At 40.9% G+C, this 57,671-nt stretch carries 52 protein-coding genes, 4 tRNA genes and 3 pseudogenes (1 of these 59 running past the window's edge); 41 read left to right on the forward strand and 18 right to left on the reverse strand.

Going from position 1 to position 57,671, the window contains the following annotated elements; genetic code table 11:
- The first annotated feature begins 210 nt into the window (after nucleotides 1–210).
- On the forward strand, nucleotides 211–771 hold the full coding sequence (locus tag H8A87_RS17420; RefSeq protein WP_198691191.1) for a hypothetical protein: 561 nt from the start codon (nucleotides 211–213) through the stop codon (nucleotides 769–771).
- Nucleotides 772–1,951: 1,180 nt separating this feature from the next.
- On the forward strand, nucleotides 1,952–3,166 hold the full coding sequence (locus H8A87_RS17425; RefSeq protein ID WP_198691192.1) for a tyrosine-type recombinase/integrase: 1,215 nt from the start codon (nucleotides 1,952–1,954) through the stop codon (nucleotides 3,164–3,166).
- A 147-nt stretch (nucleotides 3,167–3,313) separates the two neighbouring features.
- Here the strand turns inward: H8A87_RS17425 and H8A87_RS17430 are convergent, their stop codons facing one another.
- From H8A87_RS17430 to H8A87_RS17440, 4 genes are all read right to left on the reverse strand, one after another.
- A complete protein-coding gene (locus H8A87_RS17430; protein ID WP_198691193.1) occupies nucleotides 3,314–4,714 on the reverse strand; it encodes an ISKra4 family transposase in 1,401 nt (466 codons plus the stop codon).
- Between the two features lie 18 nt (nucleotides 4,715–4,732).
- Nucleotides 4,733–5,005, reverse strand: a complete 273-nt coding sequence (locus H8A87_RS20250; protein ID WP_269749566.1) for a recombinase family protein — start codon at nucleotides 5,003–5,005, stop codon at nucleotides 4,733–4,735.
- Between the two features lie 47 nt (nucleotides 5,006–5,052).
- Entirely contained in the window at nucleotides 5,053–5,316 is a 264-nt protein-coding gene (locus tag H8A87_RS20255; protein ID WP_269749567.1) for a recombinase family protein, read from the reverse strand.
- A gap of 120 nt (nucleotides 5,317–5,436) precedes the next feature.
- Entirely contained in the window at nucleotides 5,437–6,018 is a 582-nt protein-coding gene (locus H8A87_RS17440; protein ID WP_198691194.1) for a plasmid pRiA4b ORF-3 family protein, read from the reverse strand.
- Nucleotides 6,019–6,270: 252 nt separating this feature from the next.
- Between H8A87_RS17440 and H8A87_RS17445 the strand changes: the two are divergent.
- Nucleotides 6,271–7,254 (forward strand): annotated as a pseudogene (locus H8A87_RS17445) (IS30 family transposase).
- A 156-nt stretch (nucleotides 7,255–7,410) separates the two neighbouring features.
- On the opposite strand, the gene H8A87_RS17450 reads toward H8A87_RS17445, so the two are convergent.
- A complete protein-coding gene (locus tag H8A87_RS17450; protein ID WP_198691195.1) occupies nucleotides 7,411–8,124 on the reverse strand; it encodes a LexA family protein in 714 nt (237 codons plus the stop codon).
- Nucleotides 8,125–8,224: 100 nt separating this feature from the next.
- Here H8A87_RS17450 and H8A87_RS17455 point away from each other — a divergent pair, with 100 nt between their 5' ends.
- The 7 genes and pseudogenes from H8A87_RS17455 to H8A87_RS17485 all read left to right on the forward strand — a co-directional run bounded on the left by H8A87_RS17455 (nucleotide 8,225) and on the right by H8A87_RS17485 (nucleotide 13,163).
- The gene (locus tag H8A87_RS17455) at nucleotides 8,225–8,446 is read left to right on the forward strand and encodes a Cro/CI family transcriptional regulator (RefSeq protein WP_198691196.1); all 222 of its coding nucleotides are present in this window, start codon (nucleotides 8,225–8,227) and stop codon (nucleotides 8,444–8,446) included.
- Between the two features lie 85 nt (nucleotides 8,447–8,531).
- Nucleotides 8,532–8,984, forward strand: coding sequence for a DUF2335 domain-containing protein (locus H8A87_RS17460; RefSeq protein ID WP_198691197.1), 453 nt, complete (start codon nucleotides 8,532–8,534; stop codon nucleotides 8,982–8,984).
- A gap of 212 nt (nucleotides 8,985–9,196) precedes the next feature.
- Nucleotides 9,197–9,739, forward strand: coding sequence for an NADAR family protein (locus H8A87_RS17465; RefSeq protein WP_198691198.1), 543 nt, complete (start codon nucleotides 9,197–9,199; stop codon nucleotides 9,737–9,739).
- Between the two features lie 466 nt (nucleotides 9,740–10,205).
- Complete coding sequence (locus tag H8A87_RS17470) at nucleotides 10,206–10,967, forward strand: thioesterase II family protein (protein ID WP_198691199.1); 762 nt, start codon at nucleotides 10,206–10,208, stop codon at nucleotides 10,965–10,967.
- A 299-nt stretch (nucleotides 10,968–11,266) separates the two neighbouring features.
- A pseudogene (locus H8A87_RS17475) lies at nucleotides 11,267–11,494 on the forward strand (Arm DNA-binding domain-containing protein); the annotation flags it as partial.
- A gap of 48 nt (nucleotides 11,495–11,542) precedes the next feature.
- Nucleotides 11,543–12,240, forward strand: a protein-coding gene (locus H8A87_RS17480; protein WP_232370343.1) for an IS1 family transposase whose coding sequence is annotated in 2 segments (ribosomal slippage) — nucleotides 11,543–11,792 and nucleotides 11,792–12,240 — 699 coding nt in all. Because the reading frame shifts where the segments join, the coding sequence is not laid out codon by codon here.
- Nucleotides 12,241–12,665: 425 nt separating this feature from the next.
- Nucleotides 12,666–13,163 carry a hypothetical protein gene (locus H8A87_RS17485; RefSeq protein ID WP_198691200.1) on the forward strand — a complete coding sequence of 166 codons (498 nt, stop codon included), beginning with the start codon at nucleotides 12,666–12,668 and terminating at the stop codon, nucleotides 13,161–13,163.
- Between the two features lie 82 nt (nucleotides 13,164–13,245).
- Here H8A87_RS17485 and H8A87_RS17490 read toward each other — a convergent pair whose 3' ends face one another.
- Nucleotides 13,246–13,461 (reverse strand): phage tail fiber protein, encoded by a 216-nt coding sequence (locus tag H8A87_RS17490; RefSeq protein ID WP_198691201.1) that lies wholly within the window; start codon nucleotides 13,459–13,461, stop codon nucleotides 13,246–13,248.
- A gap of 1,324 nt (nucleotides 13,462–14,785) precedes the next feature.
- Here H8A87_RS17490 and H8A87_RS17495 point away from each other — a divergent pair.
- The 6 genes from H8A87_RS17495 (at nucleotide 14,786) to lldD (ending at nucleotide 20,606) form a co-directional block, all read left to right on the forward strand.
- On the forward strand, nucleotides 14,786–15,388 hold the full coding sequence (locus H8A87_RS17495; RefSeq protein WP_198691202.1) for an RBBP9/YdeN family alpha/beta hydrolase: 603 nt from the start codon (nucleotides 14,786–14,788) through the stop codon (nucleotides 15,386–15,388).
- 250 nt (nucleotides 15,389–15,638) lie between these two features.
- Nucleotides 15,639–15,899, forward strand: a complete 261-nt coding sequence (locus H8A87_RS17500) for a hypothetical protein (RefSeq protein WP_198691203.1) — start codon at nucleotides 15,639–15,641, stop codon at nucleotides 15,897–15,899.
- A gap of 78 nt (nucleotides 15,900–15,977) precedes the next feature.
- Nucleotides 15,978–16,418, forward strand: coding sequence for a polysaccharide lyase (locus tag H8A87_RS17505; protein WP_198691204.1), 441 nt, complete (start codon nucleotides 15,978–15,980; stop codon nucleotides 16,416–16,418).
- Nucleotides 16,419–16,607: 189 nt separating this feature from the next.
- Entirely contained in the window at nucleotides 16,608–17,528 is a 921-nt protein-coding gene (locus H8A87_RS17510) for a LysR family transcriptional regulator (protein WP_198691205.1), read from the forward strand.
- 315 nt (nucleotides 17,529–17,843) lie between these two features.
- A complete protein-coding gene (locus H8A87_RS17515) occupies nucleotides 17,844–19,424 on the forward strand; it encodes an L-lactate permease (RefSeq protein ID WP_198691206.1) in 1,581 nt (526 codons plus the stop codon).
- 39 nt (nucleotides 19,425–19,463) lie between these two features.
- Nucleotides 19,464–20,606, forward strand: a complete 1,143-nt coding sequence (lldD, locus tag H8A87_RS17520; protein ID WP_198691207.1) for an FMN-dependent L-lactate dehydrogenase LldD — start codon at nucleotides 19,464–19,466, stop codon at nucleotides 20,604–20,606.
- Between the two features lie 64 nt (nucleotides 20,607–20,670).
- Here the strand turns inward: lldD and H8A87_RS17525 are convergent, their stop codons facing one another.
- Together H8A87_RS17525 and H8A87_RS17530 are read right to left on the reverse strand one after the other, a co-directional pair.
- Nucleotides 20,671–21,177, reverse strand: a complete 507-nt coding sequence (locus H8A87_RS17525; protein ID WP_198691208.1) for a DUF1543 domain-containing protein — start codon at nucleotides 21,175–21,177, stop codon at nucleotides 20,671–20,673.
- Nucleotides 21,178–21,240: 63 nt separating this feature from the next.
- Nucleotides 21,241–22,020 (reverse strand): PhzF family phenazine biosynthesis protein, encoded by a 780-nt coding sequence (locus H8A87_RS17530; protein ID WP_198691281.1) that lies wholly within the window; start codon nucleotides 22,018–22,020, stop codon nucleotides 21,241–21,243.
- A 172-nt stretch (nucleotides 22,021–22,192) separates the two neighbouring features.
- On the opposite strand from H8A87_RS17530, the gene H8A87_RS17535 reads away from it, so the two are divergent.
- From H8A87_RS17535 to H8A87_RS17550, 4 genes are all read left to right on the forward strand, one after another.
- Nucleotides 22,193–22,549, forward strand: coding sequence for a hypothetical protein (locus H8A87_RS17535; protein ID WP_232370344.1), 357 nt, complete (start codon nucleotides 22,193–22,195; stop codon nucleotides 22,547–22,549).
- 196 nt (nucleotides 22,550–22,745) lie between these two features.
- A complete protein-coding gene (locus tag H8A87_RS17540) occupies nucleotides 22,746–23,207 on the forward strand; it encodes a hypothetical protein (RefSeq protein WP_198691209.1) in 462 nt (153 codons plus the stop codon).
- Between the two features lie 310 nt (nucleotides 23,208–23,517).
- A complete protein-coding gene (locus H8A87_RS17545) occupies nucleotides 23,518–23,805 on the forward strand; it encodes a type II toxin-antitoxin system RelE/ParE family toxin (RefSeq protein WP_198691210.1) in 288 nt (95 codons plus the stop codon).
- A gap of 48 nt (nucleotides 23,806–23,853) precedes the next feature.
- Nucleotides 23,854–24,183 (forward strand): HigA family addiction module antitoxin, encoded by a 330-nt coding sequence (locus H8A87_RS17550; protein ID WP_232370345.1) that lies wholly within the window; start codon nucleotides 23,854–23,856, stop codon nucleotides 24,181–24,183.
- Nucleotides 24,184–24,675: 492 nt separating this feature from the next.
- Here the strand turns inward: H8A87_RS17550 and H8A87_RS17555 are convergent, their stop codons facing one another.
- The gene (locus tag H8A87_RS17555) at nucleotides 24,676–25,620 is read right to left on the reverse strand and encodes a Kdo(2)-lipid IV(A) acyltransferase (RefSeq protein WP_198691211.1); all 945 of its coding nucleotides are present in this window, start codon (nucleotides 25,618–25,620) and stop codon (nucleotides 24,676–24,678) included.
- A 231-nt stretch (nucleotides 25,621–25,851) separates the two neighbouring features.
- Between H8A87_RS17555 and trhO the strand changes: the two genes are divergently transcribed.
- A complete protein-coding gene (gene trhO, locus H8A87_RS17560) occupies nucleotides 25,852–26,910 on the forward strand; it encodes an oxygen-dependent tRNA uridine(34) hydroxylase TrhO (RefSeq protein ID WP_198691212.1) in 1,059 nt (352 codons plus the stop codon).
- A 152-nt stretch (nucleotides 26,911–27,062) separates the two neighbouring features.
- Here the strand turns inward: trhO and H8A87_RS17565 are convergent, their stop codons facing one another.
- The 8 genes from H8A87_RS17565 to H8A87_RS17600 all read right to left on the reverse strand — a co-directional run bounded on the left by H8A87_RS17565 (nucleotide 27,063) and on the right by H8A87_RS17600 (nucleotide 31,638).
- A complete protein-coding gene (locus H8A87_RS17565; protein ID WP_198691213.1) occupies nucleotides 27,063–27,674 on the reverse strand; it encodes a LuxR C-terminal-related transcriptional regulator in 612 nt (203 codons plus the stop codon).
- 210 nt (nucleotides 27,675–27,884) lie between these two features.
- Nucleotides 27,885–28,139, reverse strand: a complete 255-nt coding sequence (bssS, locus tag H8A87_RS17570) for a biofilm formation regulator BssS (RefSeq protein WP_198691214.1) — start codon at nucleotides 28,137–28,139, stop codon at nucleotides 27,885–27,887.
- A 236-nt stretch (nucleotides 28,140–28,375) separates the two neighbouring features.
- The gene (gene pyrC / locus H8A87_RS17575; protein ID WP_198691215.1) at nucleotides 28,376–29,428 is read right to left on the reverse strand and encodes a dihydroorotase; all 1,053 of its coding nucleotides are present in this window, start codon (nucleotides 29,426–29,428) and stop codon (nucleotides 28,376–28,378) included.
- A 223-nt stretch (nucleotides 29,429–29,651) separates the two neighbouring features.
- Nucleotides 29,652–29,727: transfer RNA gene (locus H8A87_RS17580), tRNA-Asn, on the reverse strand.
- 339 nt (nucleotides 29,728–30,066) lie between these two features.
- Nucleotides 30,067–30,142 (reverse strand) — tRNA-Asn (locus H8A87_RS17585).
- Between the two features lie 304 nt (nucleotides 30,143–30,446).
- Nucleotides 30,447–30,522, reverse strand: a tRNA-Asn gene (locus H8A87_RS17590).
- Nucleotides 30,523–30,921: 399 nt separating this feature from the next.
- Nucleotides 30,922–30,997: transfer RNA gene (locus H8A87_RS17595), tRNA-Asn, on the reverse strand.
- Nucleotides 30,998–31,128: 131 nt separating this feature from the next.
- On the reverse strand, nucleotides 31,129–31,638 hold the full coding sequence (locus tag H8A87_RS17600) for a YlaC family protein (protein ID WP_198691216.1): 510 nt from the start codon (nucleotides 31,636–31,638) through the stop codon (nucleotides 31,129–31,131).
- 490 nt (nucleotides 31,639–32,128) lie between these two features.
- Here H8A87_RS17600 and cspE point away from each other — a divergent pair, with 490 nt between their 5' ends.
- The 16 genes and pseudogenes from cspE to H8A87_RS17680 all read left to right on the forward strand — a co-directional run bounded on the left by cspE (nucleotide 32,129) and on the right by H8A87_RS17680 (nucleotide 51,487).
- Complete coding sequence (cspE, locus tag H8A87_RS17605; protein ID WP_010847246.1) at nucleotides 32,129–32,341, forward strand: transcription antiterminator/RNA stability regulator CspE; 213 nt, start codon at nucleotides 32,129–32,131, stop codon at nucleotides 32,339–32,341.
- 946 nt (nucleotides 32,342–33,287) lie between these two features.
- Complete coding sequence (locus tag H8A87_RS17610; RefSeq protein WP_408646943.1) at nucleotides 33,288–33,986, forward strand: MgtC family protein; 699 nt, start codon at nucleotides 33,288–33,290, stop codon at nucleotides 33,984–33,986.
- A 225-nt stretch (nucleotides 33,987–34,211) separates the two neighbouring features.
- Nucleotides 34,212–36,493 (forward strand): annotated as a pseudogene (mgtA, locus tag H8A87_RS17615) (magnesium-translocating P-type ATPase).
- A 1,567-nt stretch (nucleotides 36,494–38,060) separates the two neighbouring features.
- Nucleotides 38,061–38,411 (forward strand): flagellar transcriptional regulator FlhD, encoded by a 351-nt coding sequence (gene flhD, locus H8A87_RS17620; protein WP_198691218.1) that lies wholly within the window; start codon nucleotides 38,061–38,063, stop codon nucleotides 38,409–38,411.
- 2 nt (nucleotides 38,412–38,413) lie between these two features.
- On the forward strand, nucleotides 38,414–38,995 hold the full coding sequence (flhC, locus tag H8A87_RS17625) for a flagellar transcriptional regulator FlhC (protein ID WP_198691219.1): 582 nt from the start codon (nucleotides 38,414–38,416) through the stop codon (nucleotides 38,993–38,995).
- A gap of 134 nt (nucleotides 38,996–39,129) precedes the next feature.
- The gene (gene motA, locus H8A87_RS17630; RefSeq protein WP_198691220.1) at nucleotides 39,130–40,011 is read left to right on the forward strand and encodes a flagellar motor stator protein MotA; all 882 of its coding nucleotides are present in this window, start codon (nucleotides 39,130–39,132) and stop codon (nucleotides 40,009–40,011) included.
- A gap of 2 nt (nucleotides 40,012–40,013) precedes the next feature.
- Nucleotides 40,014–41,030 carry a flagellar motor protein MotB gene (gene motB / locus H8A87_RS17635; protein ID WP_198691221.1) on the forward strand — a complete coding sequence of 339 codons (1,017 nt, stop codon included), beginning with the start codon at nucleotides 40,014–40,016 and terminating at the stop codon, nucleotides 41,028–41,030.
- A gap of 66 nt (nucleotides 41,031–41,096) precedes the next feature.
- Complete coding sequence (cheA, locus tag H8A87_RS17640; RefSeq protein ID WP_408646945.1) at nucleotides 41,097–43,238, forward strand: chemotaxis protein CheA; 2,142 nt, start codon at nucleotides 41,097–41,099, stop codon at nucleotides 43,236–43,238.
- 95 nt (nucleotides 43,239–43,333) lie between these two features.
- A complete protein-coding gene (gene cheW / locus H8A87_RS17645) occupies nucleotides 43,334–43,831 on the forward strand; it encodes a chemotaxis protein CheW (protein ID WP_198691223.1) in 498 nt (165 codons plus the stop codon).
- Nucleotides 43,832–43,980: 149 nt separating this feature from the next.
- Complete coding sequence (locus H8A87_RS17650) at nucleotides 43,981–45,684, forward strand: methyl-accepting chemotaxis protein (protein ID WP_198691224.1); 1,704 nt, start codon at nucleotides 43,981–43,983, stop codon at nucleotides 45,682–45,684.
- A 56-nt stretch (nucleotides 45,685–45,740) separates the two neighbouring features.
- Nucleotides 45,741–47,372: a methyl-accepting chemotaxis protein gene (locus tag H8A87_RS17655; protein ID WP_198691225.1), complete on the forward strand. Its 1,632-nt coding sequence runs from the start codon at nucleotides 45,741–45,743 to the stop codon at nucleotides 47,370–47,372.
- Nucleotides 47,373–47,378: 6 nt separating this feature from the next.
- Nucleotides 47,379–48,266 carry a protein-glutamate O-methyltransferase CheR gene (gene cheR / locus H8A87_RS17660; RefSeq protein WP_198691226.1) on the forward strand — a complete coding sequence of 296 codons (888 nt, stop codon included), beginning with the start codon at nucleotides 47,379–47,381 and terminating at the stop codon, nucleotides 48,264–48,266.
- Nucleotides 48,259–49,311, forward strand: a complete 1,053-nt coding sequence (locus tag H8A87_RS17665) for a protein-glutamate methylesterase/protein-glutamine glutaminase (RefSeq protein ID WP_198691227.1) — start codon at nucleotides 48,259–48,261, stop codon at nucleotides 49,309–49,311. Before cheR ends, H8A87_RS17665 begins: the two co-directional genes overlap by 8 nt.
- A gap of 30 nt (nucleotides 49,312–49,341) precedes the next feature.
- Nucleotides 49,342–49,731: a chemotaxis response regulator CheY gene (gene cheY, locus H8A87_RS17670; RefSeq protein ID WP_092507037.1), complete on the forward strand. Its 390-nt coding sequence runs from the start codon at nucleotides 49,342–49,344 to the stop codon at nucleotides 49,729–49,731.
- 9 nt (nucleotides 49,732–49,740) lie between these two features.
- Nucleotides 49,741–50,397 carry a protein phosphatase CheZ gene (gene cheZ, locus H8A87_RS17675; protein WP_198691228.1) on the forward strand — a complete coding sequence of 219 codons (657 nt, stop codon included), beginning with the start codon at nucleotides 49,741–49,743 and terminating at the stop codon, nucleotides 50,395–50,397.
- A 277-nt stretch (nucleotides 50,398–50,674) separates the two neighbouring features.
- On the forward strand, nucleotides 50,675–51,487 hold the full coding sequence (locus H8A87_RS17680) for an alpha/beta fold hydrolase (protein WP_232370346.1): 813 nt from the start codon (nucleotides 50,675–50,677) through the stop codon (nucleotides 51,485–51,487).
- On the opposite strand, the gene H8A87_RS17685 is transcribed toward H8A87_RS17680, so the two are convergent.
- Nucleotides 51,465–52,043, reverse strand: coding sequence for a recombinase family protein (locus H8A87_RS17685; RefSeq protein WP_198691229.1), 579 nt, complete (start codon nucleotides 52,041–52,043; stop codon nucleotides 51,465–51,467). The two genes, H8A87_RS17680 and H8A87_RS17685, sit on opposite strands and share 23 nt — an antisense overlap.
- 318 nt (nucleotides 52,044–52,361) lie before the next feature.
- Here H8A87_RS17685 and H8A87_RS17690 point away from each other — a divergent pair, with 318 nt between their 5' ends.
- The 4 genes from H8A87_RS17690 to H8A87_RS17705 form a co-directional block, all read left to right on the forward strand.
- Entirely contained in the window at nucleotides 52,362–53,738 is a 1,377-nt protein-coding gene (locus H8A87_RS17690; RefSeq protein ID WP_198691230.1) for an alanine/glycine:cation symporter family protein, read from the forward strand.
- A 371-nt stretch (nucleotides 53,739–54,109) separates the two neighbouring features.
- Nucleotides 54,110–55,261, forward strand: a complete 1,152-nt coding sequence (gene flhB / locus H8A87_RS17695; RefSeq protein ID WP_198691231.1) for a flagellar biosynthesis protein FlhB — start codon at nucleotides 54,110–54,112, stop codon at nucleotides 55,259–55,261.
- The gene (gene flhA / locus H8A87_RS17700; protein ID WP_198691232.1) at nucleotides 55,254–57,356 is read left to right on the forward strand and encodes a flagellar biosynthesis protein FlhA; all 2,103 of its coding nucleotides are present in this window, start codon (nucleotides 55,254–55,256) and stop codon (nucleotides 57,354–57,356) included. The genes flhB and flhA overlap by 8 nt, the downstream gene beginning before the upstream one ends.
- 232 nt (nucleotides 57,357–57,588) lie before the next feature.
- On the forward strand, nucleotides 57,589–57,671 hold the start of the coding sequence (locus H8A87_RS17705; RefSeq protein WP_198691233.1) for a glycosyltransferase. The gene runs 913 nt beyond the window's last position; 83 of the gene's 996 nt are visible here — the first part of the coding sequence; the start codon lies at nucleotides 57,589–57,591; its stop codon lies off the right edge, out of view.

Raw genomic sequence — 57,671 nt, forward strand, 5'->3', positions numbered from 1 at the left:
CAGATTCGGTGTGGAATCAGCAACAGAAAAAATTAGCTGAAACAAAATAATCGTCAGGGGCTGCGCGCCCCTTTCTGATACGCTTTCAGAACCAGAAGATTCGGTGTTGAATGTGAGGCAAGCAACTCAAGATTCAGGTTAGGATAAAGTTTACATAGTAACGCAGGGGGAGTAGATTTATTGTGTTCCTGAAAGGGAGGGGATCCAAGTATGAGACTAATCTGGGTATCTTCGGACTACTATGTATTTGAAGAGCCACACCGGAAAGTACTGGGGAAAAACCGACTCACTATTGTGTGTCATGGGAGCGATCATCGGGTTGGGGTACCACATGTCAGGCTTGAAGGTAAGCTCTATAATGCAGCACAATTTTCACAATACATTAAAAGGCTGACTAAGATTAATGAGTTATATAATATTCGACTTGTTTCTTGTGGCACAGCGACTCTTGATCGCGACAAAGGCGGCTTGTTAAGAGCTTCGGTTTTTTTTAAAGATTGGTCTTGGTCAACTGCTTTCGGTTCACAATTATCTCTTTTTTTACCAAATATTTTTGTAAGGGCATATATGGGGAGTGTCACTGTAGATTGCGTGAGCGAATACACCTGGGGCTATTATATAAAAAAAGGGCTTCAAGCTACTGAAGATATGCTGACTGAATCGTTTGGATTACACAAGAATACCACCGGCACTCATTACCATTGTGTGGTATTTTTAAACGGTCGATTTTATAAGCAAAGTTACAATACAGATGCCTCTCTAGAATTTTAAATAAAATGTTCTACTTGTTAATCCCAATATCCCCCATTTCCGTCAGAAAACCAGAATCCCCGCCCTGAGCGGTAATTACGTAAAATCAGCCAATTATCTAAAGGTGGGATTTCTCACCTTTTAACTCCTTGATTTTATTCAATTCCTGCACAGTGACAGAATTACGTAAAATCAATAGGTTACGTTAAATGGGATGATTTTCCTCTTTAACCCCTTGATATCCCTTATCTCCTGCATGGTGCAGGTTCAGGCGCACCCATTTAACCCTCGTAAAAATTAACTATAGGGATTCCTTGAGTTTAAGGAGTCGTATTACCGAAGTCCTCAGTTCAGGCTCCCCGATAATTTCGGGGTGGCTATCAGCGAAATTTTTCGCTCAGTTCCAATCTCCAAAATTTTATGGAGGTTACACATCGGCTGAAAATTTAGCTGATGAATCCACCCATTTAGTCGAGGTGTCCAAAGTGAGGACCTCGAAAGAATCAATAGGTTGCTTCACTGGCTGGAACATAAGCACGCTGCAAATTTGCAACCGGTCATACTTTGAGCACCCTAAAACGGGGGAACACAAAAAATGGCCCAAGTCTGGATTATCTTGCACTCTGCTGAGAGGGCTTGATTTCAAGCTGTCCTTCTGTGGTGATTTCCACCATAGTTGAATAACCAATTGATATTATTGGAAACATCAATTTGAGGAAGTCGGAGATCATCGCATAGGTAGATATGGATTACCCGTATGTTAAAGGGCAGATTTCTGCCCTATAGTGAATTTCACTTCATATTTTGCACAGTGTATCTGTGTTCGAATCCTGAGTTCGCAGTAGAAAGAAGGAGTCTAACAAAATTAATAGATTTCGCTTAACCGTCCATTTTTACTCATGAAATTTTTATGTGTATAGCAATGTGTGTAGGTTTATTTTTATAATTTATTTTACTGATTAAAATCAGTTAATTAACTATTAAGTTTGAATCTTCTTTTATCCGCATCTACGCTTCTACTAATATCTCCTTAAGTCTCCTTTTCTCAGTAAAATCAAAGAAAACCAAAACATTACGCTCTACTGACGTCTACTGGATTCTATTGCAATGTACCCCAATCAGGGGGTATATATAGGGGTATATTTTTGTACCCCCTAAAAAAATACCCCCATTACTGTGAGGGGACGAGGATGCTAGCAACATGAAACTAACAGCTCGGCAAGTTGAAACAGTAAAACCCCAAGATAAAGATTTTAAGCTATCGGATGGCGGCGGTTTATATCTGTTGATAAAGACAAATGGTTCTAAATATTGGAGATTAAAATACCGCATTGCAGGAAAAGAAAAACTGCTTGCTATTGGCACTTTTCCGCTTGTTACTTTGGCAGAAGCCAGAAAGAAACGTGATGAAGCGAAAAAGTTGATAGCCGAGGGTATTGATCCCAACCAAGATAAAAAACAAAAGAAACTTGCGGCTCAGGGAGAAATCAATAACACCTTTGAAAGCATTGCGCGTGAATGGTACGAACAGCGCAAGGACAGGTGGTCAGTAGGCTATCGTTCTGACATGATGAGCGCTTTTGAAAATGATGTCTTTCCTTATATTGGTCATCGACCGATAACGGAAATCAAACCGCTGGAACTGATGGAAGTTCTGTCCAGAATGGAAAAGCGGGGCGCAACGGAGAAATTAAAGAAAGTCCGTCAACGCTGTGGTGAAGTCTGGCGATACGCTATCATTACAGGCAGGGCAGAATATAACCCTGCCCCCGATCTTGCCAGCGCGTTTATTCCCCACAAAAGAGAGCATTACCCTCACCTTAATGTTAATGAATTGCCTGAATTTCTAAAATCTATTGATAAGCATATGGGCAGCCAAGTAGTTAGGCATGTTTTGCGGATTCTAATCCTAACTGGATTGCGTCCGGGAGAATTAAGGAATCTTGAATGGGGTGAAGTCAATTTGGAAAAAAGAACGCTAGAAATTTCTGCCGAAAGAATGAAAATGAGCAGACCGCATTGTGTGCCTTTATCCGATCAGGCCGTGACTTTATTTCAACAGCTCACTCCAATTAGTGGTGATTATCAATATGTATTCCCCAGCCGAACAAACTATAAAAAACCAATTAGTGAAATGGCGATGAATGTCATGATGAAGCGCATGGGATATGGCGGCAGGGCGACAGGTCACGGATTCCGCCATACAATGAGCACTATATTAAATGAGCAAGGCTATAATACGGCTTGGATTGAAATACAGCTTGCTCATGTTGATAATAACAGCATTCGAGGGACTTACAATCACGCCCAATATTTGGATGGTTGCAGGGAAATGCTTCAATGGTATGCCGACTACATGGACGTACTCGAACAAGGCGGAAATGTAGTGCATGGCAAATTTAAGAAACATGCTTGATTGAATTATCTGAAAATAATCATTTCATGTTAATACATAACTATTTATGGTTTTATATTAATCATAAAGAGTTATTTTTGTAAACTGTAAGACATAATACATTCTTTGTATGAAACAAATTAGAAAGCATAAAAATCCTTGGGGCACTCATGCAGCAATAGTCTCTGCCAAATAGTGATCTGTTTCTTCGCTTAATTTTATCCCCGGATACCAATGCTCAAATTGAGTTTTTAAATCATTATTGAGTACCGCTGTTCGTGTCTGGAGTAAATAGTGTGCACCCTGTTGACTCCATTGCATTTGCTGTTTCTTCACCATGCGTTTAGCGATGACTTCATTGATCGTCGATTCAACAAATGAAGAGGAAATCAGTTCACCATATCGGTACATTTCACCGTAATTTGGGATCATCATGCTGTTATTCCTAATATAGCTATACATCTCGTCGAGATGTTTTAATAGCGCTTTATTGTTTTCATAATGCACTGTATCGTCATCACATATCTCGGCACAATAATCCAGATATTCCAATGCCTTATCAACATTTCCATGCCAGATATACCATTTTGTACTGGTTAAAGAGTTTAATAATTCCGTACCGAGTTCAGGATCGTTTTTAGATACCCCTTTGGCATATTGTTTTAGTACTGTCAGACGCATCGTGATATGAAACCAATCAAGTACGTGTTGGGATTCGGGGTACAGGTTAAATTGTAGATCCTTTAAATTATCAGCACCATCCGATAAGAAAGTCATTTGTTGATTAGCCTGCATTCCCTGTGAAGATAACTGGGCCATGAGTTTTCTTCTGGGATGATTTTCCAGACATTGCACAAAACCAAAGCGTTTGGTTGGGACATTAGTAGCGAATGATTTCCCGGCGATAACCTCGAAATGATGTTTTCTATCGTCCCGATTTCTGACATAGCCCCCATCAATGCCAACCGTCATTGGTTTTCCCGGTTTGGGTAATTTTTCCCATTCTCGGGGAGAGCCGGGGAGAAAATCAGGCAACCCGTCTAACTCTGCTTCTTGCTTTTTGGCGGTCTGGCAAAGATGGTTTCGGATGGTGGCAGCATTACAGTGCTCCCCCACCGGCAGAATATCTTTGAGCAGACTGGCGGTCAGTCCATAGGCCATCAGTGAGGCCCATTTGGTTTCTATATACCTGAGTTCGGGATGGGTATGTGTATCACACCAGTTATTGAGTAAGCTAACCGTTTGGGATGAATTTTTCTCACAGGCACATCGATAAACCCGAAATCCCTTTACAGGGATAATGCCAAATAAGGTTCGATACTGGATTTTCTGTTTGCCTTTTATCCGGCGATCTCGCTGACAACAAGGGCAAACACGATGTTCATCCAGGAATTCAGTCGCCTGTTTCTGGATCACCGATTGTTGGATCGTGTTCAAAATCAGTTTAGATTCAGACAGGGAAAGTCCAATATCATTGGGAGAATCAGTCTGTTTTTCTATCGTGAGTAATCTCTCCGTATGACGGTGGCCTGATTTATCCACCATCGTTATTTGGATCGTGAGTTGCATGATGCTGTCCTCCCGGGGCTATCGCTGTGGTATTCCCTCGTTTTTTAGCTGGTGACGCAATTTATAATAGGTGGAAACACCCAATCCCACATTATCACAGGCCAGCTTTAACTTAATGCCTTTCGCTCTCAGCGCATCAATCTGGGGGAGTTTATTGATATCCGCAGGTGGTCGACCAGTGCGTTCTCCGCGCTGTTTTTTAGCCGAGATCCCTTCGGCCTGTCTTTCCCGAATTAATGCCCACTTAAACTGGCTGAATGCAGACATCATATGCAGTTGCAGCTCCTGCATGGGAGTTCCCTCGCCAGCACTAAACGTGAGCCGTTCTTTTAGAAAGATCAGTGTAATTGCTGACGTAAACGCAGGGTCAAGGCACACATATCCATCATATTGCGGCATAGCCGGTCAATGGAGTGAACAATAATGGTGTCGCCTGTTCTGACCTGTTTAAGCATTTCCTGAAGTTGTGGCCGGTTGGTGTCTTTAGCACTGGCCTGTTCGAGATAAATTTTGTTAATTTCAATCCCGGATGCAGACAGCGCCTCTTTCTGGCGTTCAACATGCTGATCAACAGAACTCACCCGGATGTAGTCATAGTGCATATCAGCCTCAAAAGTCTCTAAACATAATAAAGAATTATAGAATAATCTATAAAGTCCACTTTTCCGATGTTTATAGAGCGCAATTGACTTATTTTAAATACGAACTGAAAAGGTATACCTTTATAGAGTCCAGTCTAAGCCTTGCGAATAGTTAGGCGTGTAAAAATCATAGTCTTTTAATAACCGGTTGAGTCGATGGCGGTTAAACTTGACGCGATTGAACTCGTCGATGAATTCTTGGATGTCACCAAACGTGGTATTGTCATCACTTTCAACAATGGCTTCTAAGAGCTTCAATGTTGCTTCGGTTTCATCATATTGGGCGGCATCAGGCATACCTTGCCCACTAAGGCAGAAAGGCGTACTTTTATTTGAGTGAGTTTTAACTGATTCAATACGGATATCCAGCAACCAATGCCGAAAGAAATTATACTCATAAGTGAATTTATCACGGTTTTCGAAATGAAAAGACGCAAGTGAAACAATCCAGGGATCATCATAAAAACTGAGACCCCCTTCATAGCAGATACCGTAATCTTTACCGTGGATATGAAAGGTATGGAGATAGTCATTATCCCAGCCAAAAGCAAATTGCAGCAGAAAATGAAAAGCCCCTAATGACATATCACTCTGAATGCGAAAACGGCGCCAGATCATAGGGCTGATATCTCGAATGGCAGCTTTTACCGTATATACGGGCATAATTGTCCTTTCACTATGATGATAAAGCGAACAATCATACTCATTGATTAAAGAAATACCCCACAGATTTTTATGCTCTCAACAAGGGGCCTTAGCTTATTAACAAAGTCTCGCTTAAATGTGCAATTTGAGGCTCACCTTGTTTCTTATGATGGTAGCTAACCACCATAATTACTATGATACAAGTGCAATTTCGAAGAAAGGCGGTCAGTTGCTATAGTAGGCCTCTTTCTCGCCAAAGGAACATGCACTATGACCGATAAACACCTGACCGAAACAGAAAGATATCAGATTTTCAGCCTGAAAGAAGCCGGTTTTTCACAACGGGCGATTTCAAAGTCACTCAATCGAAACCCATCAACGATTAGCCGGGAATAGAGACGAAATCGGGAAGCAAAGAAATATGCTCCTGAACAGGCTCAGCTTAAGGCCGTAGCGCGCCGACATTTTGCTATAAAAGCAGTAAAAGTGAACCCAGAGATAGAAATGTGGATCAAACAGTTAATTTGGCAAGATTTAAGTCCTGAACAAGTTGTGGGTTATCTCAGGCGGGAAGCGAAAATATCTTTACATCATGAGACGATTTATCGGTTGATTCATAAAGATAAAAAGAATGGCGGTGATTTATGGCAGCATCTCAGGATTGCGAAAAAAACCTATCGTAAACGCTATGGACGTTATGAGCGCAGAGGAAAAATCAAAAACAGAGTCAGTATTGATAATCGCCCGAAAATTGTGGATAAAAAGCAACGTATTGGTGATTGGGAAGGTGATACCATTGTTGGGAAACATCATAAAAGTGCATTATTGACATTGGTTGAACGCAAGTCACTATTCACCATCATAATTAAACTTGAAGATAAAACAGCAGAAGGTGTCGCAAAAGCGACAACAAGACACTTATCACTGATAAAACATAAAGTTAAAACAATGACCTTTGATGACGGCCTCGAATTTGCCGAACACGAACTCATCAGTAAAAATTTAGAGACAAAAATTTATTTTGCTCACCCGTATTCCCCCTGGGAAAGAGGAATAAATGAGAACACGAATGGATTAATCCGAGATTACTTCCCAAAAGGAACCGATTTTAATCAGGTATCCGAGCTAGAGGTTAACCTTGTGGCAAACCGATTAAATAATCGTCCTCGTAAAACACGAAATTACAAAACACCGAATGAGTTATTTAAAGGAATACCCACTCATTTACTTCGTTCATTACGGTGTTGCGCTTAATATGTGAATCCAAGTTTTTGATTTATAACCGATAGATTTCAGTCAGCATCGTGGCGACAAATGCATGGCTCCTCAGATGCATAGCCTGACTATGTGGCTGGGGGATATGAGCTCAGCCAACAAGGTAGCAATTTGAAAAACAAAATATATAAGCGTTTAAGGTAATCTCCCAATCTTCGCTTCCACAACAACCCCAACAATATGCACATGACCATTGAGAGGTATCATATTATATTGGGTGTTCAATGGTTTTAAAAACGTATCATATCCTTCAGTGATCAACTGCTTGAAAGTCAGTTCTTTTTCGCCATCAAGTTTTGCTACGACCAAGTTGTTGGTTGTAGGCTTCATTTCTGGGTCAACTAAAATGATCATACCTTGTGGTATGCTTAATCCATTCGGCGATACCATTGAATCTCCTTTTACTTCCAGCCAAAAAGCACGTTGTGAGCATTCGACAGAAGTTTTATATCCTTTCTCAATGCGATTTATGTGGTATTCCGGTGTGGGGTCTTCGCACCAATGACCAGCCTTTGTCCAGTCGAGTAGTGGGTATTGTTTTTGAATATGTGTCTGTTCAGCAAACGTAGCATTATCACCATAGAGAACGGTTACAAGTTTCCTGACTTGTTTATCCAGTGACGGACTGAAATCTGCAATCTGGACTCCTAATTTTTGGGCAAAATAGGCTGCCATCTCCAAATTAAGGGCATTTATGCCATTGAGATAATGTGAAATCGCACTTTGAGTCTTGCCAATTTCTTCTGCAAGTGTTTCCTGAGAGATGCCGAGCTGTTTTTTCTTAGACTCAAATAGGTCTTTTAAGCGTGTGGCATCTTTAAGCTGTTCTGCTGTGAGTTTCTTTTTCATGGACTCATTTTAATACCAACGCTATTAAAATTAAAAATACTAATAGTATTGAAATATTTAGTACTTTAGATATTATTTTGGAGTAATCAGGAGGAAACATATGGAAAAAATTTCATTATCAGAATATGTAAAGCTAAATGGCCAAGCCAAAACAGCACGTTTAGTTGGTGTTCATCAAACTGCGATAAGTAAAGCATTGCGATCGGATCGTCAGATATTTTTGATTCGTCAGGAAGATGGAACCTATAAAGCTGAAGAATGTCGCCCATTTCCTAGCCAAAAACCGACAGAATTGCGGGAAAAGAAAATATCAGAGGTATGATTAATTCATCTCTATTATAGATTGAACTTAATTATCTCACTGATTTTATTAAGATGTTTTTTGTGTATATTGCTTGGGAGAGAACATGAATTCTAACATTCGTCATTATTTCAGAGCGATGGGGAGTATTCTGGATATCATGCCTACAAACGATTACCGTGATACTTTAGATATTGATTCAGCAAGTGGAGATTTACTCGAAAATCAGGTGGGTTCTCATTACTTGGACTCATTTCCATCTCCTGATGCATTAAAAAACTATGAATCAATTCTACCAGGTTGTGCAGAAAGGATATTTTCTCTCAGAGAAAAAGAGCAGGTTTTTCAGCATGAAAAACAGAAAAAAGCACTTGATGGTCTGATAAATAGAGATAGAAGAGGGCAATGGATGGGCTTTTCCATCTCTATGTTTATCTTAATCATTGCAACGGTTTTTGCGTTGAGAGGGGAAATGTTGTTTGCTGGTACTTTAATCACTGTTGATTTGGTGGGATTAGTTGCCGTGTTTGTTATCGGGCGTAGAACACATATTAAGTGATTTTAAAATAATATGGTAAGTTATTTAGAAAATATGTGACTATTTTTATTTGCTATTTTTTATATCTGTTACTTTTATTTAGATTTAGTGCGGTGGTTCTTATTCTATATCAATGAAGCTGATATGATGATCATCGACAAATATAAAAAAAATTGTATGATAGGAGTGTGTTTATGTATTAAAAATAAATTAGCGTATTATAGAGAGTTAATATGGATATTAAAACCTTATGTGAAATTTACCAATCTGGAAAAAAACTGAAATATCTTTTTTTCTGGGGTCATAAAACTAATCATGCCAACTACATAACCAAATCTTGTCTAAGTCAGTGGTATCCAGTTCAATTTACTATTGATGATGTAAAATATTCCAGTGCGGAACACTATATGATGGCAGGGAAGGCGCGTTTGTTTAATGATCTCGAAGCACTGGAAAAAATTATCAACGCTAAAAACCCAGGCGCAGCGAAAGCATATGGCCGAGAGATACGTGGATTTAACCGATCGATTTGGGATGATCATCGATTGAAGATAGTGATTGAAGGTAATCTGGCAAAATTTTCTCAAAATAAACCTTTGGCAGAGTTTTTATTGAATACAGAGGGAAAAATATTGGTTGAAGCTAGCCCTGTTGACCGTATCTGGGGAATCGGGCTGGCAGAAGACTTCCCCAATATCCAGAATCCTTTAACGTGGGATGGTCTGAATTTATTAGGATTTGCATTGATGGCTGTGCGTGAAAAATTAAAAGCATAAGCTAAAGTATAGAGCCTAATTGGATAGGCTCTATACTCTTTATCTTTTAAGTTGCAATTTTGTTATAATTGATAAATTTGTGTTGTATTTGGATTTAAAATCTGTTGTGTATCTGCTTGCAACTGATTGGCTTGAAGGGAATAGTGTCTTGCTCGCGTTCCCATTAGGCTGATAACCGTAGCGAATTAATAATTGTAATCTAATTAATCTTTTCTGTTATAGAAAAATAGATCAATAGTTATTACTCTGTATTTAATGAATATCTTTCAGAGTTATTTATACTCAATAAATTTCAAATCGCAACTCAGTTAACAAAGCAACAGTTTGAAAGATAAAGGGTATAGCTCTTGTTTTATCTTCTTTTTGGGAAAAAATACTATCAGGAAGTCGCTATGACTATTGATCAACATAATCCATTTTCTGTTAACACAACATTTCCCATTCACACAACCCAAGGAATTTAATCTTGCCTGATTCAGTTTTATTTTCTGCGATTAAAAGGCCGACTGCTGGAGTACAGTTAGTATTTCTACACCATGCTGGAGGCTCTTGTTTTTCCTATATGGAATTGGCCCACAAATTATCAGGGTTTATTGAAGTCTATTGTATGGAACTTGCTGGCAGGGGAACACGCGCTTCAGAGCCTTTTCAGACGGATGCCGAGAAGGTGCTTTCCGATATCCTGGCCTCGATAAAGCGTTTAAGGCTAGGAGAGGATAAACCTTTATTATTGTTTGGGCATAGCATGGGAGCAGAGCTTGCCTATCAGGTTGCTCATAGGCTTGAGTGTGAAGCGCCTGAAAAGAAAGTTGCCCTCATTATCTCTGCCCGTGGTTTTTCCGAACCAAAGGGTTTGAAAAGTGGGCCAGGTGAGGAATATTCTGATGCTCATGTTTTAAACATCCTTGAACAATGTGAGGGAACGCCTCCAGATGTTCTCGTTAACCCTGAATTGAGTAAATATGTGATTGGAACAATGAAAAATGATCTGGTTTTATTGGATTCTCTGTCCCGATTACCGAAGCCGAAGCTAAATGTTCAAACTCATGTAATAGGGGGAAGCGATGATAGAAGAGTTCCTGTCCCACGATTAGCAGAATGGTGGCATGTGTTGCCCGCACCAGTAGAACAACAGATTTTCACAGGAGGACATTTTTATTTATTCACAAATGATGCCGTGATCCCTTGGCTCGAAAAACAAGCTCGGGGGTTTGCAGGAAATACCTAGATTTGTCATTTTGAACCTGGGCTGTGCTCAGACAAAAGCGGTAGCTTTTGAACGCCCTTTAGTGTGGCCCGGAAGGGAGAGCACAGCGAATCAATCCTCACGTATTACGGTGTGCCCCTCCTTATTACACACATCCATTAACGTCTCATTACGTCTATCTTATTAATAATATCAAATAAAAATGCAATACCTTATTATCACAAAGTCTACTGTCGTCGTTCAAAATCTATACAGTTTGTTGTATGGTTTTCTGTATAGAAATTTCCTATACATTTTTTCTATACAATATTGGGTGGTTTATGAAGCTAACAGACTTGGCAATTAAATGAGCCAAACCAAAGGAAAAAGCCTATACATTAGCGGATGGTAACGGCCTATCTTTGTTAATTGATACTAATGGATCGAAAGGTTGGCGGTATCGTTATCAATTTGCTGGTAAGACCAAAATGATTTCATTCGGTGTCTATCCAGTAGTAACACTCACTGAGGCCAGAGCTAAACGTGACGAAGCGAGAAAACTGGCCGCTATCAATTTATTGAATCATGTATAGTATGCCTATTTGGAGAACATTCAAATGGCAAAGATTGATGTGACCTGCCTCTCTTGTTGTGCAGTTAAAGGGATCCACCGTAATGGGCGCTCACGTTCTGGTCATCAACGTTATCTTTGCCAATCCTGCCGTCACTCTTGGCAACTTGAATTCACTTATGTCGCTTGTCGTCCCGGCACACATAAGCAAATCGTCGATATGGTCAGAAATGGAATGGGATGTCGGGCGACAGCACGGGTGATGGGGATTGGCCTAAATACCGTTCTTCGCCATTTAAAAAGCTCAGACCCAAATCGGTAACGGAAGCCATTGCTCCCGGCACCAAAGTGATTGTCTGCTGTGAGAGGGATGAGCAGTGGTCGTACGTGAAGTCAAAGAATAAGCCCCGTTGGCTCTTTTATGCCTGCGACAGGATAAGACGAAAAGTGATCGCCCATGTTTTTGGTCCAAGGATAAAAAAGACATTGATGCGTCTGATGGCGTTGCTGGCTCCTTTCAACATTGTCGTCTATATGACAGATGGTTGGAGAAGCGATGAAAAAGCGTTGGCGGGGAAACGGCATGTGGTCAACAAGCGTTATACCCAACGCATAGAGAGGCATAACCTGAATCTTCGTCAGCATTTGGCAAGACTGACTCGCAAAACGTTGTCTTTTTCAAAATCCATAGAAATGCATGACAGAATTATAGGATATTATCTGAACATTCATCACTATCAATAAATTGGAATCATGACCTCATCTTTAGTTCCAATTAATAGTCAGAATTAAAATATAGTAAATCGCGTAAATTTCAAGGTGTTTTATAATGATAATATGTTAAAAATCAAAAGCCGTCAAAATAATCATATTTAATATTCATGCAATAACGAAAAATATGATTTATTTTAGTCTGATAATTAGCGATAATTAATTTTGCCATACAAGATCCATTTTATTTTAAAAGTAAAGAAAGTATTTTTAATAAATACAGAGTGAAAGCAATCAATTTTTATTTAGTTAACATTTTCCATAATACCAATTAATCTGGCTGCTGTATTAAGTTTATGTTCATAACTATGAGAAAATATATGTGGGTTATTCTTTATAATTTACATATTAAATATCAAGCAGTCGGAGGCTTCCCAATGAAAAAGAGGAGTTAACCGATGTCAGATAATAATTGTTTAAAACGAATGAAAGAAATACTTGAGCTTGCAGAAAGAGAAAAACACGCGCTAAAAGAAGAATGCCCTCCTTGGCATGATGAAACATTTATTAGTTCCAACATTGACGATGGTCACGGTCATCACGGTATTATGCTTCCCAACAATCACCGTTACTTTCTTGTAAAAGTTGTTATTGAGGGCATGGAAGGAAGGCATACTGCTGTGTCCACTGCCTTGTATGTTAATGGAGAACCAATAAGTCCCATTAGCTCAGGCAACTCAGTCAGCTCAAGCAAAATGCCTATTTGCGATGACTTGAAATTACCTATTTGGGATGACTTAGATGGTGGGGAAACAAAAGTTTACGAGTATCAAATTCCAGATGCTACTACGGTGAAATTAGCGGGGCATATATCTTCCATGAATTTGCTTAAAGGAGGAGAGGCCAGAATTACCCTTAGGGGGTATTACGACTCAAGGCCTGTAATAAACCAATAAGAGATTTGATACAATCCCATTTGTTAAAGGTGGCTGCCTAGGCGGTCACCTGACTCAATAATAAAGCAAATCATAGCCAGAATTAATAATCACCAATAGTTTCCCCTGAATTTTTGTGCCTACCATAAGCCTCATTCATCTCCTTCTCCCTCAAATTCCACACCGAATCTTCCGGCATCTGGACACGAACGTCCAAGCGGCATCCTTCGGGAATGTTACAGGCTTCACCATCAGCATAGTAGGCCTTCTCGCTGTCCACGATGTCTTTTATCCGCCGGTTCTGAAACCGTTCAGGCAAATTGTAGCAGTCTATGCACGAAACAAAGTAATGACCGTTTTATTAAATGCTGTCTTTGTGCTTTTTAACCTGTTGATTTTTATGATAGTCAAAACCTTGACCATCAAATAATGCCCGGTATTTTTACAATTATGGCAACAACTGTTGCGGAAATCCCCACGGAGGACGGCTTGAAATCAAGCCCTCATAGTGTAGTAAAACAACATGATCCAAATTTGAGCCATCTTTAAGGTGGGTGAATTTCTTCTATACCTTTTACTTTCGTACATGCGGGATTTTCCCTTATGTGACTTACTGACAGAATATGCATTTCGTCGTCAGTCAGTCACTGGAAAGTAGTTATAATTTTAACTTATTGATTTTTATTATTACTCAGATTTGAAGCATTTTTTTAATGTCATACATTTGCTCAAGCATCACTCATATATCACGAATAATATGTTTGTGAATCTATTGGTTTAATGGGTAACCTTTTGAATTTAATAATGATTGAAATTCCATATCATCTTTTTGTATCGCATAAAGCCAATATGGAAACAAAGCAAGATTGAAAGTATGCATGTTCATACGATTAAAGGTGAGGATTTAAGGGCATTTCGTAACCAACCAAGTGAAAGATATTCACTCAGTTAATAAGCACATAGCCTCATTGACTTTATGAACAGAGAAAGACACTACTTGTATAAAGTTAACAAAATGGCATGACTACAGGCATAGGAAAATCTTCTTATTGGCGGGGCATCAGTTACTGCTACTTTAATCTCTCAATAACTTCCGACGAAATGCGTCGTAACCCTCTATAGGTCAGGATGTTTAGCGTACTGACTTCACTTTATTGATACGAAGGAATTAGATCACGGAATGAAAGCATATCAACAGCATAATGAGATTGGTGAGGTTTCTTAGCGCAATGTAAGTGGTATAGAAATTTGTATATTTTAAAAAAATAAATTTATTTATTTCTTAATTATCATTTAATTATATGACTTTAGTTACAGCTAGCCCAGTTTCTTGCGCGCAGTCCGTATCCAAACTGCCTGCAATAATAAACGAATACTGAGATAAGTTATTGGTTTTTAATGATTTTTTTCAAAATGATGTGGCTGGATTTTTACTTTAGTTTATTGAGATAAGTGCAAACGTTTTAGCAAAGATAATATTACCTGTGTATGTTGCTTATGGTGAGAAAATAAAGAATTTTATTCAGAGTGTTTAATAGCCAGCGGCCATCCACACTATTGTTGACTTATATTAGTCTCAGGTTCTTAATAGTAATCTGTTTTACCCCCATTAAGTGAATGAATTATTGAGTAGGATAAAGTTAATGACATTAGAAACAATAAGTGGTCACGGCCTGTTTTCTGGCAAAAAAATAATTATTGTTCACGGATATACTGCTTCATCTTCATCAAATTGGTTTCCTTGGTTAAAAGAGACGCTTATTGAGCAAGGGGCGGATGTTATTGTACCCGGGATGCCTGAATCATTGGCCCCCAAACCTGAAGCATGGGCTAATATGTTGATGGATATCGTGCCAAGGGCAGGCAAAGATACGATTTTTATTGGTCATAGTCTCGGTTGTATCGCTGTACTACGGCATTTGGAGGCGATACGCTCTACGTCTCCCCATATTGGTGGGTATATTTTGGTTTCGGGATTTGATTCTCCTCAAATCGCTTTACCAGAATTGGATTCTTTTACTGCCGAACCGTTGGATTATGCTTTCTTACGTGGGGTAACAGGACTCCGTATTTCGATCATTTCTTCTAATGATGGAATTGTTTCTTCCCAATCCTCCCAAGCTCTGGCTCACTCATTGCAAACTGAGATTACTAATGTTGATAATGGTGGGCATTTTCTTGATAGAGAAGGTTTTACTCGTCTGTTACCTGTCTATGATGCCCTGAAAACCGTGGTATCAGAATAAAAATAGAAAGATGATATTTTCCCAATTCCCCAGTTTATTAGGCTTAATCTGGGGAATGGTGCATTTGAGTATATTAAATATAAAAGACCAATGAGGTATTTTAAAAATAGATGAGCAATTATAAGGTTTGACTATCGTTAGAAACGAGGACAATATAAAAATATGTTTTCAGTGAAATAATTTATTATTGAATTTAATTTGTGTTGTTCTGAGTATTTATGTAAAGATTATATTATATAAGGAATAAATTATGGCGCCAATTCATTCAACCCTTGTTTCCAATCAAAATTATGGTGATTTAGTTAACGTGGATTTCGAATATAAAGTAGGAAAATATGCCGCTAAAGATTTCAAATCTGATTGGGGTATTTCACCTACTTCATCGTCTGGTCTTAATCAAGGCCGATTAAATATTGTTATTGATCTGCAAGATGATCAAAATAAAGTGCTGGAACTCACTTATCTTGCCAATACTGTTGGTTCTAAAGCCGAACTTCATTTAATGCCCTAATTAATGGTAAATATAAGGCGTTATGGTTGCAATATAAGGTGATGTTCAGTAAAGATTTTATGTGGAAAAGGCGGTAAATTGCCGGGTCTGGCTGGTGGTGATCGTCCATCAGGATGTGTTGATAATGATAGTTTTGATGGTTTCAGTAGCCGCTTGATGTGGAGAAAAGAAGGCGAATTGTTTGGTTATCTCTATTACCCGGAAAAAGAAGCTCGGTGTGGCGATTACGTTAAATTAAATACCTCTTTAAAGAAAGATATTTGGTATACTCTGACACAATATGTGAAGCTGAATAGTATCGGTAAACGCGATGGTATCTATATACAATATATCGATAATACAGAAGTATTAAGATTAAATGATATCAAACTTCGAAATGAGAATGATGTTTTTATAGATGCGATAAAATGGAGCTCATTTTTCGGCGGTTCTACATTGGATTGGGCTCCGCCAGTGGAACAATATGCTTATTTTGATCATTTTATTGTTAGCGTTGAAAAAACTGATATTATCCAATAATTCAATAAATACTAAAGATTAAAAATAAGCTGTATATTCTAATAATGCGTAAAAATAAGCGTATATTTTATGGCTCACATGCCAGAGTATGTGAGCTATTTGATATTTTTACGAGATGGTGAAAAGTTGATTTATCACTTGCAACGTTTACACTGCTCGCCTTGAACGCACATTAAAGTATATAAAGTTATGTTATCTACCCATGAATATGCAAACGATCTAATCTTGTTTGCTTTAATTGTTGACTGTGGGTCTTTTAGTAAGGCGGCAGAGAGCGCAGGTATCACCAGTTCAGTCATTAGTAAGCGTATTGGGCGTTTGGAGAAATCCCTCGGTGCGCGTCTTTTATATCGTACCACGCGCTGTCTCACCTTAACTGAAAATGGACGGGAGCTTTATCAACATGCCAAAGAAATTAGCACGCGGATCCAAGACGCACTGCATGTCGTGAGTGAGAAGAGTGATGAATTAACGGGTGTGATCCGGATGTCAGTGCCGACTGTGTCTGGCGAATTACTCTTGAGTGAAAAAGTTGCTGAGTTCTGTAGTTTGCATCCTAAATTGAAAGTAGAAATACGGTTAGAAAATCATTTTGTTGATTTGGTCAACGAAGGCATCGATTTGGCAATTCGTACTGGCACGATGCTGGATTCCAGTTTGATTGCCAGGCCCATATTGAATTCACGCTGGGTGATTGTCTGTTCTCCCGGCTATCTGGAAAAACACCAGCAACCACAGTCTGCGGAAGATCTGCTTAATCATAATTGTCTGACTTATACCCATCAAGAAAGCGGTACTGCCAACTGGCTGATGAAACAACCTAATAGCCGTGATATCTATGAGTTACAGGTCAATGGAAACTTTTCCTCAAATAATGCGCTTGCGATTCGTAAAGCGGTATTAGGAGGATTTGGCATTGCGATGGTGCCACGTGTCATGGTGTATGAAGATTTGCAGGCAGAAAAATTGGTGGAAATACTTAAGGGATATAGTGGAAAAGTATTAGGTATTTATGCTGTTTATCCTTATACCCGAAATTTACCCCTAAAAATCCGTATGTTGATTGAGCACATCATGATTTCTTACAAAAATATCGGCCATTATTTTTAATATTCTTCTCTGCTGGGGGGAATAACCAGCAGAGATTATGTCATTTTTGGATATGGTCTATTGAAAATTTATACCTAATTAATGTGAGGTATACACGGCTTTTATCTCAATGCTTAGTCTATCTGATTGATTTTTATTGATTTGAACTTACGTATTTAATGTAAGTGAGTTATTGCTAATTTATATTATTTCCAATTGTTAAAAAATCACAGCATAGGAGCTTGGGAAAAGTTGTGATTATAATGGCGCTCTTATGAGGAATTAACTTTTCAGCTACATTTCTTATCCTATAAAAATAGTCACCATGAGGATCCTATGCCTTTGTTTTTCAGCATCGCACCTATTGTCCTGCTGATTTGGATGATGACCAAACGTAATGGTATTCCATCCTATATTGCTCTGCCGCTGACAGCGTTAATTGTTTACCTCATACAATTATTTTGGTTTGAAACTCAACCTATATTATTACATGCCAATATTATTACGGCTTTGGTTTCCGTTTTTACTCCTATCACAATTATCTTAGGCGCAATATTACTGAATAAATTGATGCAAATCAGTGGAGCTGAAGGTGTTGTGCGCAATTGGCTGGAAAATATCAGCTCTAATCCCGTGGCTCAATTGATGATTATTGGCTGGGCTTTTGCGTTTATGATTGAAGGAGCCAGCGGTTTTGGCACACCAGCTGCGATTGCAGCTCCCATATTGGTGGGATTGGGATTTAATCCATTGCGGGTTGCTTTGTTGGCTTTGGTAATGAACTCTGTTCCCGTTTCTTTCGGAGCAGTAGGAACGCCGACTTGGTTCGGTTTTGCCAATCTTGGGCTACTTGATGATAATTTACTGGAAATCGGTCGCTTGAGTGCATTGATCCACTTCGTTGCCGGTTTTGTTATTCCGTTGCTGGCATTGCGGTTTATTGTGTCGTGGCAGGACATTCGCCAAAATATCCTGTTTATCTTCTTGAGTATCTTAAGTTGTACTGTTCCTTATCTGTTATTGGCTCAGGTCAATTATGAATTCCCCGCGTTGGTGGGGGGGGCGATTGGGTTGGCTCTATCGGTACTACTTGCTCACATGGGTATTGGCATAACACGTTATGAAAGAAGAGAGCCTGTGCGAGCCATTCCTTTCAACAAGGTTATTAAAGCCATGGTGTCTACCTTGTTATTAATTATGATCCTGATTATTACCCGTATTCATCAATTAGGTATCAAGGAGTTTCTGAATAATGCTGAGCTCAATTGGCAATTGAATTTAGGGTGGTTGGGTGATCTGAGTGTCAGTAAATCTTTAATTATAAGTTTGCAACAAGTGTTGGGAACATCTGCTTCCGCCAGCTACAAAACGTTATATGTACCGGCAATTATTCCGTTTCTATTGGTGGTGCTGGTGTGCATTCCATTGTTTCAACTGAGCCGCCATCAGGTTAAGCAAATGTTCTGTGAAACAGGCTCACGTATTTTCAAGCCATTTATTGCGTTGTTTGGTGCGTTAGTGATGGTCAACATGATGATGTTAGGAGGCGAAAATGCACCTGTTATTATTATTGGTAACGCATTGGCCACAATGACTGGAGAAAGTTGGCTTTTGTTCTCTTCATTTCTAGGGGCATTAGGCTCATTTTTCTCAGGCTCTAATACTGTTTCCAATCTGACATTTGGGGGGATCCAGCATTCCATCGCATTGAGTAGTGGAATGAATATCAATTTGATGTTGGCGTTGCAATCTGTTGGTGGTGCTATGGGCAACATGGTTTGTTTAAACAACATTATTGCTGTTTGCTCTATTTTGGGGATCGCCAATGCAGAAGGCCAGATTATAAAAAAGACGATTTTACCAATGTTGGTCTACGGGGGAATTGCGGCTGTAATGGCTTTGATTCTGGCAACTTAAAAAATGTGCGAATAACTCTTTAACACTAAGGTACATACTATGATTATTTCCGCTTCAACTGATTATCGGGCTGCAGCACAGGCTAAGTTACCGCCTTTTCTGTTCCACTATATTGATGGCGGAGCCTATGCAGAGCATACCCTTAAACGTAATACCGCAGATTTATCTGATATTGAATTACGCCAGCGTGTATTGAAAGACATGTCTGAATTGAGTCTGGAAACCAGCTTATTCGGAGAAAAAATGTCAATGCCAGTGGCACTTGCGCCCGTGGGATTAACGGGTATGTATGCGCGTCGTGGAGAAGTGCAGGCTGCACGTGCTGCGGCCAAAAAGGGAATTCCATTTACTTTATCGACTGTTTCAGTGTGTCCGATTGAAGAAGTGGCTCCCGCGATTGATCGTCCGATATGGTTTCAGCTTTATGTGCTAAAAGATCGTGGTTTTATGCGTAATGTGTTGGAAAGGGCGCAGGCTGCGGGAGTTAAAAATTTGGTATTTACTGTTGATATGCCAGTTCCTGGAGCGCGTTATCGTGATGCACGCTCTGGTATGAGCGGCCCGAATGCCGCTATGCGTCGTGTCTTGCAGGCGATGACTCACCCCCAATGGGCATGGGATGTTGGTCTGTGGGGTAAGCCACATGATCTTGGTAATATTTCCGTATATCGCGGCAAACCGACCAAATTGGAAGATTATATGGGGTGGTTGGGAAGTAATTTTGATCCATCCATTTCATGGCGAGATTTGGAATGGATCCGTGATTTCTGGAAAGGGCCAATGATTATCAAAGGCATCCTCGATCCAGAAGATGCCAAAGATGCCGTGCGTTTTGGTGCAGATGGCATTGTGGTTTCTAATCACGGTGGGCGTCAGCTTGATGGTGTTCTGTCAACGGCACGTGCTTTACCTGCGATTGCAGATGCGGTCAAAAATGACATTACCATTCTTACTGATTCCGGTATCCGAACTGGATTGGATGTGGTGAGAATGATTGCTCAGGGAGCAGATAGTGTTCTGCTGGGGCGTGCTTTCGTTTACGCGCTGGCGGCGGCGGGTGAAGCCGGGGTTTCTAATCTGCTGGATCTGATTGATAAAGAGATGAGAGTGGCGATGACTTTAACAGGGGCGAAATCAATCTCAGAGATTAATTCAGATTTGTTGGTATGTAATCACGGTTAATGGTGGATTCTGCTATTGTGGGTCAGCAGAGTTTACCCTGCTGACCGCGTATTTTATTAGTCCTCTAGATCCCAATCGGGCGATATCCCTGCCATTCAGGTTTGTCTGGCTGACCATGAGGATTTTCAGTCAAGTGGATATGATAGCCACTGACTTGCCCAAGGAGCAGGCAGTCATCAACATCTTTCAGATTATCTTTATGCAGTTGACCATAACCCGAAAGTAAATTCTCTTTGGCTTTCTGTTTAGCTTCTTCTGCCGAGCGAGCTACAAAGAATCCGAATTCATGGGCTTCTGCCAGTGAATCTTTTCGATAACCTCCAAGGTTCACAAAATAGAGATGTTTTTCTCCATCATATTCATTATGACTAATTGTGATGTCATAACCATCAGCCCATTTTAAGGGCATATAACCATCCAGATGAAGTTTGTCTTTATCACCAAACCAAACTTCGCGTAATACAGGGTATGCTTCTTCAATCTGTTCCACTGCAACAAATTGGACATCATGAACTTCGATATTGGATTTTCCAGCATTTCCACCAAGATAAAACAGATATAACTGAAGCATTTTTTCCTACTTAATAATTTTCATCTATTTTATTTTTTATATAAAAAATAATCATCATGCGTTTTAGAACAATATTTGCCCATGTGAAAAGAGTTTCGCTTTACCAGTTAGATAAACACGATCGCCATCTATTCTGCATAATAGTTCACCACCTCGCTCAGATAATTGGCGAGCGTGGAGTTCGGTTTTATTGAGTCGTTTTCCCCAGAAGGGCGCGAGAACACAATGGCTGGAACCTGTAACGGGATCTTCATTGACACCTTTTGCGGGGGCAAAATAACGTGAGACAAAATCAACGGATGAATCACCGAGGGAGGTAATGGCAAGCCCTGGTAAGGGAAGGGCGGCGATCTTATCAAAATCAGGTTGGGTATTGATGATTTGCTCTACGGAATTCAAAACACAAACGTAGCGATTATGGGAGGCTAGCACTTCGGAAACATTTTGTCCCAGAGCATCTTGCATAATAGGAATAAGCGTTTTTTCTTCATGGTAATTAGCGGCGGGGAAATCCAGTGTAAAAACGCCATCTTGATGAGAGACCTTGAGTTCACCGGAAAGGCTCTTGAACGTGAGCGGGTTATCTTGGCTGTTGCGATGTTCTATGAGGACAAACGCAGTCGCTAACGTTGCATGTCCACATAAATCCACTTCGACTTTAGGTGTAAACCAGCGTAGGTGGTTTCCTACCAGAAAAGCCGTTTCTGGTAGGCCAATTTCAGCGGCAATGGCAACAAGAATTTTCTCTGCCGGCCACTCATTCAGCAAAACAACAGCAGCGGGATTGCCAGAAAAAGATTTTTCCGCAAAAGCATCAACATGGTAAATAGGGTATGAGTGCATCATAAGCTCACTTGTTTTTATCATGAAAAACCGAACACAGGATGTTGAAATTACATTAATTTGTAAAGAGTTATCTGATTTGGTTTCAAAACACACAAAATTGTAGTGTTGACCTGAGGTGGTAATGATTATTAAATAATAATTCATTGTTATAGTTCCACTAAGGGAAGATATGAAAACCAAAGGATCTTATTGCCTATTTTTTATTTTGTCAGTGTGTTTTTCTCCGGCTCTGGCATTGGATTTGAGCTACAAAAGCGATATACCTGCTGATAACAAACCGTCAGAAGAGTATCTGAAAAAGAGAAACGAGTTGAATCACGGAAATTGGGGCACGAAGAAATTGACTGAGGATAATGCCTTGGCCGAGAAATGGGGGGATGAGATTAGTAAATATAATAATAGATTCGTGCAGCAAAATAGTCTGGATTATAATGATAGATTCGCGCAGCAAAATAGGCTGGGATTTTCTAATGTTGGGTACATTCAACAGTTGAAGCTTTCTCCTCATATGAAGCCGACAAACTAGCTGGTAAATAGGGTATGAATGCATCAGAAACCCGCTTGTTTTTAGCAGAGAAAATTGAACGCGGAATGTTTAAATTACGTTAATTTTTAAAAAGTTATCTGATTTGGTTTCAAAACACACAAAATTGTAGTGTTGACCTGAGGTAGTAATGATTATTAAATAATAATTCATTGTTATAGTTCCACTAAGGGAAGGTATGAAAATTAAAGGATCTTATTGCCTATTTTTTATTTTGTCAGTGTGTTTTTCTCCGGCTCTGGCATTGGATTTGAGTTACAAAAGCGATATACCTGCTGATAACAAACCGTCAGAAGAGTATCTGAAAAAGAGAAACGAGTTGAATCACGGAAATTGGGGCACGAAGAAATTGACTGAGGATAATGCCTTGGCCGAGAAACGGGAGAATGAGATTAAGGAGTATAATAATAGATTCGAACAGAAAAACAGCTTCGACCAGAAAGATAGCTTGGCATTATCTTATGATTGGGACGAGCGGCAGTTGAGGCTTTCTCCCCATATGAAACAGACACACTCAATGCCATTTTTAAAAGAGCAGACTAAACGTCAGTGCTATAGAGAAACAAGACAGAAATTGGAGAAAGAGCAAGGGAATGGTTATTCCTATTCTGATATTGCAGATACCTGTGGTTTTTATTAATTGATCTACTTATTAATTAGCCATTAGAGCAGGTTTAAACGGGTTTCTGAAGCTGTATACAGAGAACGATGTAATGTGTGTACAAGGATGCTGGAGAATAGCGAAAGGATTCGCAAATTTAGCACTAACTGTCGTTAATAAGCCTCGAATTATTGTGACTCTCTGCCTATGCATTTATTGTTTCATGTCGATGTATGGCATTCATCATCGGCATGCAGACCCATCTATCAATAAAGCGATTTTAATTTTCAGAATATTATGACTTGATGCACAACGTTATTATGCATAAAATGGAGCGCGATGGAACGTTATGGCAGTTGAATTCAAGGAACGATGGTTAGAGCGGTTTTATGAGGATGATGTTCCCCATAAGTGCATTCCTTCGGCATTAAGTGGTGTGTTGTACCGAAAATTGCAAATGCTGGATGCTGCAACGGAATATAATGATTTAAAAGCACCTACCGGGAATGGCTTTGAGCATTTAAAAGGGAATTTACAGGAATACTGTTCAATAAGGGTAAACAGGAAGTATCGCCTCATTTTCCAGTGGGTGGATAAAACAGCGGTTGATACTTACTTGGATCCTCATAAGTACTAATGCGAATCACAGTATTCAGTAGACGGTTGCCTGTAGAGGGAAAAGATAATGAGAAATACCAAACGTCGCCCAGCAACTGTGGGTGAAATACTTGTGAGTGAATTTCTTGAGCCACTGGGGATAGAAATTAACACATTGGCTGATGCAATGGGCGTACATCGTAATTCACTGAGTCGTTTGGTCCATGATAAGGGAACCTTGACTGCACCAATGGCAATTAAATTGGGGGTTGCATTAGGAAATACGGCTGAATTTTGGTTGAATATTCAACATGCCGTTGAGATCTGGGACGTTCGTCATCAGGAACGCGAAATGAGCACAAAGGGCATCAAACGGTTGGTTAAGACTGAGCTAAGCGTGGATTTACACTCGGTTTGATCGAGCTATGCCAAACACTGATAGAGTCAGAAATAGAACGCTAAATACGATCGAACGAAAGTCGATAAGAATCTCAATTTTAGAATTTAATAGCAGGCTTGTGATGGGAAGTATTGACTTGGATATTTTTTTATTTTCTATAATATCTTTAAGTAAATTACTTACAAAACAATGAATTATTTTTTAATTAATCCATATTGTGATATTTTCACGTGTTACGATGTGAATGTGAAACAGGTGGAGATTACATAAAAACAGTAGATTTCTCTTTGTTTGGGTTAGGGTGATTGTAAGGATGCTAATAAATATAAGAATAAATAAGGTTTGAAAATGCCAAGTAAGCGATGAAAAAGAACACTGATTACAGGTTGAAAATAGCAGTCAAAAATAAATATATTAATAATTATGTAACATTTTTCAGAAGAAATACTGGAACATCTTACTCCATCGTTAGATATTGGCTGCTATTTCTAAATAGCAGCCTGATGATTTTTATCGGTGAATATTATCGTTATCACCATACAGGGATGGCATACCTTCAGGGCGTGTTTTGAACCGACGGTGCAACCACATGTATTGATCAGGTGCCTGCATAATCTCTTTCTCGATCACCTTATTCATGAATGCTGCTGCTTCCACCTCATCTTTCAGAGGGAAATTTTCTACAGTGGTTTGAATAATCAACTCATAACCTTTTCCATTAGGCAATCTGCGAGGAGTAAAAGGGATTAGTGCTGGATTGGACAGGCGGACAAGAATAGAGGTTCCAGTCGTGGTTGCTGCATGCTCAACAGCGAATAATGGAACGAATGCGCTTTTACGTGGGCCGTAATCATGATCAGGCGCATACCAAACCATTTCACCGTTTTTCAAACAGCGGATCATGCCCTTAACATCTTTTCTGTCCAGCATGTATTTATTGGAACGGAGCCGTCCCCATGTCTGTAGCCAATCCATGACTGGATTGTCATTGGGGCGATAAACTCCAATTCCTGGGTTCAACATACCCAAGATACGAGCCCCTAATTCCAGTGTTAGAAAATGGATACCAATAACGATGATCCCTTGACCCGTGGATTTCACTTTTTGGAGATTTTCCCGACCGGTGACTTTGAACCAGCGTTTAATTCTCCAGTCAGGCCAAAACCAAGCCATTCCGGTTTCAAACAAGCCCATACCAACAGATTCAAAATTTCTGACCAGCCACTCATGCCGTTTTTCTGGAGGCATATCAGGGAAACAGAGTGTCAGATTGCGCTCAGCGATTTTAGCTCGTTTTTTCAAGAAACGTTGTGAAAGCCGGCCAAGCCGAGTTCCCATCCAGTAAATCGCTGGATATGGGAGTAAAACCAATAAATAAAGTATGCCGATGCCTAGCCAAGTCAGCCAGTAACGGGGATGTAAAAGTGAACGACGAAAAGTAGGTGCTTGTATCATATGTTTTCAGTATGTTATTTGTCAGACGCCTATTGGATAGACTCTAAGAGTAATATTGGCATGATTATGATATTCCTACGCACGATATTCAAATGTTTGCTTGATATTAGCTGAACGGAGAAGTATAAATCACTATCCGCTAAAGGCCATTTTCGCTATGATATCCGGCCATCAATGGGACAGCCATTGAAGTTTTTATTTTTTTGTAATCGAAATTCAGGAAAGTACACCATGCCAGTGTTACATAACCGTATTTCTAATAAAGAGCTGAAAGAGCGCATGTTGGCTGAAACTGAGCCGCGCACGACTATCTCTTTTTATAAATATTTTACCATTTCCGAACCACAGGCTTTTCGCGATAGTCTATATCAAAAATTTACCGAATTGTCTGTCTTTGGACGGGTTTACATCGCCAAAGAAGGTATCAATGCGCAAATCAGTGTGCCTTCCAAAAATGTCGATGCTTTGAAAGCATTATTGGATGAAGCTGATCCAGCGTTACGCAATCTACGCCTGAATATTGCTTTAGAAGATGACGGTAAGTCATTCTGGGTATTGCGTATGAAAGTACGTGAACTCATTGTTGCTGATGGCATTGAAGATGAAACTTTTAATCCATCAAAAACAGGCGCATATCTTAAAGCGGAACAGATTAACCAAATGCTGGATGATTCTGATACCGTCTTCGTCGATATGCGTAACCATTACGAATATGAAGTAGGACATTTTGAAAACGCGATTGAAATTCCTTCGGATACGTTTCGTGAACAGTTGCCAATGGCAGTAGACATGCTGAAGGATAATAAAGATAAAAATATCGTTATGTACTGTACTGGTGGAATTCGTTGTGAAAAAGCCAGTGCTTATATGTTGCATAATGGTTTTAACAAAGTTTACCACGTAGAAGGCGGCATTATTGAATATGTCCGCAAGGCGAAAGAACAAGGGTTGCCAGTTCGGTTTATTGGTAAGAACTTTGTTTTTGATGAGCGTATGGGTGAACGTATTTCTGAAAAAATCATTGCACATTGTCATCAGTGTGGTACGGCGTGTGATAGCCATACCAACTGTAAAAATGATGGCTGTCATTTGTTGTTTATCCAATGCCCATCTTGTGCAGAGCGTTTCGAAGGCTGTTGCAGCGATGTTTGCGGCGAAGAAATGAAGCTGCCTGAAGATGAACAGCGTTTTCGTCGGGCAGGGAGAGAAAATGGGGCTAAGATTTTTAATAAGTCTCGCTATCGGTTAAATGATGGTTTAAATATTACATCACCGCAATCCACTAAGTAATATAGCATTTATTTTTCAAGTTGCGGTCTTGTCGGCTGCAACTTGAAGCCTATAGGAAATAAATATTCTTGAAGTGACAACCCAAGCAACATCAAAGAACTATCGTAAACAGTATTTGGGTTATTTAAGCTAAAATAGTTTTTTCAAAAGGTTTAACAGAAATATTTAAAAATATTGTAAATAAAAAGTAACTCTATTTTGTTAGAAACTCCTGTTTTTTCTATAATATGTCTTTTATGAGAATAAACTGTGCTATTGCTGATTTTTAATATTTTGGCGATTTTATGGGTGTCTGTTTCTAGCATCCAATAATAGATGACACGATTTTCCTGATGGCTAAAAATAGAGCTATGTGTATTGAAATTAGAGAAATAACATTTAATATCATATGACGCCATTTCTTTTAGGCGATCAAGTAACGTTGTCAGATTTTTCTTTGATAAAATAAAATCTTTATTAGTCAATTGGATAGATGTATTATTGAAGGGGTATGGTTTGTCGATATAAATATAAATACGAGCCCCATTAACTGATGAGATTAATAATTTCAGTTGTTCACTATATTCACTATATTCACTATATTCACTATAGTGGCCATAATTTGTTAAATTCACTAAAATGACATCTGGGTGAAATACAGGCAGGCTATTTATGGCCCCACGAATTGATACAGCATCTATAGAGAGAATATCTGTATTTTCTTTTAGGAATTCAATAATTCCTAAACGTGTATAATGGCACTCATCAATGACTAATAGTTTCATTACTTGAACATCCTTGTTCGACTATGGTTATCTTTAAATAATTAGCTTAACAATTAAGCATTAGGCGGATGAATACGACCGTATAATACAGTATTATGAAGAATAATAAACCATATGGATAATTTTATTGGTTAATTCTTATCCATATATCCATTTTGGACACTCAATGTATTGAGTGTCCAAATGCTTTGGATGTGTCTAAATCTATTGTTAATGTTTAATATGATCACGTTGACTGTATTCTGATGCTTCTATCTTTTCAATCCCAGCCTGTAAAATGAGGATTAGTTGTTTCGCCACTCCTGTTGTTAACCATAATGTTTTGTCAACACTGACATTCTCTGGGGTTTGATCTTGGGAGGATGAGTAATGAAGACGTATCATCATAGCGTCATAGGCATCAACAGTACTGATATCCCAGCCTACAACAGGATGAGTTTGAATTATTTCACCTTTTTTTTCCATATAACCTCCTAATCAGACTACAGCATCATTATTGATATAATTGACTAAGAGCAAAAGATCTCATCTAGGATAAGTCAAATAGTAGTATAAACCTTTTTGGCAATCTAAGAAGTGAAAAGAGCAGGATTTTTTTTCCTATCACTGATAGGAATTATTGTAAGCTATTCCTGCCTTATAAAAAGCAGGAACGTGCGCGGAAATAAACAATAATTTCCGCACGGTTTATCAGTGAAAAATTACTCACATACTTTGACATCCCACCCAGCATCTTCCCCGGCAAGGAATGGAATTAGTTTTTCATTACCGCATTCGACATATTCAACTACTGGTGTAGGTTTGCGTGTGAGCTCGATAAAGCCATCATTAATTGGTAGGCCGTAAAACGCTGGGCCATTTAGGGAACAGAAAGATTCAAAATGTTCCATTGCCCCCATTTCTTCAAAAACAGTGGCGTAGGCAGCCAGAGCTGTAGGAGCGTTAAAAACCCCCGCACAGCCACAAGACGATTCTTTGCGGTGTAGGACATGAGGGGCTGAATCTGTTCCCAAGAAGAAACGGTTACAGCCACTGGCGATTGCTGCCCGTAGTGCTTCCTGATGAATGTTGCGCTTTAGCACGGGCAAGCAGTAAAGATGGGGACGAATACCGCCAACCAGCATATGGTTACGGTTGAACATCAAGTGTTGTGGTGTCAGTGTTGCGCCTAATTTATCGTTGCCTTCCAGAATGTATTCTGCGGCTTCCTTAGTTGTAATATGTTCAAAAACAACTTTCAGTTCAGGAAATTGTTGACGCAACGGTTCCATTACTTGTTCGATAAATCGTGCTTCACGGTCAAAAATATCAATATGGGAGGCGGTGACTTCACCATGGATCAGAAGTGGCATTCCTATTTTTTCCATGGTTTCCAATAACGGATAGGTTTTTTTGATATCAGAAACGCCGTGACTGGAATTAGTTGTTGCATTGGCTGGATAAAGTTTACAGGCGGTGAAAATGCCTTCTTTATAGCCAGTTTCAATTTGGTCGCTGGATGTTGAATCTGTCAGATAACAGGTCATAAGAGGTTGGAAATGGTGATCTGACGGAATAGCTGCGATTATCCGATTCTTGTAGGCTTTGGCACTGGCAACATCTGTCACTGGAGGGACAAGGTTGGGCATAATGATAGCTCGGCCAAAGAAGCGGCTGGTATGGGGCACAATGGTTTTCAACATATCACCATCGCGGAAGTGAACATGCCAGTCGTCAGGGCGGCGGATTTTAATTGTATATGATTCAGTGGTCATGGAACCGGCTCCAGAATATAGGTGAAAAGAGGATGGATGCTGATTCAGCATTCCTTAAGCCGGAGGAGGATGATAAAACGAAAATAGCTAAATAGCTATTAATGAATGATAATATCCTGTGAATTTTGAAAAAATAAAATTTTAATTTTATGTATATTAGGGTATTCAGAGGGAATTATCATATCAAAAAAAGAAAAATAACAACATGAGGGTGAATTGAATTTGGCTCCTCCAGCTGGACTCGAACCAGCGACATACGGATTAACAGTCCGCCGTTCTACCGACTGAACTATGGAGGAACTCCTTCAAGACGGGGTGCATATTAACGGCACTTTTTACGTTTGTCAAAGTAGAAAATGATAATAACTGTTTGTTTGGTGGTAATGTGTACCAAGTGCGTTTTTTTTGGACTTTTGTTTGCCTGTTTGAGGGAAAATCAGGAAAGGAGGCGTCATGCGTGAGCAAAAAAAGATCAATGTCAGTTAGGAAATAAGGACTAGGAAATAGGAGCTGGAAAGCGGGAAGACTAAAGGAATGCCTTAAAAAATCGAAATGCCAAAAAGAGAAAAAAATGAAAAATAGAAGGGTAGAAAGCAAAAAACCTGATTAGCAAAACTAATCAGGTTCTTCATAATATCTGGCTCCTCCAACTGGACTCGAACCAGTGACATACGGATTAACAGTCCGCCGTTCTACCGACTGAACTATGGAGGAACTCCTTTAAGACGGGGGCATATTAGCGGTACTTTTTACGTTTGTCAAAGAAGAAAATAATAATAACTGTTTGATTGCTGGCAATATGTACTCATTGAAGGGTTTTTGGTCTTCTTTGTGTTTTGAAGATGAATCATCACATCGAAGGAGCCATTTCAAGAACAACAAATATACCTAAAGATCTCAAGTTGTAGTGCAAGCAATGCCAACACAGTAGCAACGTGAAAGATTAAGGAGATAAACATTGAGGGTCAGGTGGAAACAAAAAAACCGACCAGCAGCGCTAATCGGTTTTTTCAGAATTTGGCTCCTCCAGCTGGACTCGAACCAGCGACATACGGATTAACAGTCCGCCGTTCTACCGACTGAACTATGGAGGAATTGAATTGTTCCTGAGAACGGAGCGGATAATACAGGGATTACTCTTGAGTTGTAAAGTGAAAAAAGAAAAATAAGTTTAAGTGATTAAGTTACATGCAATGTGATGATTTTTTGCTATTTTTTGATGAAATTATAACTAATTCAGCAAACTTTTTCTGATCAAAGAATGAATGCAGGATCTTGCAAATGTAGGCATTGATTGGTTATTCGATGAATGTTGGCAACAAGAATAACAGCAACAATCATAGGAACCGATTTAACTCAAAGAATAAAGAGATGCAAAAATGAGAGGCAAAAAACGGCTTCCTAATCGGGAAGCCGTTACAGACGATTTAGGCTAATTGATTCAGTCTAATCTTAACATCACGCGTAACTAGCTGGGCGTGATGCTTTGAATTTGGCTCCTCCAGCTGGACTCGAACCAGCGACATACGGATTAACAGTCCGCCGTTCTACCGACTGAACTATGGAGGAATTGCTTCGTTCCTGAGAACGGAGCGAATATTAGCGATGAACTGGAATGGTGTCAACGCAAAAATTCTTTTTTCTTATTGTTTGCTTACCATGTAAGCGTATTGTGTCTTCATTGTACTATTTTATTGAATTTACGCACTTTTATTCACCATATTAATAGGTTGAGAATAGGGTGACTGCTCTGAACAGGCGATCATAAACACATCATAAAAACAAATACCGTGTTTCTTCTTCATAATGTGTTTGATGTCACGTTTGATTTCATTCGGTACTTGAGGATGAGTGAGTATTTTATTAATGGCGTTTTTGGAAACTTGCTCATTGACGAACCATTCACCGTTATAACATACACGTAAATCGAGTACGTCAATGTCTTCGAAATGATAGATTGGTTTGATATCAAATAACAGAATGGCAGACATGGCGATAAAAACTATGGTAAATGCAACAAGCGACCAAGTGCCAAAATAGGGTGCATACCACATGAGCATAGCAAGCAATGCATAAGCGATAACCATCGCCAGGCACAAGTATGGATGATGGTGAATAAACAAGCTGTTGAAGTGAACTTTACCATCACGATGCTCTTTAAGATTGATTCGCTCAAGATCCTTAATCAATATCTGTTTGATGATGTTCATAATACTAACCCACTTATTTGTAGAGAAGTGTTGTAAAAAAGTGTGATCGAATTGAAAGTTATGCCATTTTCAAGGTTAGCATGCCAGGAACACACATCTGTATAGCAGTTGCTTTAAATTATTTAGAAAATTGTTATTGCTGACGAGAAAGACCAGTATTCTTGCTAAGATAAAAGTTGAATAAATCAAATAAAATTATAAATGCACCGCTTTATTATGTTATTCTGTTCTAATATTGAGCGCATACGGATTTTTTAAAACGATAATACATAAAAAGGTTGCTATTCGCGTTCGGTCATGCGTTAATGCATCTGGCCTGATTAACAGACCTACTTTATGTACGACATCTTGAGTTAATGAGTTATGTGTAAGTGCTATCTTCGGTAGCCTTTGTTGACCGTTTCCTTCTTAGTGCCTCCATAAGTAATAGCTAATACTGGCCAACACATGCCCGAGGTGGCAAGTTTTTTTTGATATATAGGAAAGTCAAATGTCTGACAAAATGAAAGGTCAAGTGAAGTGGTTCAACGAGTCTAAAGGCTTTGGTTTCATCACTCCAGCTGATGGTAGCAAAGACGTATTCGTACACTTCTCTGCCATTCAAGGTAACGGCTTCAAAACTCTGGCAGAAGGCCAGAATGTAGAATTCACCATTGAAAATGGTGCCAAAGGCCCAGCAGCAGCAAACGTAACTGCTATCTAATCTTCGCCTTTATGCCTTACTTAAGCTCGCCAGGACAAAATGCCGTGGCGGGCTTTTTGTTTTTCTGCACCACGAATATTATTGTGCGATGAATACTGTCCCATGAATTTTATCTCATGAGTTTCATTCTAAAAATTTCTAAGCTAATTTATTTAGATTATAAAAATAACTGAGTGAAAATATAGGTTATTAATCATAAGTTAAAATAAGTCGCAATTGATTGATGAAATATTTATAGCACTGTTGCTTTTTAATGAAACAAAGATCGCATATTTTTTGTAAAGCAGGTTCTCGTTTAAAATCTTTACTTATTCATTTTATCTGTTTATACTCGCTCGAAAATTCTATTGGAGAATGAATAATTGGACAGTCAAAGTTTTAGGTTAGATAAACAATAATCCGGTAAGCTGTTCATTTCCTTCCGATTTGCTGCTTACCTGAAATGGTGGGCGGTACTACTTCAATTTCCATGGGCTGTACCCACCCGAAGAAAGATTATTTGATATTGTTGGGGATCTACTGAACTGGGTTCTTAATAAAGTATCAATTGAAAGTATATCGGGGCACGCATGATGTGGTTATATACTCACTCCTTATTCCCTCCGGGAAAATATAAATAATCAAATCGAATTAAATATTCGTCATCACAATATTCCATGTACGATGAAGAGATTATCTCTTTAGGCTATCTATTGCGTGTTAGTTTAATAACGAATGGATTTTAGTGACTGAATTTCTCATATACAACCAATAGAAAAATGTTTAGTTGCTGTGTAGCAAACAGTCTGAAAAATCCAACCAATAGGTGCTCAGTAAATAAAGTTAACTGAGCAAGCTACTAATGTACATGATTCTCTATACCTAAAAAATCTCAAGTTACGTGCAATCGATTAATAAATTGAGGAATTAAGGGGTTATTTATCCATTTGACGTTATGGAGAATATCATGTTGTTAACATCTATTGCGATTCATTTACTTTCTGCACTATGTTTTGGGGCTTTGATTGGGGCTGAACGTCAATGGCGCCAACGCATGGCAGGATTGAGAACCAACGCTCTGGTATCAACTGGCGCCGCAGTTTTTATTATTAGCTCAATGGCTGCTTCTGTGGATAGCCCGGGGCGTATTGCTGCACAAATTGTCTCTGGAGTTGGTTTTCTTGGTGCTGGTGTGATTATGCGTCAGGGAATGAACATTCGTGGTTTAAATACAGCGGCCACATTATGGTGTTCGGCGGGAATCGGCGTGTTATGCGGGCTGGGTCAATATTGGGCAGCTAGCATTGCAACAGTCATTATCCTTTGCGCGAACATTTTACTGAGAGAAGCCGCACAGAGAATTAATAGCCAGCCTCATCAACAAGCCTTGAATTTAGAACAGCGCTATAAAATCCATGTTATCTGCGACATAAATGACGAAATTTTAGTAAGGACTTTGATTCTACAGGCACTCAATGGATTAGGCGTTAGATTGCAGTCAATGAGCAGTGCGGATGCCATTCAGACTGGCAGGATTGAAGTCTGTGCGGAAATATTGGCGACGCCTGCTGAACAAAAAGAAATTGAGTCAATTGTTTGTCGAGTAAGTTTGGAAAAAAGCGTCACTTCAGTTAATTGGGAAATTGCTGCTGAACTGCCTGCTTAGAATAATTTCTTATATTTAATTCAATAATTTTTATTTATAAGGAGTAAATATGGACGATGTTCCCCTATTCCCCATGTTGAATGAGGTGTTGCCTATGGAGTAACTTCGTTTCTCAGATAGGCAACGCAAAAAAGATTTATATGAGAATTGTCCCTTGCAGAAAGGGGGATGGTTATCGCACATTAAATATAGAAAATGCGTTATGACTGAGAAATAAATTAATAAATCAGCCAATTTGTTCAAGGAAAAAAATTTGTCATCGCGAAACGGGCTAACCAGAGTCTTGATCATATCCTCAGTGATCTTAATGGTCATGTATTGGGACTAACTGACGATGATGCCGTAGAACGTTTAGGGCAGTACGGTATCAATGAAGTTGCACATGAGAAAAATCTCCATGCCTTGATTCAGCTTATTACCGCTTTCCACAACCCGTTCATCTATGTATTGCTACTACTGGCTGCAATCAGTTTTTGTACTGATTACTTATTGCCATCATCCAATGGGGATGAAATGAGTCTTACGGACGTCATGATTATCTTACTGATGATCACATTGAGCGGATTGCTGCGATTTTGGCAAGAATATCGTACAAATAAGGCTTCTGAAACTTTGAAATCGATGGTTAATACAACAGCAACCGTGCTGAGACGTTCTTCCCATGACACCAAACTACAGAAAAAAAATTCCAATTAAGTATTTGGTGCCGACCGTATTGTTAATCCATGGATTAACAAAAGGAGATTGGTTCGATGCTGCGTTGTTTGCACTAGCTGTTGCTGTTGGATTAACGTCTGAAATGTTGCCAAGGATTGTCAGCTCCAATTTGGCGAAGGGTGCCATTGCCATGTCAAAGAAAAAAGTCATTGTAAAACGACTCAATGCAATACAGAACTTTGGTGCAATGGACGTGTTATGTACCGATAAAAGGAACATTGATCCAAGACAAAATTATTCTCCGGCATTATTTAGATACAGAGGGCAGGAAAGATGCCTCTGTACTTCATTGGGCTTGGCTAAACAGCTCTCATCAAAGCGGGACTAGAAACCTAATGGATCAAGCGATTGTCAGGTATGGGAGCGGAAATTAAGGCATCAATTTTCTTCGCAGCTACAGAAAAATTGATGAGTTGTCTTTTGATTTTGTTAGACGCAGTTTATCAATTTCTATACAGGATTTGTGTAAAAATCATCAATTAGTCTGTAAGGGCGCCGCTGAGGAAATGCTATCAGTTTGCTCCTATATAAGAATAAAGGAGCAAATTATTCCTCTCACTGAAGAAAATTGCAACAATTAAATGGAACTAGTTAGTAGCTATAACGAACAAGGTTTCAGGGTGTTAATCTTAGCAACACGGGAGTTAAGTCCTGATGAAGTGAAGCATCCGCTTTCTGTTACTGATGAAAAGGAGATGGTACTACAAGGTTTATTAACATTTTTAGATCCGTTAAAAGAGAGTGCTGCAATGGTAATTGCGGTATTAAGGGGAAATGGCGTTTCGGTTAAGGTGCTTACCGGAGATAATCCTGTCATTACGGCTAAAGTTTGTCACGATGTGGATTTAGATTCTGGAAATATTCATTCTTGTTGGCCCTGATATTGAACTAATGAGCGATGAAGACCTTTCAAAAGAAGTGGAATTAAGGTCGGTCTTTTGTAAGTTAACCTCTCTGCAAAAATCACGTATTTTAAAATTATTGCAAAATAATGGCCATACGGTTGGTTTTCTTGGTAATGGAATAAATGACGCACTGGCATTCCGGGATGCTGATATCGGAATTTTCGTTGATACAAGGACGGATATCGCAAAAGAGTCAGCAGATATCATTCTGCTTGAGAAAAATCTGATGGTATTAGAGGAGGGGGCATTAAGGGAAGAGCAACGTTTGGGAATATCACCAAGTATTTAAATATGACGGTCAGTTCAAATTTTGGGAACGTATTTTCTGTACTGGTTGCCAGTGCATTTATTCCATTTTTGCTGATGTTAGCCATTCATCTGCTTGTACAAAACCTAATGTACGATATTTCACAACTGTCTTTGTCGCGAGACAAAATGGACAATGAGTTTCTGAAAAAGCCGCACAAGTGGGATACAAAGAATATCGAACATTTTATGATTTGGATTGGCTCCACATCCTCTATCTTCGACATCACGACATACGCTGTTATGTGGTCTGTATTTGCAGCTAACAGTTTAGAACATCAAGCCTTATTTCAATTGGGATGGTTTGTGGAAGGGTTACTGTTACAGACATTAGTTGTTCATATGTTGCGTACACAAAAAATTCCGTTTGTGCAAAGTACGGCTGCATTACTTGTTTTATTAATGACACTAATCATAATGGTACTGGGTATTTACATTTCGTTTTCCCCTTTTGGTACCCTAATTGGGTTACAGCCACTACCGTGGGAATATTTTCCATTATTAATTGGGACTCTAATAAGCTACTGCATCGTTGCCCAGATGATGAAGCGATTTTACATTCATCGATTTGGTGGATAGTTGTAAATAATTCTCATTAATTAATTTGTTATTCTGTATGGACTAAGTGAGTAATCCATACAAAAAGTATGGTATTAAAACTCTCAACATAACAAAATTTTTGTGGATATTTAGAATAGGTCTTGATGTTATTCTTTGAATATGAACCTTCTATCACAATATAAATGAATTTAAGGAAGTAATAGAGTTATATTTATATGTTATTTTTTTTATTTGAAACGCCAATTTAAATCGTCCTTTGCTACTTGTATTTAAAGTTAAGTAGAATAAATTTCTTTTTCATATTTATCTTTCCATCTGTGTTCATTTCTTTTCATTCAGAATATCTATTCATCTTTTAATTGGGTTTTATGTAGTAATAAATTGTTGCCAAATTTGCATTTGGGAATGATTTTATATCTATATTTTATGTTATTTAAGTAAATTAATTTTTGGGTACTAGGATATTTTACTTTTGAATCTGGTTGTTATCGGTGTGTTTTAGAATAGCCTATAAAACATTGATTATTCTTATCATTTATGAGATGTCTGGAAATTTAATTGATCATTTTTTCTTATGATTTATGTGTATAAGCTAGCCAATGAGAGGAAATAATCATCAAAGGGCGTTTAGTTAAATTCATGTCACAGACAGGCTGTATATACGTTTATTTAGTTTAAATAAACTAATTAATTATCATGGTTAGGAGTAGCTTTGATAGCTCTTAAGAGGCGTGAATTTTGTTGAATTAGCAAAGCCTTGCTGGTTGTGTTTACTGGGGGAAAAGGATACAGATGTTTTTTTATTTCAATATCATACTGTATTTTATCTTATTTTTGTGATCTGTGTGATATTTGTGTTCAAAGTGGGTGGAGTACCCCCCTTTCTTCTGTGTGAAAATAGTACGATCGTAAATTAAAAATGATCAGACTGGTAGCTTTTTAATAACTAGTATTCACATATAATTAATAAATTTGGCATAACTATGATCTAAGTCAAGTTATAGTGGAAGATGAGTACCTACCTACATTATCAAGAGACAAATTTTACTAAGATATTGGTAATTTTACTAAAGGGAAGATTTTTTATCGTTATTTTGGATTTATAAGTTTAATAGATCGCATAAAACAAAAAACAGTCCCTAATATTTTTATTTAAATAATTTAACTTATTAATTGTGGACTATTTCTTGTTTTCTGTTGCTTGAATAGTTAATGAGCTAGAATCATAATAAAAAGTGTTAGTTTTGTGATCATGATCACATAGTATTTAAAATGACATATGTTCTCCGTTGTATAAGTTGATGATTCAGGAGTAAAGTTAATTAGCATTAAGAATATTCTTAATCAATTGTGGCAAGTGCATTACTCAGATGACGCAATAATACTTTCACAACCCATTACCGAAATATTTTAGAAATTGGGCGATCCCAAGAGTAATACAAAGGACAGTTACTGCTCTGGCTAAAGATGTATATTTCAGTTATGTCGGAGATTATTGAATCTCATGCTACTGGTAATTTTGTCGTGAGTGATTCTTTGATCACTTAATTTAATTTTTTCATGTAATCGGACGGGATATATAGAAATGAGTACGGTTGAATTGCTCAAACATATTTATGACATAAATTTATCGTATTTGCTTTTAGCACAACGGCTAATTAACCATGAGAAAGCATCTGCGATGTTCCGTTTAGGTATTAGTGAATCGCTGGCTGATACGTTGGCCGAGCTGACATTGCCTCAGTTAGTAAAATTAGCTGAAACTAACCAACTGATTTGCCATTTTAGGTTTGAAGACCACGAAACCGTGCAGCAGTTAACGAAAGAATCGCGGGTGGACGATCTGCAACAAATTCATACAGGTATCTTGCTGTCTACTCATCTTTTTCAGCAGTTATCCGCTCAGGATGACACTTCAATCAAGAAAAGAGCGTAAAGATGGTTGAAAAAAGTATTGTTCAGGAAGCGAAAGATATTCAACTGGCAATGGAACTGATCACTTTGGGCGCGCGATTGCAGATGCTTGAAAGTGAAACGCAATTAAGCAGGGGCCGATTGATCAGATTGTATAAAGAGTTGCGGGGAAGCCCTCCGCCTAAAGGGATGCTCCCCTTTTCGACGGATTGGTTTATGACTTGGGAACAGAATATTCATTCGTCAATGTTCTACAATGCTTACCGTTTTCTGTTGAAAAGTGGACATTGTGAAGGTGTAGAGGTTGTTGTCAAAGCTTATCGGCTGTACCTTGAGCAATGTCCCCCAAGTAGTGATGAAGGGCCTGTTTTGGCATTAACCAGAGCTTGGACACTGGTTCGTTTTGTTGGCAGTGGTATGTTACAGCCAACAGGGTGTCGCTGCTGTGGTGGAACTTTCATCACACATGCTCACCAACCGGTAAATAGCTTTGTTTGCAGTCTTTGCCAACCACCTTCACGGGCAGTAAAAAAACGTAAACTTTCCACTCAACCTGCCGATACTAATTCACAACTGCTGGATGGATTTGCTCAGCAAGCTATGTGAATTTAAATGGGAAATTAAAATTCAGGTTACAGGTTTGAACATAAAATCTGTAACCTGCCATTACACCCTTCTTCATTTATTAATTCGCCCTGTTCAAATCCCATCTGCTCACCAACTTAGCTAAAGGATATCGCGTGTTAGTACTTTTAGGATATATCGTGGTTTTTGGTGCGGTAATTGGTGGCTATCTGCTTGTCGGTGGCCACATGGGCGCACTTTATCAGCCAGCGGAATTTTTGATTATTGCCGGTGCGGGAATTGGCGCTTTTATCGTGGGCAATAATGGCAAGGCGATAAAGGCAACACTGCGTGTTTTACCAAAAGTATTGCGCAGATCAAAATACAACAAAGCAATGTATATGGATCTCATGGCGTTGCAGTTCCGCCTACTATCCAAATCCCGCCAGAATGGGCTTCTGGCTTTGGAACGGGATATTGAGAATCCACATCAAAGCGACATTTTCACACAGTATCCTCGTTTGTTAAAAGATCAGCATTTGATGGATTTCATCACTGACTACATGCGCCTGATCATCAGCGGTAACATGAATCCTCATGAAATCGAAGCCTTGATGGATGAAGAAATCGAGACTTACGAACAGGAGAGTGAAGTACCGGCTACCAGTTTGGCAATGGTAGGGGATTCACTGCCTGCATTCGGGATTGTTGCTGCCGTAATGGGGGTAGTTCACGCACTGGGATCTGCGGATCGTCCGGCAGGAGAACTGGGCGCTTTGATCGCGCATGCGATGGTGGGAACATTTCTGGGGATCTTATTGGCTTATGGTTTTGTTTCTCCTTTGGCGACGCTACTTCGTCAGCGCAGTAGCGAACAAGTCAAAATGATGCAATGCATCAAAGTGACACTGCTTTCTAGTTTGAATGGTTATGCACCACAAATCGCGGTTGAATTCGGTCGGAAAACATTATTCCTCACAGATCGTCCTTCATTTACCGAACTTGAAGAGCATGTTCGTCGGGTTAAAGCCCCTGTACAACAAGAAGTTGAAGAATAATTATGAGAGCGAATAATGTTTCTGTCATCAGAATAAAGAAACGTAAAAAACATAATTCTCATCATTTCGGCGGATCATGGAAGATTGCGTATGCGGATTTTATGACTGCAATGATGGCATTCTTTCTGGTTATGTGGTTGATATCAATTGCCAGTCCACAAGAATTGACCAGCATTGCAGAATATTTCCGTACCCCTTTGCAGGTAGCAATCAATAAGGGGCAACAAAGCAGTGACAGCACAAATCCGATCCCCGGAGGAGGGGATGATGTTTTCCAACAGGATGGGGAAGTTTTCCGCCAATCTCAATTGGTTGAAACCAGTGAGGAAACACGTCGCCTGAATCGATTGCGCCAGCAACTTGATCAACTGATTATTACCGATCCTCGTCTTAAAGAGCTGCGTCCTCATTTATTGATAGACATGATGGATGAAGGATTGCGGATTCAGATTGTCGATAGGGAAAACCGTCCGATGTTCATGATTGGCAGTGCAAAGGTTGAGAGTTACATGAGCGATATCTTGCGGGCAATTGCGCCGATCTTGAATGATATTCCAAACAAAGTCAGCCTTTCTGGTCATACTGATAATTTACAGTATGTCAATGGTCAGCGGGGTTACAGTAACTGGGAACTTTCTTCTGATCGTGCCAATGCGTCAAGGCGTGAATTGCTACTTGGTGGTTTAGATGAAATCAAAATCCTGCGGGTTGTGGGTATGGCATCCACCGTGAGCATGCAGAAGGGTATTGATCCGAATGCGTCGGTTAACCGTCGTATCAGCATTATTGTACTGAATAAAGATGCGGAAAAACGGATTGAGCAGGAAAACAGTGGCGGTAACGCCATGACAGCTAACAATAGTATGGATATGCAAGAAGTCATCAGAACGGATTCGAATGAGGGAACGCCTTCTCAGCAACCTACCGAACAATCCCATGTGATCATAAAACATGAAATCACAAAACCGGAGCAGCCATCGGCTGAACCGCCCAGTGATACTAATAAGGTGACAGAGTAAGTAACGATGGATATTACCGCGTTTTATCAGACTTTCTTTGATGAAGCAGATGAGTTATTGGCCGATATGGAACAGCATTTATTGCTGCTCAACGCCGATGAACCTGATCATGAACAGTTAAACGCAATATTTCGCAGCGCCCACTCCATTAAGGGGGGCGCTGCGACTTTTGGTTTTGCCAAGCTACAGCAAACTACGCATGTTTTGGAGAATCTGCTCGACAGTGCTAGACGTGACGAAATACGTCTGACCATTGACATTATCAACCTGTTTTTAGAAGCGAAAGATATTATGCAGCAACAATTGGATGCCCATAAAAGTTCTCAGGAGCCGGATGAAGATACATTCAATTATATCTGCGAGACACTACGTCAGCTTGCATTAGAATTACTGGAAGATAAGCAAGAAGAGAAGCAAAAAGAAGAATGTGTTGCTGCAACACCTGAAACGCAGACTGAACTTACCACGGAAGAAATTGTAAATGAAGCGGAGGAAAAACAGACGGGAGCCGTATCCCAACCTTCTCCCGTAGCTAAATCCGCTCATGGGCAGATCCGTGTTCATTTATCCGGGCTGAAAGAACGTGAAGTCGCTTTGATGAAGGATGAATTGGGGCATCTTGGTGACATTTATGATGTAGAACAGACTTCAGACAGCATTGAAGCATCATTGATCACATCTGCGACAGAAGATGATATTACGGCAGTGTTGTGTTTTGTGATTGAGCCTGAACAGATAACATTTTTGCCAACGAATGAATCTCAGTCGGAAAATACGGACACTGAAACAGCGCAAGATGCTGTAGTAAAAACTACTGTAAAAACCACAGTAGACAATAGTGCAAAAGAAAGTACAGAAGAAAAAAATACAGAACAAGAGACTACAGCGGCAAATACGGTCGCTACAAATAAGCCACAACCGGATAATATTCCGAAAAAAACAGATGTACATGAAGTAGGGCGTCCAGCGCCACGTCCAGCGGCGGGATCACCACGCCAACGTGCGGAATCCTCCAGTATTCGTGTTGCGGTTGAAAAGGTCGATCAACTTATCAACTTAGTGGGTGAATTGGTCATTACCCAATCGATGCTAGCACAGCACTGTAATGGTCTAGAACCCACAAAACATAGCGAACTGCTGAGTTGTATGGCCCAATTGCAGCGAAACTCCCGTGATTTGCAAGAATCGGTCATGTCAATCCGTATGATGCCAATGGAATACGTTTTCAGCCGTTATCCGCGTTTGGTGCGTGATTTGGCTGGAAAACTCAATAAGAAAGTGGAACTGACACTGATTGGTAGCTCAACAGAACTGGATAAGAGTTTGATTGAGCGGATGATCGATCCTCTTACACACTTGGTACGTAATAGTCTTGACCATGGTATCGAAAGCCCTGAAAAACGTCTCGCAGCCGGTAAATCAGAAACTGGGAATTTGACTCTGGCAGCTGAACATCAGGGCGGAAACATCTGTATTGAAGTCATTGATGATGGTGCAGGCCTAAACCGTGAGAAGATCTTGGCAAAAGCGCAGTCTCAAGGACTGAGCATCAGTGAAAACATGAGCAATGAAGAAGTGGCCATGCTGATTTTTGCTCCTGGATTCTCTACCGCAGAAGTGGTAACGGATGTTTCTGGTCGTGGTGTTGGCATGGATGTGGTTAAGCGCAACATTCAGGATATGGGTGGGCAGATTCAGATCAACTTCCAGGAAGGGAAGGGGACAGTCATTCGCATTCTGCTGCCACTGACATTAGCAATACTGGATGGTATGTCTGTCAGAGTGAATAATGAAGTTTTCATTCTACCACTGGGTGCAGTGGTCAGCTCATTGCAGCCACAAGATGAAGATATTTATCCATTGGCGGGTGATGAAAAGTTATTACAGGTACGTGGTGAATATTTACCGCTGCTTGAGCTGTATCGCATATTCGATATCCCTCATGGAGAAAACGATCCAACGAAAGGCATTGCCGTCATTGTGCAGAGTGCCGGGCGCCGTTATGCATTGCTGGTGGATAAACTAGTAGGGCAGCATCAGGTCGTTGTTAAAAATATTGAGAGTAATTACCGCAAAGTGCCGGGTATTTCGGCGGCCACCATCATGGGGGATGGTAGTGTTGCACTCATTATTGATATCCCTGCTTTGCAGAAACTCAACCATGAACAGTTGGCCGAGCGCAAAGCGGAACTGGTGAATAACAAATAAGATATATCCAATAGATTTCAAGTTGCCGCTCAGCCAACAAAGCGGCAGCTTGAAATGATGAAGGATATAGTCATCTCACAGTAAAAGGTAACATCATGTCAGCCATAGAAGAATTCAATAAATTATCGGGGGAAACGACCGGAAAGGAATATCTGGTTTTCACCTTGGGTGACGAAGAGTATGGAATTGAGATACTGAAAGTGCAGGAAATTCGTGGTTATGACCACGTTACCCGTATTGCGAACACGCCTACCTTTATAAAGGGAATCACCAACCTGCGCGGAGTGATTGTTCCCATTATTGACTTGAGGATCAAATTCTCACAGGAAGATATCACGTATAACGATAACACCGTTGTTATTGTCCTGAACCTGCTTAACCGAGTTGTCGGGATTGTAGTTGATGGCGTGTCTGACGTACTTTCTTTGAAAGAAAATCAAATCTGTCCTGCCCCAGAATTTGCAGTCACCTTATCCACAGAATACCTGACAGGGCTTGGCTCCATTGATGAGCGAATGTTGATTCTGGTCGATATCGAAAAACTCCTCAACAGTGAAGAAATGGCATTGGTAGATTCCGTTGCCAAAGGCTGATGTTACGGGGCTGTTGTGATAAAAAACAGCAGCCCTATTGCTCCAGATCAAAAAAAGTCTGTAAAAACTCAATTTTTGGAATTACACATAAAGTTCCCTTTAAGCGTGCCGATAACACTGGCATAGCAATTCATTACAAAAGGGAAGTCATGTTTAACCGAATGAAAATAGTGACGGGGCTTATCTCAGTCATCATACTGTTTGGTGCTCTGCAACTTATCTCCGGGGGCTTGTTCTTCAATGGCTTGAAGAACGATATAGAAGCGTTTGACCTGACGGATCAATTGCGTGAGCGGCAAAAATTATTGGATGAAAGCTGGATTAATCTGCTTCAAGCCCGTAATAACCTGAACCGCATTGGTTTGGTTATGATGATGAAAGAGAGTGACATAGATAGTGGGTCCTCCGTTGATGATATCTGGGCGGAATCTAAGGTCAACCTTGCCCGCGCGGAGCGCCGCTTCGAACAGTTTGAGAAGCTACCAAGACTGCTATCACGTGATACAGAGCGTTTTCAATCGTTGGTAAAAACTCATCGTGATTACCTTAATGCATTGAAAGATTTGGATATGATGCTGTCTAAAAAAGATTATAAAGCCTTTTTTGGGCAGCCAACCACTGACTTGCAGAATGCTTTCAATGAGGATTATGTATTTTATCTCAACCAGAATGACAAACTGTATCAAGAAGTGTCTCATGAAGCGGATGCCGCTTATCGCAATATTATTATCAGTTTGATCACCGTATTTGTGCTGCTGATTGCAGTGATGACCATAAGCTGGATTGGCTTGCGTAAGGCATTGATCGATCCATTGCACAAGTTGCTGGATAACATCAAGGCCTTCTCAAGAGGAGACTTGACCCAGACAATAGCGGTATCGGGTAATAACGAAATGGGCATGTTAGCCATTGGCCTGAGACACATGCAGGAAGAACTGATCAATACGGTCAGAAGCGTCCATCAAAGCACCGAAACTATCTATACCGGAACCAGCGAAATTGCGGCAGGTAACAACGATCTTTCTTCTCGTACTGAACAGCAGGTGGCTTCGCTGGAAGAAACCGCTGCCAGCATGGAACAGTTGACCGCAACAGTAAAACAGAATGCTGACAATGCCCGTCAAGCCAGTAACTTGGCTGACAACGCCTCTGATATCGCCCGCCAGGGAGGTAAAGTGGTGGCTAATGTTGTTCAGACCATGCATGAAATCGCAGACAGTTCTCGCAAAATCTCTGATATCACTGGCGTGATTGATGCCATTGCTTTCCAAACCAACATTCTTGCACTTAACGCCGCCGTAGAAGCTGCCCGTGCCGGTGAGCATGGACGTGGTTTTGCCGTAGTTGCCGGTGAAGTACGTAATCTGGCGCAACGCAGTGCAGAAGCGGCCAAAGAGATCAAATCCCTGATTGAAGACTCAGTAAATCGTACTGACACAGGCTCCTTGCAGGTGGAAAGCGCTGGCGAAACCATGAATAAAATCGTCGATTCTGTGACTCGCGTGACCGACATCATGGGAGAAATTGCATCGGCTTCAGATGAACAAAGCAGAGGAATTACCCAAGTTGGTGTGGCGATCTCTGAAATGGATAGGGTCACCCAACAAAACGCGTCACTGGTTGAACAGTCTGCCGCTGCTGCCGCAGCATTGGAAGAGCAGGCCAAAATATTGACCAAAGCTGTCGCGTTGTTCCAGTTACCGGAGCAGGCAGAAAGGATGCAGCCTGAAAAAAGAAAACATGAAGTTTTATTGACGGGCAAATCGTCAACTCCTCCAGCTAATAAAACGAATTCTCCCTTACTGAAGAAAGGCAGTAATGTGGAAGACCCATCTAATTGGGAAACATTCTAAAAAAATAATAGCGATAACCACGGCTGCATAACGCAGCCGTTAAACGAGGTGATTACATGTTAAGCAGGCTTCGCATATCAACCAGTTTGTATCTATTACTGATGATGTTTTGTGTTATGCAAATTATTTCGAGTGGTTTGTCTCTGGGAATAATTCATACGGATCAGTCATATATCGAAAGAATAGATTTGGGAACTCAACGGAGAGATACCCTTGGCTTGAGTTGGGCAGCATTATTGCAAACGCGTAACACTCTGAACAAAATCGCAATTGCTCAGAAAGTAGGGCAGCCACAAACACAGATAGATGCAATGGAGGCTTTACTTAAAAGTTCACTAAACGAAGCAGACAGGAATTTTGCTCGATTTAGTTCATTACCTCTGATGGAACAAACTGACAATGGAGCCGTCTTATTGACTGCTGTTGAACATTCTTATCAAGAATACACCAACGCCCTAAAAGAGCTAATAACTTATCTCTATGAAGGAAATTTTCAGGCTTTCCTTGATCAACCCACAGAAGATTATCAGCGTAAGATGGAGATTGCATATAACAACTATATGCAGTACCTCGGCGCAAACATTAGCACCGCGGTTTCTGATGGCGAATTTTACTACAAAGTATCCATTGCCATGTTCTTTGGCGCTATCCTGATGGTGTTTGTTGTTTCAGCATCGGCTCATTGGTGGTTGAGACGTAACCTGCTTAGACCGTTTTCGAACATGAGAGCTTGCTTTCAGGATGTGGCGGAAGGTCGTTTGGATAAAGAAATTGCCGTTACCACCCATGATGAAATTGGCGATATTTTCAGAAAACTGCGTGATATGCAGAAATCATTAATCAAATCCATTGATTCCGTGCGCGAGAATACCAACCAGATGTATTCCGGTATTCAGGAAATCACACAAGGTAATACTGACTTATCATCACGTACAGAACAACAGGCGGCATCACTGGAAGAAACAGCAGCCAGCATGGAAGAACTGACCGTCACCGTTAAGCAGAACGCAGAAAATGCGCGTCAGGCCAGTGAGCTGGCGGTATCTGCATCCCAGACCGCTTCAAAAGGTGGCGAACTGACCACAAGTGTTGTGGCAACTATGGATGAAATTGCCAACAGTTCGAAGAAAATCAGCGCCATTATCAGTGTTATCGATGGCATTGCTTTCCAGACCAATATTTTGGCACTGAATGCAGCCGTTGAAGCAGCGCGTGCTGGTGAGCAAGGGCGTGGATTCTCCGTGGTGGCTGGCGAAGTACGTGACTTGGCACAAAGAAGTGCTGAAGCAGCGAAAGAGATCAAAACCCTAATCGATGAATCCGTCCATCGTGTTAACCAAGGTTCAGAGCTGGTAAATAATGCAGGGCAGACCATGGATGAATTGGTCAAATCTGTTAATCGAGTGACTGACTTGATGGCTGAAATTGCTGCCGCTTCTGACGAACAAAGCCGAGGCATTCATCAAGTTGCCCAAGCAGTCGGTCAGATGGATCAGGTCACACAGCAAAATGCGGCATTGGTGGAACAATCTGCGGCGGCTGCGTCAGCTCTTGAAGATAAGGCGGACAGATTGGTGAAAACTGTTGCTCAATTTGAACTGCCTAGAGGCTTGGGCAATGAGTACGACTATCAGGAGTCTTCCACATCAAACATGACCGATGAGTATGTTGTAAGTCAAGTACGCTGAGGTCAGATGAAATCCAATTTAATAGCTTCAGATACTGATGCTACTGCACCGCTGAACTTTATGCTTCAGCGGCACGCTTTGTCGGATGCGCAATTTGAGCGTATCTGCCAGTTTATCTATCAACGGGCTGGCATTGTACTGGCAAAAAATAAACGTGAGATGGTATACAACCGCTTAGTCAGGCGGCTTCGTGTATTGGGATTCAATGATTTTGGTCAATACCTGTCTATTCTGGAACAAGATATCCACAGCAACGAATGGGAATTGTTTATCAATGCGTTGACCACTAATCTCACGGCATTTTTCAGGGAATCCCATCATTTTCCCATACTGACTGCACACGCCAGTAGGAAAAATGGAGGAACATACCGCGTTTGGAGCGCAGCCGCTTCAACGGGGGAGGAGCCGTATTCTATTGCAATGACCTTGTGTGAAGCACTGGGGCATCGGTCAAATCGGATAAAAATCATTGGCAGCGACATTGATACCAGTGTGCTGGAAAAAGCCCGGCAGGGCGTTTATCGACTGGAAGAATTGCAGTCTCTGGATGAGAGCCTAAAGAAAAAATATTTTTTCAAAGGTGTTGGTCTCTTTGAAGGATATGCTCGGGTTCGCCCTTTACTTGCTGAACTGGTAAGTTTTCAGCACTTGAATCTATTGGATTCTGATTGGGCTCTCGAAGGTAAGTTTGATGCAATTTTTTGTCGTAATGTCATGATTTATTTTGATAAAAATACGCAGGAGAGGATCTTGCGCCGTTTCGTCAATTTTTTAAAACCGGATGGTTTGCTCTTTGCGGGGCATTCCGAAAACGTCACTCAAATCAGCCGAGAGTTCTACTTGCAAGGCCAGACCGTTTACGGTGTAGGTCGGGCAAGGAGGGGTCATGAATAAAATAACTGTTCTTTGTGTAGATGATTCAGCGCTGATGCGCCAAATCATGCGGGAAATTATCAATAGCCACCCTGATATGGAAGTGGTGGATTGCGCTCCGGATCCATTTGTTGCCCGTGATTTAATAAAAAAACACAACCCGCAGGTATTAACGTTGGATGTTGAGATGCCACGCATGGATGGCATTGATTTTTTAGAAAAATTAATGCGCTTACGTCCTATGCCTGTCGTGATGGTTTCTTCTCTGACAGCAAAAGGTTCAGAAATTACGCTAAAAGCGCTGGAACTGGGGGCTGTGGATTTTGTGACCAAACCACAGCTGGGTATCCGTGAAGGTATGTTGGCCTATAGTGAGCTGATTGCTGAGAAAATTCGTGCCGCAGCGCAGGCAAAAGTCAGTACTATAGAACCTGCCCCCGAGAATGCGGTGCCGCTGAATTTCAAACCACTATTATCCAGTGAAAAACTGATCGCAGTTGGCGCTTCGACAGGGGGGACAGAGGCAATCAAAAACCTGCTGCAACCCCTGCCAGTCACCAGCCCAGCCTTGTTGATCACACAGCATATGCCCGCTGGTTTCACACGCTCATTTGCGGAAAGGCTCAATAAACTGAGTCAGATCACCGTTAAAGAAGCCGAGGATGGGGAGCGTGTTCTACCTGGGCATGCTTACATTGCACCAGGGGATCGCCATATGGAACTCTGCCGCAGTGGTGCTAATTACCAAATTATGATAACCAGTGCCTTGCCGGTTAATCGCCATCGTCCCTCTGTTGATGTCCTGTTTCGTTCCGTTGCGAAATATGCAGGGCGTAATGCCGTGGGAGTTATCCTGACTGGCATGGGTAGTGATGGTGCAGCGGGTTTGCTGGAAATGAAACAGGCAGGAGCTTATACATTGGCGCAGAGTGAGGCAAGTTGTGTGGTATTTGGCATGCCACGTGCCGCGATCCAGTTAGGGGCAGTGGATGACGTCATGGACATTCAAAAAATCAGTAAAGCTATGCTGGCTAAAATCAGCATGGGTCAATCGATTCGTATTTAGTAATGATAAGTGAAATTCCAAGGAGTTTTTATGGCAAGTAAGGATCTGAGATTTTTGGTAGTCGATGACTTTTCAACTATGCGCCGAATTGTGCGTAATCTACTGAAAGAGTTGGGCTTCAACAACGTAGATGAAGCGCAGGATGGGGCAGAAGCGTTGACTAAGCTTCGTACTGCCGAATTTGATTTCGTTATTTCTGACTGGAACATGCCAAACATTGATGGCCTCGAATTGCTGAAAACGATTCGCAGTGAAGAAAAACTGGCTGCCTTACCTGTCTTGATGGTGACAGCAGAGGCGAAAAAAGAAAACATTATTGCAGCAGCACAGGCCGGAGCCAGCGGTTATGTCGTGAAACCGTTTACTGCGGCTATTTTGGAAGAGAAACTCGATAAAATATTTGAAAAATTGGGGCTCTAAGGAGACAAAATGAGTGAAAATCCAGTCATGCCGAGAGATGAGGCGATTACTACCAGTGAAATAATCAGTCGTATTGGGCAGTTAACGAGAATGCTGCGCGATAGTCTGCGTGAACTGGGATTGGATCAAACCATTGCTCAAGCGGCTGAGGCGATCCCAGATGCGAGGGAGCGATTGAATTACGTTGTCCAAATGACGGCACAAGCGGCTGAAAGGGTGCTGAATTGCGTTGAAGTAGCGCAGCCCTGTCAGAACGAATTAGAGGCGTCGGCAAAATCCTTGACCCAGCGTTGGGATGAATGGTTTGCTGACCCAAACAATCTGGAGCTGACCGATGCCCGCTCACTGGTAACGGACACGAGAAACTACCTTAATCTTGTGCCGGAACATGCCTCATTTACCAATGCCCAATTGCTTGAGATCATGATGGCGCAAGACTTTCAGGATCTCACGGGGCAGGTAATAAAGCGGATGATGGAAGTCATTCAGGAACTGGAAAAACAGTTGGTCATGGTATTAATGGAAAATATGCCCTCTGACCAGATGACTAAAGCGCAAAAAGAGAACGACAGTCTTCTTAACGGCCCTCAAGTCAACCAGAATGGCGCTGGCGTTATTGCTAACCAAGCACAGGTTGATGATTTGTTGGATAGTTTAGGTTTTTGATAACGAGTGCGAGTATTTTAACGAACAGTATTTCGACAAATAGAACCTCCAAGGACAAAACTTTCATGTTTTGATCACGTTTGGGTGAGTCTGGTGACTGGCCCAAACGCCTGCCTCAATACTATTTTTTTCAGAGCATTGCCCCCGTCATCAATCTTCAATGTATTAGAAAGACGATTAGATCACAGTGTTATCCGATTGATTTGGTATATAAAAGCATGCCAATCCAGATCATGCAGAGGAAAACGTTGTGAAGTCGATCGATAAAATCATTAAGTTGGAAAATTCATTTGTTTCTTACCGTAAAGAATTTGAAGAAGATCAGGAAAACAACAAAAATGCAATGGTCTTTCTGCATGGTACAAATAGCAGCGGTAGTAGTAGTTTTGGGGAAATAAAAAAAACCTTTAACGGTGATCGAACCGTGATCATTCCTGATTATGCCGGGTGTGGAAATTCTGGATTACCGCCCGAAACACTGACTATTGAACACATTGCGGAGCAAATTGTTGCTGTAATAGAAGATAGCAGCAGTGCTCCTGTCGATTTAGTAGGGGTGTCTCTGGGAGCGGTAGTTGCCGCTGTTGTGGCAGCAAAGTATCCGAATTTCATCAATAAATTGATATTGACCGCACCGTGGGCGACAAATGATGATCCCCGCCATCAATTAATATTCAAGACGTGGTTACATCTGGAACTTAATGATAAAGCATCAGCAATGGCCTTTGGCCTATCACATGCCCTGAGCCCAGAATTTATCACATCACTAGGGCATAAAACTATACGGCGGATCTGCGCTAAACCAACAGAGAAAGAGACAGATAAACGCATTGCTTTGGGATTAACCACAAACATAAAAGATTATCTAGATCAAATAGATAAGGAAACACTGGTTATTGGTTTAAGCAGAGATACGTTAATTCCGTCTTATCTGGTACGTGAGGTTTATAAGAATATTAAAAATAGCACATACAAAGAAATTGATAGTGGTCATGCTGTTCAAATTGAAAAGCCAGCAGAATGGAGCAATTTAATAAAAGATTTTACTTTTTCAACATCGTTGCTTTCTAATCGTGAAATGGAAAAGTAATCACTTTCCCCACCGGCAAATACTTATAAATCGTTGACAACGACACATTGTAAATAATCGACAACTGTTTTCGGGAATGCCCCTTATTCAGCAACCTGGCGGCTTGTTGCCGATCTTCTTCGGTAAACATCACTGGCCGCCCACCAATTCGCCCCTGTTCCCGAGCCGCGGCCAGACCCGCATTGGTTCTTTCCACAATCAGCTCGCGTTCCATTTCTGCCAGCGCACTCATCACATGAAAGAAAAACCGTCCCATTGCCGTACTGGTATCAATACTGTCGGTCAGACTCTGAAAATGAATTCCACGTTCATGCAATTCTGAAATCAGTGCTACCAGATTCTTCACACTGCGACCCAGGCGATCCAATTTCCAAACCACCAGCGTATCACCGGATTTAAGATGCTTTAATGCGCGTTTCAGTCCCGGACGATTAGCCGTTTTCCCACTGATTTTGTCTTCAAAAATCAACTCACAGTTAATACTGACCAACGCATTTCTTTGTAAGTCACTATTTTGGTCATTTGTTGACACCCTGATGTAACCCACTCTTGTCACTGATAATCCTTTAGTTACCTAAGAAATTATTTATCATGCAAATAATACCTATTTATTTGCTATAAAAAACCTTTAATTTCTTTAATGGCGTGATAAAAGTTGGGTTAAATACGGTTCATATCAAAATAAGTGATGAAAGAGGAATGGCTATCAATGGGATTGATAAAACGTTACCAAAACGAGTGACTTAACTCACAGTATCAATTTTTTCTTACCAATAATACTCAATTAGTCTCGCTTATTTTCCCAAAATGATCTTTATTTAATTGAAATAATTTTGTTGCTAACTTGTTACTCGAATGAGTGCTGAGGGTGTATATGGAACTGATTACACAGTGGTTAGGTGCAATAAACGGGATTGTATGGGGAGCCCCTATGTTAATTGGGCTTCTGGGCATCGGTATTTTCATGCAAATTCGTCTGTCCTTTTTACCGATCCGTAAATTGGGCACGGGGTTCAAATTACTCTTCCAAAAAAATGAACAACGAGGTGAAGGTCAAATTTCACCTTTTAATGCCTTGATGACCGCACTATCAGCGACAATAGGGACAGGAAATATCGCGGGTGTAGCGACAGCCATTGTTATGGGGGGGCCGGGTGCATTGTTCTGGATGTGGATGACCGCATTGGTGGGCATGGCCACGAAATATTCAGAGGCGGTATTGGCGGTGCGCTTCCGTGAAACCGATAAAAATGGTAATTACGTTGGTGGCCCGATGTATTACATCAAAAATGGCTTGGGGAAAAAATGGATTTGGCTGGGAACGCTTTTCGCCTTCTTCGGCAGTATTGCGGGCTTTGGTATTGGTAATACAGTACAAGCCAACTCAGTCGCTGACGTACTGCAAAGTAACTTTGGCATTGAAAAAACCATAACCGCTGGAATTCTGGTAGTTTTGGTTGGTGCAGTACTGATTGGCGGCATCAAACGTATTTCTGATGTTGCAGGTAAATTAGTGCCTGTTATGACCGTGGGTTACTTTGGTGCAGGCGTAGTTGTTCTGGCACTCAACATTCCTGCCATTCCCGATGCGTTTGCTTTAATCATCAAATCAGCTTTCACGCCAGTTGCGGCACAGGGCGGATTTGCTGGTGCAGCAGTTTGGGCAGCGATCCGTTTTGGTATTGCCCGTGGTGTATTTTCTAATGAAGCGGGCATGGGCAGCGCACCTATCGCCCACGCAGCGGCAAAAACACAAAACCCGATTCGTCAGGGTTTGATTGCCATGCTGGGAACCTTTATTGACACGATTATTGTTTGTTCCGTGACGGGGTTAACCATTGTCATTACCGGCGGCTGGCTGACAGGTCAAACGGGCGCAACATTGACCGCAGCTTCTTTCTCAGCCGTGATTCCGGGAGGTAACTATATCGTTGCCATCGCCTTAGCTATTTTCGCCTTCACAACCATTTTGGGGTGGAGCTTTTACGGTGAGAAATGTATTCAATATTTACTGGGGCCAAAAGCCGTTGTGCCTTTCCGTATTCTCTGGATTATCGCATTGCCGATTGGGGCTACTCAGTCATTGACGTTTGTCTGGTTGCTGGCGGATACCCTCAATGCCATGATGGCGATCCCTAACCTGATAGCGATAGCGTTGCTTAGCCCGGTTGTTTATCGCTTGACGAAAGACCATATCCGTGATGTGAATGCAGATAGTATTGATATTAAACCGGTGATGAAAGTGGATTAATGATAGCTGTAATAAATTGAAAATTATCTTATTAGTCGAATCCGCCACACTTAACAATAAGATAATCGATTCCAAAAACGGAATTATGACCATATTAAAACCGGAAAACATGTCACCTCCGGAAAAGCCAATGGTAAAATCAGCTATACCATCACTTAAGCTATACCATCACTTATAAGTAACACCAGCCTAACTCATGCCGGAGCCACCCAACCTCCGGCACACTCATAATGCCCCAAATACCCTCGCAAATTTCGCAGTGTTCCCGCCATTGAATCTCTGGGCTTTTGTCATGCTTAGCATAATTTTATTTGCCCTTTGCCAAAGGCAAATTTTCGGCATGCAATAATGAATGCTCACCAAGGAAAGCCGTGGCTGAAGATAGCGATCTCGAAAAAACCGAAGAACCCACGCCCCATAAACGGGAAAAAGCCCGTAAAGATGGGCAAATCGCGCGTTCCAAGGAACTCACTTCTATCCTGATGTTGGCGGGAGGGGTAAGTCTGCTTTGGATGAGCGGACAGTCGATCACCCATGAACTTTCCCTGATGGTGTTTGAAGGATTCAACTTCGACCATAACATGGTCAGCAATGACAAACAGATGGTACAGCAAGTCGGTCGATTGCTGAAACAGGCGGTTTGGGCATTGTTACCGGTTTTTGTTGGATTGGTATTGATTGCCCTCAGTGCACCAGCCTTGATGGGGGGGCTGATATTCAGCTCAAAATCCATCAAATTTGACCTGACTAAGCTGGATCCCATTTCTGGTTTGAAGAAAATCTTCTCCATGAATGCGCTGGCGGAATTGTTCAAAGCCATTTTGAAGGCGTTACTGGTAGGAGGTGGTGCGGCACTGTTTATCTGGCTGAACTGGCCTGCCATGCTCAACCTGACTACCCAGCCTCCGCTGATGGCGTTGAGTGATGCCATGATGATGCTGATATTTGCCGGCTATATTATCTTATTTATGCTGATACCGATGGTGGCGTTTGACGTGCTTTATCAAATCCGCAGCCACCTGAAAAAATTGAGAATGACCCGCCAAGAGATCAAGGATGAGTTTAAGGAGCAAGAAGGGGATCCACATGTAAAGGCCAGAATCCGTCAACAACAGCGGGCGGCTGCTCGAAAGCGCATGATGACGGATGTGCCAAAGGCCGATGTTATTGTCACCAACCCAACTCATTACGCTGTTGCCTTGAAATATGACAGCAAAAAAATGAGTGCCCCCAAAGTATTGGCAAAAGGGGCGGGGCTTATTGCCTTACGCATCAAAGAAATTGGTGCTGAAAATCGCATTCCGTTACTGGAAGCTCCACCTTTAGCGAGGGCGTTGTTTCGCCATGCTGAAGTGGGAGGTTTTATTCCTGCGGCGCTCTATGCCGCTGTCGCCGAAGTGCTTGCCTGGGTTTACCAATTGAAACGTTGGAAACAGGAAGGTGGCTTGAAACCGAAAAAACCTGAAAATCTGCCAGTGCCGCCAGCACTGGATTTTGCTGGAGAAAATAATCGTCATGGCTAATCTGGCCTCATTACTACGTTTAACGGGAAATCGTTTACCGGGGAATATGAAAGGCTCCCAGTGGCAAATGCTTGCGGGGCCTGTGCTGATCCTCATGATCTTGTCGATGATGGTACTGCCGTTACCACCATTCCTGCTCGATCTGCTATTTACTTTCAATATCGCGCTTTCCATCATGGTCTTGCTGGTGGCGATGTTTACCCGTCGGACGCTGGATTTTGCCGCATTCCCGACCATTTTGCTGTTCTCAACCTTACTGCGTTTGTCGCTGAACGTAGCTTCCACACGAATTATCCTGATGGAAGGGCATACCGGTTCAGCGGCAGCAGGGCAGGTAGTAGAAGCCTTTGGTCACTTTCTTGTTGGCGGTAATTTTGCGATCGGTATTGTGGTCTTCGTTATCCTGATCCTGATTAACTTTATGGTCATTACCAAAGGTGCAGGGCGTATCGCTGAAGTGGGCGCGCGCTTTGTACTGGACGGAATGCCCGGCAAACAGATGGCGATTGATGCTGACCTGAACGCTGGATTGATTGGTGAAGATGAAGCCAAAAAGCGTCGTTCTGACGTCACACAGGAAGCAGATTTTTACGGTTCAATGGATGGTGCGAGTAAATTCGTACGCGGCGATGCGATTGCCGGATTGATGATATTGGTGATCAATATCATCGGCGGCTTGATTGTCGGTGTTGCCCAACATGGTTTGACTCTAGGTGATGCAGCAGAAGCCTATACCTTGCTGACTATCGGTGATGGATTGGTTGCCCAATTGCCTGCACTGATCATCTCTACGGCGGCGGGTGTTATCGTAACCCGTGTAGCGACTGATGAAGATGTCGGTCAGCAAATGGTGACCCAGCTTTTCAACAATCCTAAGGTGTTGATGTTGAGTGCGGGTGTACTCGGTCTGCTTGGTTTGGTGCCGGGAATGCCTAACTTTGTCTTTTTGTTGTTTACGGCAGCGTTGGCAGGTGGGGGCTATTTCCTGCTGCGTAGGGATAAAAATCCACTCACGGCACAACACGAAGAGATGAAAGCAGTGGAGGAACAACAACAAACCGCAGAAGCATCATGGTCTGATGTGCAATTGGAAGATCCGCTGGGAATGGAAGTTGGCTATCGTCTGATCCCGATGGTGGATTTTCGCCAAAACGGCGAATTGCTTGGCCGTATCAGTGGTATTCGCAAAAAATTCGCGCAAGAAGTGGGATACCTGCCACCGGTAGTGCATATTTGTGACAACCTTGAATTAGCGCCAGCCAGTTACCGCATCATGATGAAAGGCGTAGAAATTGGTCGTGGTGAAGCGCATCCGGGACGCTGGCTGGCGATTAATCCGGGCGGTGCTGTGGGTGAACTGCAAGGTGACTTGACGACAGATCCGGCCTTTGGTTTGGCTGCCGTCTGGATTGATGACAGCTTAAGAGAACAGGCTCAGGTGCAGGGTTATACCGTTGTGGCGGCCAGCACTGTTGTCGCAACTCATCTTAACCATTTGCTCTCCCAGTATTCCAGTGAACTGTTTGGGAGACAGGAAGCGCAGCAATTATTTGAGCGCGTCAGTCAGGAAATGCCGAAACTGACGGAAGATTTCATTCCTGATGTAGTCAGCCTGACAACTTTGCATAAGGTTCTGCAAAACCTGCTGGCGGAGCAAGTACCGATTCGCGACATGCGTACCATAATTGAAACATTGGCAGAACATGCGGCGGCACAGACGGATCCTTATGAATTGACTGCCATGATTCGAATCGCACTTGGTAGGGCAATCGCTCAACAATGGTTCCCAGGAGCGGATGAAATCAAAGTTATTGGTTTAGATGCGGGGCTGGAAAGATTGTTGCTTCAAGCACTGCAAAATGGCGGCGGATTGGAACCCGGTTTGGCTGAAAGCCTTGAGCGCCAGGCAGCAGAAGCATTGGAACGTCAGGAAATGCTGGGAGCGCCACCCGTGCTATTGGTCAATCACGCACTGCGTCCGCTACTGTCTCGCTTCTTGCGCCGCGTACTGCCTCGGTTGGTTGTACTGTCCAACCTTGAAATCACCGACAACCGTCAAATCAGAATGACGGCAACGATTGGTGGTACAAGGTAAAATTTAACTGCATTGTGACAAACCTCATCGTTTTGGTAAGGTTTGTCAGTCTTATCTAACATGCCATTAAATCCTCGTTCATAATCACACTTCTTTTTGATAGTTTTCTTTTATTCTATCTATTCTTCATATGGCAATAATGAATTATAAATACAGATTCATAAATTCTTTGCCAAGAAGAAATTATTATGAGATAAAAATTCATAAATCAGATAAAATCTGGAGGTGGTATATGAATATCCCTAAAAAAATACACTACTTTTGGGCAGGAAATAATATATCTAAAGATGGTTTGAGAAGTATTATTAATGTTAA

This window comes from Xenorhabdus lircayensis, assembly GCF_016306625.1.
Taxonomy (GTDB): Bacteria; Pseudomonadota; Gammaproteobacteria; order Enterobacterales; family Enterobacteriaceae; genus Xenorhabdus; species Xenorhabdus lircayensis.

Coding starts and splice junctions, on each gene's coding strand:
- H8A87_RS17420 (WP_198691191.1), top strand. CDS start 211: ATGAGACTAATCTGGGTATCTTCGGACTACTATGTATTTGAAGAGCCA.
- H8A87_RS17425 (WP_198691192.1), top strand. CDS start 1,952: ATGAAACTAACAGCTCGGCAAGTTGAAACAGTAAAACCCCAAGATAAA.
- H8A87_RS17430 (WP_198691193.1), bottom strand. CDS start 4,714: ATGCAACTCACGATCCAAATAACGATGGTGGATAAATCAGGCCACCGT.
- H8A87_RS20250 (WP_269749566.1), bottom strand. CDS start 5,005: ATGCAGGAGCTGCAACTGCATATGATGTCTGCATTCAGCCAGTTTAAG.
- H8A87_RS20255 (WP_269749567.1), bottom strand. CDS start 5,316: ATGCACTATGACTACATCCGGGTGAGTTCTGTTGATCAGCATGTTGAA.
- H8A87_RS17440 (WP_198691194.1), bottom strand. CDS start 6,018: ATGCCCGTATATACGGTAAAAGCTGCCATTCGAGATATCAGCCCTATG.
- H8A87_RS17450 (WP_198691195.1), bottom strand. CDS start 8,124: ATGAAAAAGAAACTCACAGCAGAACAGCTTAAAGATGCCACACGCTTA.
- H8A87_RS17455 (WP_198691196.1), top strand. CDS start 8,225: ATGGAAAAAATTTCATTATCAGAATATGTAAAGCTAAATGGCCAAGCC.
- H8A87_RS17460 (WP_198691197.1), top strand. CDS start 8,532: ATGAATTCTAACATTCGTCATTATTTCAGAGCGATGGGGAGTATTCTG.
- H8A87_RS17465 (WP_198691198.1), top strand. CDS start 9,197: ATGGATATTAAAACCTTATGTGAAATTTACCAATCTGGAAAAAAACTG.
- H8A87_RS17485 (WP_198691200.1), top strand. CDS start 12,666: ATGTCAGATAATAATTGTTTAAAACGAATGAAAGAAATACTTGAGCTT.
- H8A87_RS17495 (WP_198691202.1), top strand. CDS start 14,786: ATGACATTAGAAACAATAAGTGGTCACGGCCTGTTTTCTGGCAAAAAA.
- H8A87_RS17500 (WP_198691203.1), top strand. CDS start 15,639: ATGGCGCCAATTCATTCAACCCTTGTTTCCAATCAAAATTATGGTGAT.
- H8A87_RS17510 (WP_198691205.1), top strand. CDS start 16,608: ATGTTATCTACCCATGAATATGCAAACGATCTAATCTTGTTTGCTTTA.
- H8A87_RS17515 (WP_198691206.1), top strand. CDS start 17,844: ATGCCTTTGTTTTTCAGCATCGCACCTATTGTCCTGCTGATTTGGATG.
- lldD (WP_198691207.1), top strand. CDS start 19,464: ATGATTATTTCCGCTTCAACTGATTATCGGGCTGCAGCACAGGCTAAG.
- H8A87_RS17525 (WP_198691208.1), bottom strand. CDS start 21,177: ATGCTTCAGTTATATCTGTTTTATCTTGGTGGAAATGCTGGAAAATCC.
- H8A87_RS17530 (WP_198691281.1), bottom strand. CDS start 22,020: ATGCACTCATACCCTATTTACCATGTTGATGCTTTTGCGGAAAAATCT.
- H8A87_RS17535 (WP_232370344.1), top strand. CDS start 22,193: ATGAAAACCAAAGGATCTTATTGCCTATTTTTTATTTTGTCAGTGTGT.
- H8A87_RS17540 (WP_198691209.1), top strand. CDS start 22,746: ATGAAAATTAAAGGATCTTATTGCCTATTTTTTATTTTGTCAGTGTGT.
- H8A87_RS17545 (WP_198691210.1), top strand. CDS start 23,518: ATGGCAGTTGAATTCAAGGAACGATGGTTAGAGCGGTTTTATGAGGAT.
- H8A87_RS17550 (WP_232370345.1), top strand. CDS start 23,854: ATGAGAAATACCAAACGTCGCCCAGCAACTGTGGGTGAAATACTTGTG.
- H8A87_RS17555 (WP_198691211.1), bottom strand. CDS start 25,620: ATGATACAAGCACCTACTTTTCGTCGTTCACTTTTACATCCCCGTTAC.
- trhO (WP_198691212.1), top strand. CDS start 25,852: ATGCCAGTGTTACATAACCGTATTTCTAATAAAGAGCTGAAAGAGCGC.
- H8A87_RS17565 (WP_198691213.1), bottom strand. CDS start 27,674: ATGAAACTATTAGTCATTGATGAGTGCCATTATACACGTTTAGGAATT.
- bssS (WP_198691214.1), bottom strand. CDS start 28,139: ATGGAAAAAAAAGGTGAAATAATTCAAACTCATCCTGTTGTAGGCTGG.
- pyrC (WP_198691215.1), bottom strand. CDS start 29,428: ATGACCACTGAATCATATACAATTAAAATCCGCCGCCCTGACGACTGG.
- H8A87_RS17600 (WP_198691216.1), bottom strand. CDS start 31,638: ATGAACATCATCAAACAGATATTGATTAAGGATCTTGAGCGAATCAAT.
- cspE (WP_010847246.1), top strand. CDS start 32,129: ATGTCTGACAAAATGAAAGGTCAAGTGAAGTGGTTCAACGAGTCTAAA.
- H8A87_RS17610 (WP_408646943.1), top strand. CDS start 33,288: ATGTTGTTAACATCTATTGCGATTCATTTACTTTCTGCACTATGTTTT.
- flhD (WP_198691218.1), top strand. CDS start 38,061: ATGAGTACGGTTGAATTGCTCAAACATATTTATGACATAAATTTATCG.
- flhC (WP_198691219.1), top strand. CDS start 38,414: ATGGTTGAAAAAAGTATTGTTCAGGAAGCGAAAGATATTCAACTGGCA.
- motB (WP_198691221.1), top strand. CDS start 40,014: ATGAGAGCGAATAATGTTTCTGTCATCAGAATAAAGAAACGTAAAAAA.
- cheA (WP_408646945.1), top strand. CDS start 41,097: ATGGAACAGCATTTATTGCTGCTCAACGCCGATGAACCTGATCATGAA.
- cheW (WP_198691223.1), top strand. CDS start 43,334: ATGTCAGCCATAGAAGAATTCAATAAATTATCGGGGGAAACGACCGGA.
- H8A87_RS17650 (WP_198691224.1), top strand. CDS start 43,981: ATGTTTAACCGAATGAAAATAGTGACGGGGCTTATCTCAGTCATCATA.
- H8A87_RS17655 (WP_198691225.1), top strand. CDS start 45,741: ATGTTAAGCAGGCTTCGCATATCAACCAGTTTGTATCTATTACTGATG.
- cheR (WP_198691226.1), top strand. CDS start 47,379: ATGAAATCCAATTTAATAGCTTCAGATACTGATGCTACTGCACCGCTG.
- H8A87_RS17665 (WP_198691227.1), top strand. CDS start 48,259: ATGAATAAAATAACTGTTCTTTGTGTAGATGATTCAGCGCTGATGCGC.
- cheY (WP_092507037.1), top strand. CDS start 49,342: ATGGCAAGTAAGGATCTGAGATTTTTGGTAGTCGATGACTTTTCAACT.
- cheZ (WP_198691228.1), top strand. CDS start 49,741: ATGAGTGAAAATCCAGTCATGCCGAGAGATGAGGCGATTACTACCAGT.
- H8A87_RS17690 (WP_198691230.1), top strand. CDS start 52,362: ATGGAACTGATTACACAGTGGTTAGGTGCAATAAACGGGATTGTATGG.
- flhA (WP_198691232.1), top strand. CDS start 55,254: ATGGCTAATCTGGCCTCATTACTACGTTTAACGGGAAATCGTTTACCG.